Consider the following 57,671-nt stretch of genomic DNA (forward strand, 5'->3'; position numbering starts at 1 on the left):
CCCAGTATGTTTTTTTAACTTCACGGTTTTTCACCATCTGAGTTAAACGCGACAATGCCTTGGAAGTTTTAGCATAGATCACCAAACCCGAAGTAGGTCTGTCGATACGATGAACCAAACCGAGAAAAACATTTCCCGGCTTGTCATCTCTTTTTTTTATAAAATCTTTGATTAATTCCAGTAAAGAATCGTCGCCGGTTTTGTCGCCCTGAACGAGCTGTCCGACTTTTTTATTAATGACCAAAAGATGGTTGTCTTCATAAACAATCTGCTCCTCCATAATTTACTGTCGGTAAGTAGGTCTGTTTGAAAATGAAAGGATGATTCCTGCGAGAAGTCCTAACGTTTTTATCCCTGAAATTTTCCATTCCGGTGGAAAAAATGCACCGATAATGCAAAGTCCGGCAGCAGCATACATTCCATAGACAAAATTTTTATTTGTAAGAAAAGGTGCCTGAAGAAAAAAGCTGATCCCGATCAGAATATAAAATACTTTTTTCGATAATAAATTATTGATTTCCGGAGAAAAGAAATTGAACCATCCCGCCGCAAGACAAAGCAGTGCAACAATGGATAAAATCCCCTGAATAGACTGTTGGTTTCTCATGAATTAATAACTTTCATTTTCGGTAGGAAACTCCTGACCTTTTACATCTTTCACGTATTGAGCAACTGCTCCTGTGATTTCCGTATACAGATCAAGATATCTTCTTAAAAATTTCGGACTGAAACCTTTGTTCATTCCTACCATATCGTGGTACACCAAAACCTGTCCGTCACAATGAGGACCCGCGCCAATTCCGATGGTTGGGATTGAAATTGATTCCGTTACTTTTTTAGCCAAATCTGCCGGAATTTTCTCCAAAACCACAGAGAAACATCCTAATTCTTCTAATAATTGAGCATCAGCGATTAATTTTTCCGCCTCCGCTTCTTCTTTAGCTCTTACTTTATAGGTTCCGAATTTGTAAATAGACTGAGGTGTTAATCCCAAATGTCCCATTACAGGAATTCCCGCGTTGATAATTTTTTTAATAGATTTTGAAATTTCTTTTCCTCCTTCAATTTTTACCGCATGAGCACCTCCTTCTTTCATCATTCTTACCGCAGATTCCAGTGCTTTTTCAGGATTACTCTGGTATGTTCCGAAAGGAAGATCGGCAACGACCAAAGCTCTGTCAGTTCCTCTGATCACACTCTGAGAATGGTAAATCATCTGATCCAATGTAATTGGCAACGTAGTTTCAAAACCTGCCATTACATTCGCTGCAGAATCACCTATCAAAACCGCATCAATTCCTCCCGCATCCACCATTTTCGCTGTGGTAAAATCGTATGCCGTAAGCATCGTAATTTTTTCCTTGTCGAATTTCATTTTTCGCAAGGTTTCAGTCGTAACTTTTTTAATTTCAGAATGAACAGACATAATGTATCTATTTTAAAAGTTAAAAAGTCGGCATTGAGCCGACTTAAAGTTTTTGTATGATTTTTATAAAACTACGTGACCTAGTTTCATTAATTTGTCGTGATTGAGAATTTTGATATTTCTTCCGTCTACTTCGATGAGATTGTCTCCTTTAAATTCAGAAATCAAACGGATTGCACTTTCAGTAGCGGTTCCGATGATATTCGCAATTTCTTCCCTTGTTAAAGAAATTTTGATGAATCCTTCCGGATCTACTCCCAATTTTTGTTCTAAAAGCAGTAAAATTTCCGCTAATCTTTCTCTTACCGTTTTTTGAGCAAGGAAGGTAATAGTGTTGGAAGATTCTCCCAATTCGTAAGAAATTTTCTGCAGCATTACAAACGAAAGCTGTGGATCTACTTCAAGCAGATACATGAACACTTCTGCGGGTAAAAAAGTAGCCTCAATGTCCGTCATCGCTTCAGCCTTTGCCTGGAAATTTTCCCCGCAAAGCAAAGAACGATAACCGATGATATCACCTTCTTTAATAAATCTTAAGATCTGATCTTTCCCGAAAGCTCCCGATTTTGACAGCTTGGCTGCCCCTTTCTCTAAAACAAACACCCCTTTCGGCGTCTCTCCGTCCTCGAAAATGGTATCGTGTTTCTGAAAACTCAGTTTCTTTTTTGCATTAATGTATTTCTCAAAATCAGCACTGGAAAGTCTTTCCTTAAATGATTTATCATTAAAAACTCTTGCGAACCTCTCCTCGATTGCAATTTGTTGTTCCTGCGACATTTTATATGACATTTATCACAAAAATAGAACTTTTTAACTCCATAAACAAAAAAAATTGTTATAATTTTGTAGTTCAATAATTTATGGAGGTGAGCGAGAACTGTTTTCATTGTGGTCAAGGTATCGAAAAGGAAAGAATTTCATTCGACGAAAGGATTTTCTGTTGCAACGGTTGCAAGTCGGTCTACGAAATTCTAAATACCAATAATTTAAGTAATTTTTACGAATTAAATAAAAGAGCGGGAATCCGCCCTGATGAAAGCTCATCCCAATTTGAATATCTTGATACGCAGGAAATTTTCGACAAAGTAACAGATTTTTCGGAAGGAGACACAAGTTTAGTTACATTTAAAATCCCTGTAATCCACTGTTCTTCTTGTATTTGGCTATTAGAAAGTCTTCAAACTTTAAATAAAAATATTAAATATTCTCAGGTTAACTTTACCAGGAAGACCTTACAGATTTCATTCAATCATAATGATTTAAAATTAAGCGAATTAGCTATATTTTTAACCAACTTGGGATACAAACCTGTTATAAGTCTTGAAACGGCGGATAAAAACGTTGAACATCTCGACAAATCCTTGCTTGTAAAATTTGCTATTGCCGCTTTTGCCTTCGGTAACGGAATGTTCCTTGCATTCCCTGAATATATTGGTGGTGAAGATTACTGGATGGAGCATTATAAAGGTCTTTTCAGAGCTTTGATGTGCTTTTTGGCGATTCCGGTTGTCGTTTACTCTGCATCAGATTATTATAAATCAGCCTGGTATGGTTTGAAGAATAAGATTGTCAATATTGATGTTCCTATCGTTTTGGGAATTATTGTTCTTTTCGGTCGAAGTTTATATGAAGTTGCCACGGATTACGGACCGGGATATTTTGATACGCTTTGCGGATTATTATTCTTTATGCTTTTGGGTAAAATTTTCCAGAAAAGAACGTACAATGCGCTTTCTTACGACAGAGATTATAAATCATTTTATCCGATTGCGGTAACTAAGGTTGATTTTGAGGGAAAACAAAACAATATTTTACTTTCTGAGATTAAAATCGGAGACAGGATTCTGGTTCGAAATCAGGAAATCATTCCTGTTGATGCGATTCTGATTAACGGTGAAGGAAATATCGACAACAGTTTCATTACCGGAGAAAGTGCAACCATCAGCAAGCAGCCGGGCGATAAAATTTTCGCGGGCGGAAAACAGATCGGATCTTCTTTGGAACTGGAAGTAATTAAAGATGTCGATCAAAGTTATTTGACACAGCTCTGGAATAAAGAAGCCTTCAAGAAACATGAAACAGGACTTGACACACTGACGAATAACATCAGTAAATATTTTACATTCATTATTTTAGGTATTGCCTTAATTTCCGGAATTTACTGGGCAACCATTGATTTGGAGAAAATGTTCCAGGTGATTTCTGCTATTTTGATTATTGCCTGCCCGTGTGCTCTTGCGTTATCTGCGCCATTTACTTTCGGACACATTATGAGAATCTTAGGCCGGAATAAGTTTTATGTAAAAGATACTTTGACGATCGAAAAAATTGCAAAACTGGATACTATTGTTTTTGATAAAACAGGAACCATTACGCACAGAAAAAAATCAAATATAAAATTTGAAGGAACTGAAATTAAAGAATTTGATCTACTGAATATCAAATCGTTATTAAAAAATTCGAACCACCCGCTTTCTAAGTCATTATACGAATTTATTGAAGTGAATGATGATTACTTCCCGGTTGAAAATTTCGTTGAGATTTCAGGGAAAGGATACGAGGCGAGCGTAAGAGGAAATGTTTACAAAATCGGTTCTGCACGCTACAATAATCAGGAATCTAAAAATCTTGAAACAGCGGTTTATATCAGTAAAAATGATGAGTTTTTAGGGAAATTTATTTTTAAAAATGAGTATCGTGAGAATCTTAAAAACTTATTCAAAAAACTTACAAATTACAAAATTTTCATATTAAGCGGCGACAATTCTTCAGAGGAAAATCAGCTGAAAGAACTGATCCCGAATTATCAGGGAATGGCATTCAACCAAAATCCTGAGGATAAGCTGAATTATATTCAAAAACTTCAGCATGAGAACCTGAAAGTGGCTATGCTTGGTGATGGACTTAATGATGCCGGAGCCCTGAAACAAAGTAATGTAGGTATTGCCATTGCGGATGACTCCAACAGCTTTACCCCCTCATCAGACGTTATTATGAATGGTGAAAAGGTTGTTACCCTAGACAACTATCTGAACGTTTGCAAAGGTTCTATTACGATTGTGAAAATGACATTTATAATTAGTTTTCTTTACAATGTTGTCGGTTTAAGTTACGCCGTTACAGGACACATGCATCCTCTTTTCGCTGCGTTGATTATGCCTGCAAGTTCCATTACAGTAGTTTCATTCACTACACTTTCTACCTGGATACTGGGGAGAAAATATTTCAAAAAACAGGCTTAAAACGCCTTATTTAGACTGATTTTAAATTAGCCAAAACCCGTATTTCGTGATGAATGTCATTATTTTTCATTAAATTTGAACCCCGAAAATAGGTTAATTTTGTTGTCCAATGGATATTCTATATTTAATGATCCTATGCAGCGTTTCTTTAGCTGCTGTTTTTCTGGTAGTTTTTATTATCTACGCCAGAAAAGGACAGTTTGAGGACGATGAGTCTCCGGCTGTGCGAATACTTTTCGATTCCGACGAGATCAAGGAAAATGAAAGCGGCAACAAAGATGGCAAGAATGAAAAAGGAGAAAATAATAAAATTGAAGAAAAAAGTGAATAGTTGATATGGAAACACAAAAGTTTAGTTACGACAACAGTATTGTCCGGGCATTCCTGTATGCGACCGTAGGATTCGGGATCATCGGGTTTTTGTTTGGGCTTACGGCGGCATTAATGCTTTTCTATCCGGAACTTCCAGAATTCTTTTTTGGAACGGATGATACTACCATCAATAGTTTAGGCGGTAGTATACAAGGCTTAGTAAACACACATGGTGCATTTGGATTCGGAAGAATCAGAATGTTGCACACCTCCACTGTAATCTTTGCATTCGTATGTAATATCGTGTATGTAGGGGTTTATTACTCGCTACAGCGTTTATTGAAAACAAGAATGTACAGTGATACATTGTCTTGGATCCACTTCTGGACTTGGCAGATCATGATTATAGTGACTTACATTACATTCTTTATGGGAATTAACACTTCTAAGGAATATGCGGAGCACGAATGGCCAATCGATATTTTAATCGCATTCTCATGGATTATCTTCGGGGCTAATATGTTCTTAACAATTGCAAAAAGAAGAGTAAGACACTTATATGTAGCCATATGGTTCTACATCGGTACTTGGATCGCAGTAGCTATGCTTCATATCTTTAATAACTTGGAGGTTCCTTTATCATTCTCAGGATGGAAATCTTATTCAGCTTATGCAGGGGTAAAAGATGCTATCGTACAATGGTGGTATGGCCATAATGCGGTTGCATTTATCTTAACAACTCCGGTTTTAGGTTTAATGTATTACTTTTTACCAAAAGCTGCAGACAGACCTGTATTCTCGTATAAATTGTCTATTATTCACTTCTGGTCATTAATCTTCGTATATATCTGGGCGGGTCCTCACCACCTTCAGTATACTGCTTTACCGGCTTGGGCTCAGGCGGTAGGTACAGGTTTCTCTATCATGCTTATTGCACCATCTTGGGGAGGTATGCTAAACGGGCTTCTTACCTTAAGAGGGGCTTGGGATAAAGTAAGAGAAAACCCTATTTTGAAATTCTTCGTAGTCGCTGTAACTTGTTATGGTATGGCAACTTTCGAAGGACCACTTTTGGCAACCAAAAACATTAATAAAATCGGTCACTTTACAGACTGGGTTATTGGTCACGTACACTTAGGTGCATTAGGATGGAATGGTTTCATGGCATTCGGTGTGATCTATTATTTGATCCCGATCTTGTGGAGAACGAAATTATATTCTACAAAATTAGCTAACTGGCATTTCTGGTTAGGAACTTTAGGTATCATTTTCTATGCGGTACCAATGTATATTTCAGGTTTTACTCAGGGGTTAATGTGGAAGCAGTTCAACCCGGACGGAACTTTAGTTTGGAAAAACTGGCTGGATACAGTAACAGCTATTATTCCTTACTTTAAAATGAGATTCTTAGGAGGATTGTTCTATCTTTCAGGAGCATTATTAATGGTAGTAAACTTAATTGCTACTGTAAGAAAAGGATCATTCCAGAAAGATGTGCCTGCAGAAGCGCCTGCTTTAGCAAACATCAGCGGAAAACGTAAAGAAGGAGAAGGAACTCACCTTTGGTTAGAAAGAACTCCTGTATTGTTAGGTATTTTATCTTTATTAACCATCTCAATCGGTAGTATGGTGGAAATTATCCCAACTCTATCTCTTAAGAAAAGTGTACCTACCATTTCGGCAGTAAAACCATATTCTCCACTAGAATTAGAAGGTAGAGATATCTATATCAGAGAAGGATGTAACGCTTGCCACTCCCAGATGGTAAGACCGTTCAGAGATGAGATCGTAAGATTCAACGGTAAAAACGGACAATACTCTAAGGCTGGAGAATTCGTATATGACAGGCCATTCTTATGGGGTTCTAAGAGAACAGGTCCGGATTTACAGAGAGAAGGTGGTAAAAACCCAAGTTCTTGGCATTACAAACACATGTATAACCCAAGATCTACATCTGCAGGTTCTATCATGCCTCGTTATCCATGGTTAATTGCGAACAATCTTGACAGATCTAAAATGGTTGACAAGATTAAGTTTATGAAGAGTACTTATGATGTTCCTTATACAAGAGCTGAGATCGATTCTGCAAACTCTTGGGCAGATAACCAGGCTAAGAAAATTGTAAGAGATATCTTCTCTGAAGCAGCTGACTTGAAAACGGCTTATGCTAAGAGACAGGGAGAATTGGAGAAAAAAGAAATTGTAGCTCTTATCTCTTATCTGCAAAGATTAGGAACAGATATTAAAACAACAGAAATTAAAACAGCAAGTAATAACTAAACATTAAAAGGTTCACCTCTCATGATACCTCAAAATTTTAAAGACATATTATCCAATACTGAGAATGCTGGTTTCTACCAAACTCTGGCTCTGATTTTCTTTTTGCTGTTTTTCGTTGCTTTGGTAATCTACGTTTTTAGCAGGCCTAAAAAATATTACAAAGAAGAGGAAGAAGCACCTTTGGGGGACGATGAAGATGATGATTTTAATTTAAAAAATTAAACAACTTATTATGAAACAAAGAACACCGGTTGTTGTAAACATTTTAATAATAATTGGACTTTTAATAGTTTTTTATTATCTGTTTGTACAAAGCTATGCTTTCTTAGGATCACCTTACTTCTGGGGAACTGTTGTAATTGCTGGTATCTTGGCCTACATCCACAGTGCTATCGGAGATCTTATTGAAAACAATAAATTCAAAAAGTTATCTGCAGAAGAAAAGGCTGCTTATTTGGCAGAAAAGAAAATTCCTTTCCTAAAAAGAATGTACGATGCTGCATTCAAGAAGCAATCTGCTGCAGAAGAAAAAGACATCCTTATCGACCATGGTTTCGATGGAATTATGGAGTTGGATAACCAATTACCAAAATGGTGGGTAGGCTTATTCTATTTTGGGACTGCTTTTTGTATTGTGTATATATGTGCATACTCTTTCACTAATTTTGCTCACCCGCTTAGCGAATACGAGCAGGAATATAAAGAGCAATTGGCAAGTATCGCTGAATATGAGAAGTCTCAGCCTCCTGTAACGATTGAAACAGCGAAATATTCAGCTGATAATATCGCAGAAGGTAAAGAATTATTTAAAACCAACTGTGCATCTTGTCATAAAGAAGACGGTAGTGGTGGTATCGGTCCGAACTTGACAGATAACTACTGGATCAACCAGCCGGAAAAAACGTTATTCAAAAACGTATTCCACATGGACTGGAATGGTTCACCAAACAACCCTACCATGAGAGCATTTGGTAAAAACGGAGAAGTTTCCGGTGCCGAAATCGAAAAGATTGCAGCGTATGTATACCACATCAACCAGGAAATGCCTCCTGTAACACCTGCCCAAGGTGGAGCTGCTCCTCAGGGAACTGAAGCTCATTGGGAAAAAGAATAATTTTAAACAGAAATTAGAAAGTATATGAGAAAACATAATTTGTTATTAGATTAAAAATAGTAACGAATTATGTTTTTCTTTTTTTAAAAACATTACAACATGTCAGAAATAGAAGAAATAGAAGTACGTGGCGGACAGGGACAAGTTCTGGACCCTGAGACTTATAGAGATTCTATAGGGACAATGGAGCAATCCGGAAAGAGAAAATGGGTATTTCCGAGAAAGCCTAAAGGAAAATTTACCAACTATAGAAACATTGTAAGTTATATCTTATTAATTGTTTATTTTGTGGTACCATTCCTGAAAATCAATGGTAATCCGTTCTTTTTATTTAATGTTATTGATAGAGAGTTTTTCATAGTCGGACAGCCTTTCTATCCTCAGGATTTTTTCATCCTCACCTTAGGTGCTATCGCCTCTTTAATATTTATCATCATTTTTACAATTGCGTTCGGAAGAATTTTCTGCGGGTGGATATGTCCTCAGACAATTTTTATGGAATCTGTCTTTCGTAAGATTGAATATCTCATTGAAGGTGACAGAAACAAGCAGATGAAGCTGGACAAACAGGAATGGAACAGTGAAAAAATCTGGAAGCGAGGTCTGAAATGGACGGTTTATATCATTATCTCTTTAATTATCACTCATTTTATGCTGATGTATATTGTGGGATATAAAGAAATATTCAGAATTATCTCGGAAGGACCTTTTGCACATCCTTCCAACTTCATCATTATGATTCTTTTTACTTCCGCATTTTACTTCGTATTTGCGTGGTTCAGAGAGCAGGTTTGTACTTTGGTATGTCCATACGGAAGATTGCAGGGGGTTTTAATTGATAAAGATACGATCAACGTTTTCTACGATTTTAAAAGAGGTGAAAACAGATCCAAATGGAGAAAGGGTGAAGACAGAAAAGCAGCCGGAAAAGGTGACTGTATCGACTGTCATCAGTGCGTTGTGGTTTGCCCTACCGGAATTGATATCAGAGACGGACAGCAGCTGGAATGTGTAAACTGTACAGCATGTATTGATGCCTGCGATGAAGTGATGGAAAAAGTAGGTTTACCGAAAGGATTAATCCGTTATGCTTCAGAAAACGAAATCGAGAAGCAGACCGAGTTTAAGTTTACCGGAAGAATGAAAGGCTTTGCCATAGTGCTCGTTGCATTGGTTGGGTTCCTCAGTTTCCTGCTTTATAACCGTGGAGAAATGGAAGCAAAATTCATTAAGCCAGCCGGAAGTACTTTCTTTGTGAGGGACGGAAAAATTACAAATACCTACAATTACACTTTTTTAAATAAGACCAACGAGAAAAAGATTGTAACCATTAAGGTAATCGAACCTAAGCATGGAGAAGTAATCTACAGCGCATCCAGCAAAATCCCTGTGGAAAGAGATAAAATTACCAAAGGAACCATTAATATTAGCTTCCCGGAAAATGAAATGAACCTTTCCAAACAGAATATCACCATAGGAGTATATGATATGAAAGGAAAATTAGTAGATTCTTATCAAACGTATTTCGAAGGGCCATTTAAATTACAATTTTAAATCTAAAGATCTGCATCATTCAATAATAGGAGTGATGTAGGTTTTTATATACAAAGACAATAAAATCAGAAAAATGAAAAACTTTAGTTGGGGACACGGTGTTGTTATTGCATTATTGGCATTCATTATTTTCATCTTATCCATGTTATTTCTTTTCCCGAATGGGCAAAAAAATTCTGAGATGGTAACCGATAATTATTATGAAGAAGAATTAAAATACCAGGACGTTATTGATGCTAAAGGAAGAGCAGATCAACTAGAAGAAAAACCCACTTACAGACAAAATAAACAAGGGATAACAATCACTTTCCCTAAAGGATACGATAATTCCAATACCAAAGTGAAATTTGTATTGAACAGAACAGACGATCAGAATCTCGATATCCATAAATCTGTACAATTAGATGCCAACAAATCTTTTTTAATACCTGGGCAGGTATTAAAAATAGGAAATTATACGTTAAGACTGACTTGGACAAAAGATAAAACGGACTACCGAATGGATTATGATGTAATATGGAAATAGCACTCGTTTTATCGGCAATCGGCTTGGGTTTTGCTTCCGGCTTTCACTGCATCGGGATGTGCGGACCCATTGCCCTATCGATGGGATTAACAAAAAAACAGGCCACCAATTTTTACCTTCAGAATCTTACCTATCAATTCGGAAGAATTTTCACCTACTCACTTTTAGGTGCCATTTTAGGAATTATAGGAGAAGGATTTGAGATGGCTGGTATTCAGAAATACCTTACCATCGCTGTTGGAATCCTGCTTATTATTATGGCTGTATTTTCTTTTGGCGGAAAAGATTTTGCTTCAAAAATTCCTTTTTTCTCTAAATTTTTATTTAAAGTCAAATCAAACTTAGGCAGGCTTCTTCAAAAAGCAGATTACCGTTCCAGATTCACCACGGGGATATTAAATGGATTTCTGCCGTGCGGGATGGTTTACATGGCTTTAACGGCAAGTTTAGCAAGCGGAGGAATATGGCAGGGAGCTTCATATATGGCTTTATTCGGGTTAGGAACACTTCCGTTCATGTTTGCGGTAGTTTTGGTCGGAAATCTCATGAATCAGGCTTTCAGGATAAAGGTTCTAAAAGCGATTCCTATAGTGATGATTATTTTAGGAGGATTATTTATTGTCCGTGGTCTTGAATTAGGAATTCCCTATATCTCCCCAAGAGCAGAAGCCATGACGATTTCTAAAGATAATCAGGGAGATTGTCATTTACCCGGAGACCACAGCACGCATAACCACACCAACACCAATTGTCATTAATAAAACTTATAATATGAAAAAACTCTTATTTTTCTTGAGTGTCAGTCTATTTGCACTTCAGTCGTGCTCTATTAATTCAGAATCTGTTTATCATGCTGACTCGGCATCTACGATGGTAATGGATGTTGATATGAAAGACGCCATGACTATGGTGAAATCTATGATGCCGGATTCCTTAAAAGATAAAAAAGAATTTGGTAAGTTAGAAAAACTTCCAAAAACATGGACGAGCCTTTATGATCTGGAAGAATTAGAAGGAAAAAAGAAATCCAAAAATCCGGATTCCATTAGAATCATGAAAAAAATATTCATGAAATCTAATTTTCAGAATGATGAAATGGCCGGGCTTTCTCTAAAACTGGATCATTTTACAAAAGCCGACTATGCATCAGCACAAAACATATCTAAAAAACAGCAGCTTCCTCTCGACCAATTAAACACCAACCAATGGGACGGAAAAACTTTGGTCATTGACACGGAAAAGTTTGATATGAGCAATATTGAAAGCATGATTACAGACAAATTGCCTTCTGATGAAGCAATGGGCAAGGCCTCCGGAATGCTGAAAATGATGTTTAAAGATATCGGAATGACTTTAAAGTTTGATAAAAAGATAAAGTCTATCACCGGAAAACATGATTGGATTACCAAAACAGACGATCATTCCGTGAAAATCAAGTACGATCTGGATTATTTGTTTAGTGAAGACAAAAAACCTCTTCAATTTTCTGATAAAAAGATTATTATTGTAACTGAATAAAATAACAAACCCTCCGAAAAATTTCGAAGGGTTTGTTTTATTTTAAAGATCATTAAATCTTAATTAATAACATCAAATCTCGCATATTCAGCGATCTTTTTAGGAAGCTTAATTCCTTCCGCAGTCTGATTGTTTTCGAGCAAAGCCGCCATAATTCTTGGCAGTGCCATCGCAGAACCGTTCAATGTATGAACCAATTGAGATTTTCCGTCTGCTTTGTAACGGCATTTCAATCTGTTTGCCTGGAACGTTTCAAAGTTAGAAACAGAGCTTACTTCCAGCCACATTTCCTGAGCAGCGCTCCAAACTTCGAAGTCATACGTCATGGCAGACGCGAAACCTGTATCTCCTCCACAAAGTCTCAGAACTCTGTAAGGCAATTCAAGATCTGTAAGGATTTCTTTGATGTGTTCTACCATTTCTTCCAAAACCGCATAAGAATTTTCAGGTTTTTCAATTCTTACAATTTCCACTTTTTCAAACTGGTGAAGACGGTTCAATCCTCTTACGTGAGCTCCGTAACTTCCCGCCTCCCTTCTGTAACACTGAGAAAACGCCGTATTTTTGATTGGCAAATCTTTCTCATCAAACAAAACATCACGGTAAAGATTCGTTACAGGAACTTCCGCCGTTGGAATTAAATATAATTTGTCTTCGTTTACATAATACATTTGTCCTTCTTTATCAGGCAATTGCCCTGTGCCATAGCCAGAAGCTTCATTAATAACATGCGGAGGATTAACTTCCATATATCCTTTTTCCACGTTTTTATCCAGGAAATACTGAACCAAAGCTCTCTGTAATCTTGCTCCTTTATTTAAGTAAACTGGAAAACCTGCACCGGCAATTTTCACCCCTAGTTCAAAATCGATAAGGTTATATTTTTTTGCCAGTTCCCAGTGAGGAATTGCTCCTTCACCAAGGCCTTCCACATCGTGAGACTGGTAAATAATTTCGTTATCATCAGCAGAAGCACCACTTTTCACCAACTCGTTGGGAATATTAGGCAACTGATAAAGAATTTCTAATAATTCCTTTTCTTTTACTTCTAACTGAACTTTCAATTCCGACGTCGACTCTTTGTATTGTGCTGTTTTAGATTTTGCGGATTCAGCTTCTTCCTTTTTTCCTTCCTTCATTAAAAGCCCGATTTCTTTGGAGATTTTATTGATTTCGGAAAGTTGGGAATCCAATTCAAACTGAATTTTCTTTCTTTCTTCGTCAGTAGCAATAGCCTCGTCTACCAACTCAAGATTCTTGAATTGTCTTTTTTGAAGACCTTCTAAAACGCGCTCTTTATTGTCGCGCAAAAAATTGACTTGTAACATTTTATTTAGATGTTAGTTATTAGAATGTTGAGCATTATAATGTCAACAGTTTTGCAAAGGTAAAAAATTATTTTACGATAGTAACTACGTTCGGGGAACCAGGTGTTTTTGTAAATCTCAACGTATCATTATAATACACTTTCGAGACTTCAAAAAGCGAAGGAGTCCAGCGGTATTGGATCTCAAGCTTATCGTTGATGGTATCCAGAATGGTATTGTTCAGCATTTTCAATAATCTTACCGTAATAACGGAATGATAAGTTTTATTGTTCGGATCAAGCGTATCCAGGCCTACTCTTTTTGCTCCTGCAATATATTCAATAAACAAAGTGGAATCGGCAGTTGCCTTTAAAGAACTGGAAACCGGTGCATTATCCGTAATGCCATTTACATCGTTCATGGAATAGGTAAAGTAGCTTGTATCTTTCTTTTTATGAAACAAGTCTCTTCCACTACCGTTTTGCATGTACATATTGATGATCTGATCGATTTTCTGCAACTCATCCTCGTCCTGTCTACAGCTTAGAAAGGCACAGAAAACAATTAGTAATCCAAAAACAATATTCCTCATTTCCAACAAAGATAAAATTTATTTTAATTTTTCAGGGATTAAGTTCTTTGTTTTAAAATTTTTTAACAACAAATTAATCATATTAAGGGCGAAAATAATGCGAAAAAATTATTTCTTAATCATCATCTTACTCCACAGTAAAATGATTTCCTTTTTAGATAGGATAAAATCGTGAATACTAAATTCCGTGATCTGATAAAATCTCCAAAACAATACTGCTGAAGAAAGGCAATATGAAATTGAAGTCACAATACAGGCGCCTTTTATGCCCCAGAGCGGAATAATATAAAATGAAGAAATAACCGTAAAAACTAATCCTACAAGCGATTTTATATTTAAAATTCTGAGTTTGTTGATTCCTGCAAAATAATACCCAATAATATTACTGACCGCAATGCTTAAAATTCCGGGAGAGAGATATAAAATGATTTCTTTGGTCTGGCTGAAATCTTTTCCGAAAATAGCAGCATAAACCTGCCCTGGGATCAATAACATTATTACAATAAACAAAGCCGTAACCAAAAAGCTGACCCGCATCGAGACTTTGGTTTTTTCTATGGCTTCATTTACATTTTTATTATTAACAACATCGGCATAGAGCACAACCGATAAACTTCTGCTGACCGTCCAGATCGCTTCCGAAAAGGCAACTCCCACAGAGAAAATACCTACACTTATTATTCCTTTAAAATATTCGAGAAAATAAAAAGATAATCTGTAGTTTAAAAACTGCAGAAATGCGCTAAGCTGTGTTTTCCATCCGTAATTGAACAACTGGTAACCTATTTTTCTGGATAAACAGACATTTTTAAAGTCACAATTTTTAACAACCTGAAAAGTACTTATTAAAAACAACAATCCAAAACAGCTTATCTGCGCAATGAAATATGAATTTACGGAAGTAATTTTAACAATATAAATGATAATGCCAATAAAAACAATATGGATAAGCTGTTGCAAAACCGTATACAGATTGAACATCCTGATATTCTGCCGGCCGACAAATAAATTGACATTTGCAGCCAAAAGCGATGATACTACAGAAAGTGCCATTAAATAATCTGAATATTCCGAAGCATGATTAAAACTTAATGCAACAGGAATTAAAACTCCCATTATAATTGACCAGATATAGGCAAAAGGTAAAATCTCCTCCGTTTTAAACTTAGAGGCAAAATAGCTCACACTGCTCCCTACAAAAATATTGGCAAAAAAACTGATGATTGTAAGGTCTGCAATGACTATTGAAATGACACCTTTTCCTTCACTTCCCCACATATTTGTGGAGTAAATGACCAATCCGAAATTTAATATCAGAATTAAAAATCGAGAAACAAAGGTTTTCAAAATAGTGTTTTGCTTCATCCTATTTCATGGAGTTTTTGATGAAGTTGACAAATGAATCTTTAATAAAATTCCAGTTATATTTTTGCTCGTACTCTATTCTTGCATTTTGAGCATGTTCTGAATATAATTCAGGATTTTCGAGATACTGCAGAATACAATCCGCAATGGCATCTGAATCCTCAGGATCTACCAGAAAGCCAAATTTTGAGACGTCAACATGTTGTCTTGTTGCTTTCAAATCGGTATAAATAACCGGTTTTCCTGATGCGGCGTAATAAAATATTTTGATCGGTAAGCAATGATGATTTTCATAGTTTAAAGTTCTCAGATCAAAACAGATATCGGCTTCTGCATAAGCTTCGGTAAAAGTTTCGAATGAAGTTGATGTTCCTATTTTAATATTTTCGAATTGATATTTCTTAACCTGATCCGCAAAATATTTTTCGTCTTTTTCTTTTCTTGCCCCTCCAATTAAAAGAATTGAGATTTCCAACTCTGGTTTTTTATTTCTTAAACTGTTAATCGCAGCGAAGAAATTCCCGATTCCTTTTTCTTCGGAAAACTGTCCTGTGTAACAGAGTGTAATTTTGTTTGGCTCTAATTGTTTAATATTCTCGTGAATATAAATATTATCCGGATAATAAGGCAAAACAATTGATTTTTTAAACGGGAAAAAATAGGCTAAAGGAAACTTTTTTGTGTCTTCACCAAAAATATAATGCGTACTTAGAAAACCTGCATACAATTGGATTAAAAAGAACTTAAAAGCATGAACAATGTTTAAAGGAAATGAAAAGTTCTCAACCATTCTCATCGAAGGATACCATTCCGTAATGTCGTAAACGACACTGATCTTTTTCTTTTTTCTGAACTTTTTGGTTGCAATTACCGCCAAGGGCTCAGAACAAATAATACAGTCCGGTTGAAACATATCACAAACTCTCTCAAAAACATTCGATTTCTCCTTTGTGTTTTTTTCTAAAACGGAATACGATTCAATTTCGATACCTTCAACAGTTCCCTGAAATTCCGAAGAAAGACTGCAAATTTTAACCTGATTTCCCTGATCTCTGAGCGATTTCGCCTGATGATAAAAAATTCTATCATCATTGTAACGGTGAGCAGTGGTTAAAAAAAGTATTTTCGACATTATTTCTTTAGTCAATCTTAATAAATCCTTTATTAAAGATTTTTTTGCAAATATACTTAAAGCAAAAAAAGTGGAACAATTCCACTTTTTGTTTTTATTGATGCAATAAAATTCTATTTAATTCCGGCTGCCCAGCTTCTTTCGAAAGGCAAAAGGAAATTCCCGATGAATTCCATATATGTATTTTTTGAAAAGTCAAAAACTTGAATATCTTTAGAAATTTCTCCGCTTCTTACTTTGGATTTAAAATCGATAAGTTTCAACGTTTTTACTTCACCATTTTCTACATAACTGGCTTTCATTCTGTCGAAAAGACCCAATTGATATTCTTCATCAATTTCTCTCATTATTTTCCCCAGTGCATCAATGCTGCATCCGGAAGCCATTTCTTTTTCTTCATCAACACAGATAACAATGAATTGATTTTTTTCAATTTTAAAAGATGATGAAAGCGGTTTTCCGTGTGCCGCCCACGTAGCCAAAAAGTCGAACAGCTTTTCTGTAATGGTCTTTGCTTCTTTAGTTTCTAAAGGTCTTGATGCGGGATATATAATAACTCTATAGTCGTTAGCTTCTACGATGTTTGATTCTTCAATCTTCATTTCTGATACATTTTAGATTTCAAAATTACGCAATTTTCCTGAGTTTGAAACCATTATACTTTTTACTTAATGCATATAAAAATACGATCAGAAGCATTACAATTAAACCAAAGAAAAACCGTAAGCTCGATGAATGCGGAAAAAATAAAAATTTAATATAGATGTTAACAAAAACAAGAAAAGAAGAAACTCTTATCCACGGATCTTTTGAAAGATAAAAGGTTGATCCCAAAAGTACGACAGCTGTTAGTGTTACTTTTTTAAAATACATAGTTTTCCACAAAAGAATAGCAAGATATTCCTTCAGGGTAAAATCTGGTGACGGCTTGGAAATGAACTCACGTCTGTGAATAAATGTATCGTAAAATAAATGTTTCCATCCCGGATAATGACAAAGCTTGACAATTGCAACATATAAGATTAAAAGAATGATCCCTTGAAGTACAAGGACGAAATTCTTTTTTTTATCTCTGATATATTCGAAAAGCCATACGGTTCCCAAGTAACTTAATGTAAGAGGAATATAATCGGGCCTTGTAAACGTAATGGCAAACAGGACGAGAAACATCATCCATGAATTCCATTTTTTTAGCAGACCGATCATAAAAACCAATAATATCTGAAGAATAAACATATCGGGTGTTGCAATTCTCGCCATGTAGGTCATAGGCGGTAAAAGCAATATCACTACTGGTAAAACAGATGCAATAATATAATTTTCGGGGAAAATAATTTTTAGAATATAAAAAAGCAGTAATCCCGAAATAAAATAAGCAAAAATACTCAATAATGTTACAGAGTCCGGTGAGGAAAATCCCAATTCATATAAAAGTAAAACTCCGAGATTATACCCTATTTTAATCTGAAAATAAGGCAACTGTTCCATAAAAGCCTGTGTATTTCCGGCAAATGCCTGTCGTGCTTTGTCGGCGGGCTTTAATACTCCTAAGATATCTTTATATTGAAGTTCCGGAGCTTTTTTCTGTATTTCCGTGTAGGTAAGCTTTCTGATCTTATGAGGAGATTCGGGATATTTCAAGGTATACAGACATCCAATATAGCCCGGCATATCCCAATCATAAATTCTGTTTTTATAATTCCAAAAACTGAGGAATGTAATTATAATTAGTATGAAAAAAAAGGAAACTCTCCATTTCGTTTTCATGGAAATATCAATTCGTTTAAATTTTTGCTGAGAATAACCTTACAGATCCTCCGCTTCCGCCAAAAGTTCAACAATATCTTTAACGGCAACTTCCTCATTTTTATTAAAATGCTTCACACCGTCTGTCATCATCGTGTTGCAGAACGGGCAGCCTGTGGCAATTACTTTTGGTTCGAAAGATAATGCTTCCTCTGTTCTTTCGATATTGATATCTTTTTTCCCTTTTTCAGGTTCTTTAAACATTTGTGCCCCCCCTGCTCCACAACATAATCCGTTGGTTTTGCAGCGTTTCATTTCTACAAGCTCCGCATCCAGTTTTTCCAATAAAACTCTCGGAGCTTCATATTCATCATTTGCTCTTCCCAAATAGCAAGGATCGTGAAAAGTTATCTTTTTCCCTCTGAAGGCGCCACCTTCAATCTTTAAACGACCTTCTTCCATGAGTTGTTTAAGGAATTGTGTATGATGAATCACTTCATAATTTCCGCCTAAATTTGGATATTCGTTTTTTAGTGTATTAAAACAGTGTGGACAGGCAGTAACGATTTTTTTTACTTCGTAAGCATTCAATACTTCAATATTCGTTAAAGCCATCATCTGGAAAATAAATTCATTTCCGGCACGCTTCGCAGGATCTCCCGTACAGCTTTCTTCCTGTCCCAAAACAGCGAATTCAACGCCTATTTTATTTAATATCTTGCAAAATGCTTTCGTAATTTTTTTCGCACGGTCATCAAAACTTCCCGCACAGCCCACCCAAAATAAAACTTCAGGTGATTTTCCTTCGGCAGCATATTCTGCCATTGTTTTTATATTGAAATCCATCGTTGTCAATTTGAAAATGTGAGAATTTGGAAATTTGAAAATGTATTAATCAATTTTCAAATCTTCAAATTGCATAATTGATTAATTAGTCATTTGCCCAGTTCAGACGATCTGCCTGATTGTACTGCCAAGGAGCGGCATTGTTTTCTACGTTTGTCATCATCAGATTTAATTCCTGTGGCGCAGCAGACTGTTCCATCACCAGGAATCTTCTCATATCAAAAATAATAGAAAGCGGATCCAGCAATACCGGACATGCCTCTGTACATGCATTACACGTAGTACAAGCCCAAAGTTCTTCTTTTGTAATGTAATCGTTCAATAGTTTTTTTCCGTCGTCTATAAAGCTTCCGTTTTTATCAATATTTCTTCCAACTTCTTCCAGACGGTCTCTGGTTTTCATTAGAATTAATCTAGGTGATAATTTTTTTCCGGTAATATTTGCAGGACAAACTGAGGTACAACGGCCACATTCTGTACAGGAATAGGCATTTAATAACTGAACCTGATTCAAATCGAAAATATCTTCTGCCCCAAACTTTGCAGGAACTTCAGCATCACCTTCTGCAGGAGCTGCGTAAGGATCTGCATTCGGATCCATCATCAATTTAATTTCCTTTGTAACCGATTCAAGATTATTGAATTTCCCCTTTTTATCTAAATTAGCATACCATGTACTTGGGAACGCCAAAATAATGTGTAAATGTTTAGAATAATAAAGGTAATTCATAAAGAATAAAATACCTATAAAATGAAACCACCATGCTGCTCTTTCAACAAGGGCTAAAAAACCATTGTCAAAGCTGAAAACCTCGAGAAATGGAACAAAAGTCATTTCACTGATCGGGAAAGATCCATGTTCCGCAAGAACTCCTCTTTGCTGAAGAATGAAATCTGTAGAATTCATGGTAAGGAAAGCAATCATTAAAGCAAACTCAATGATTAAAATCCAGTTGGCATCGTTTTTTGGCCATCCGAAAAGTTCTTTCATCGTAAGCCTTTTAACTCCGTAAAAATTTCTTCGGATAAAGAAAGTCACAACTCCGATTAACACTAAAAGCGCTAATATCTCTAAAGTTGCTGTGAAGAAGTTATAAAAAGTATGTCCTAAAATTGTTGATAAAAATCGGTGAGTCCCAAAGATTCCGTCGACAACAATTTCTATAAGTTCAATATTAATAATGATGAAGCCTACGTAAACAAAAAGGTGCAGAATACCTGCTATAGGACGTTTTGACATTTTGCTCTGCCCCATCGCAACGGTAGCCATGGTTTCCCAACGTTCGGCTTTTCTGTCGCTCCGGTTGATTTCTCTTCCTAATCTGATGTTTCTATATATCTTCTGAAGACTTTTTGCAAACAGCCCAAAACCCGCAACTAATAAAATCAGAAAAATAATATTATCGATATATTGCATGGTCTATAAATTAGTCTTTATTATTTTTTCCGAAAACTGAGAAATTAACATATTTCTTAGGATGAGCCTTTAAATCCTCAATTAAAGCATTTAAATTATTGGATGCTGCATTCAGATTATTATAAAGCTGATCGTCTTTCATAATTTTTCCTAAACTTCCTTCCCCTCTGTCAATCCCTGAAACCACATTGTTTAATTGGCCAACAGTAGCATCTAAGTTTGCAATGGTTGCATTCAGTTTTTTGGTATCAATACTTTCCGCTAAATTTCCGTATTTATCTAAAGTCACTTTACCGGTCTGCATTGTTACGCTTGCATCGTCTAAAACTTTCTGAAGCTTAGGATCGTTATGCCCAACCAAAGAGTTAACACTACCCGCTGTAGTCTGTAAAGCAGCAACTGTTTTGTTAAGATTAGACAATAAAGCCTTAATCTCCTGTCTGTTCTGTGCATCTACCAGCTGATTGGCATTCGTCATTAAGGAATCTACTCTATGCAAAACAACCTGTAGCTGATCTTTTACAGGACCTACCTGAGAAGAAAGGCTTCCCAATGTTCCTAATTTGAAAGCACCTTGCAGAGTATCTCCATCTTTTGCCGTTTGTCCGCCATACATCAAATTAATTCTCATCTCTTTTCCGCCCATTAAACTAGGCTCAAAAATCTCTAATGTAGAATTTTTTGAGAACTCAAAATTATTATCCACAGTGATTTTTACAAGAAAATCGATTTTCCCTTCCTTAGATGTATGAGGTATGATTTTGTCAACCTGTCCTACCTTCAGTCCATTAATGGAAACGGGTGACGATTGAGCTAATCCCTCTACATTATCATATTTTGCGTAAAATATATTGTCGGTAGTAAAAAGGCTTCTGCCTTTCATAAATTGAAACAACACTACAAAGCCAACTATAGCTAAAAGTGCGATTACACCAGCTTTTAATTCTTTACTGAACTTCACTTGCTAAATTTTTTCTAATGAGCAAATATACTACATTTAAATTAATGTTATTCTTTATTGCTCTGCGTTACACACAAAAAAAGCGGCAAAAACTTTGCCGCTTTTCATCTATCTGAAAATTATTTTCTTATTGTTGCTGAGAACCTAATTTATCCCAGATCTCGATTCTGTAATCATCGATCTTAGCATTGTCTTGCAAGCTCTTTAACCAAGCCTGTCCGAACATTCCGCCGTTTCTCTGAGTAACAGATTCTGTAAACTGCTTAAGATCTCCGGGTTGCTTGTTTATTGTTTCATTCTTTTTGATTAAAACATAAACTCCTGTTCCACCTTCTACCGGATTAGAAAGCTTACCTTTCGCTACTCCGAATGCAGCCCCTGCAACTTTCGGCTCCATAGAACCAGCAACTGAAGGGCTTAACAGATTAACCTGTGCAGACTGTTTCGTAGTTCCGAATTGCTTAGCAATCTGATCCAATCCTGATTTACCGATTTTTCCGATAATCTGTTTTGCAGCCAATTTATTTTTCACCACAATCTCGATTTGATCTCTTACAGATTCAGGATCTGCAGTTCCTTTTTCCTGTTTACCGTTTAAGTACACTACGATTTTATCTCCCGTTCCGTCTACCGTGAAGAATTCTGTATCTCCTTTTTCTCTCTTTTTATCGAAAGCCCAGGCTAAGATATCAGCATCTTTATCTGTTCCTAAACCTTGAAGCTGTCCGTCGAATCTCTTCGCCTGCTTAGGATTTGAAAACTGATAGTTTGCTTTTTTAGCAATGTTCACAAAATCGTTGAAAGATTTCCCCTGAACCTGCTGAATAAATCTTCTTGCATTTTTATCTGTTGCCGCTTCCGTAGCATCAGAAGGCTTAACAGCTTTTACCAGGTTAGCCACTTTATAGCTCATTGCTCCCGGTTTTTTATCTTCAATATTGATAATGTGATAACCGAACTGAGTTTCTACAACACCTGTTGCCCCCTTAGGATTGTTCGCCAAATACGTTAAGAATTCAGGAACGAAAGGTGTTTCCGGAGTTGTCCATCCAAGGCTACCAGCCTGAGCTGCGGAACTTGGGTCGTTGGATAATTTAAGGAAATCAGTGAATTTTCCAGGGTTAGCTTTTACAATAGCTCCGATAGAATCGGCTAATTTTTTAGCTTCTTCCTTAGATCTTGTAACACCTTCCCCCGCAGGGCTTCCTTTAAAAGCAATAAGGATATGTCTTGACAATGTAGAATCTGAAGTCTTTTTATCTAAAAGTTTAGACACTACATAGAAATTCTGCTCTTTGTAAGGACCAAAAGTCTGACCGATCGCTGCAGTCGGGATCTGCCCCTGAATAGCCTGCGGCAATTGATTCGGCTTTAAATACTGAGGATTGTAAGGCATATCAGAATTTGCCATAACAAACATTGAGTCGTTTTTAGTATTCTGGAAGTTTTCTGTTCCACCACTAGCATCGGTACCCGCTGAGAATAATTTGTTGATTTCTTTCTGAGCAACTGCATCATCTGCTGCACTTGGCTGAGAAGGGAAATAAACGATTCCCAGGTTTCTGCTCGCATCTGTTTTGAACATTACCGGGTGCTGATTGATATAATTAGCTAAATCTTCAGTCGTAACCTTGATGTTATTTTTTTGAAGGTAAGTCGCGTAATCTACTTTAACGAAATCGATATCAGCTAACTGATCTCTTTCTTTCATTAGCTCTTCAGCTTCTTTCTTACCTGTTGTAATCCCTGTAGAAACATTAGCAAAAACCTGTCTCGCCATCAATCTGTATTCGATTGACTTTCTGGTTTTCAGCCACTGGTTGTACCCTTCCGGCGATGTAGCCTTCATGTCTTCCACCTGTTTTTTAAGCTCCTGAGTCTTGAAATTACCTTTCTCATCGAAAAACTGCTTCTGCTGAGCAAACATCTGATCGTACTGGATCTGATTCCAGAAATAATCTTCCGTCATTTCGAAGCCCATTTTCTCGAATTGCTGTTTGATCAATTTCGATTGTACAAGCAATTGCCAAGCCTGCTCTTCAAGACCAGCCTTTGGTTGACCTTGCTGTTCAGCCTGCTGTTGCAGCACGAAAAGTTGATCTTGAAACTCTTCACGGGTAATTTTCTCACCATTTACTTTTCCTAAAACATCAGGATTTTTACCAAAAACCTTATCGATACTGTCTGGGTTTACAAGGAACGCCAAAAGCGCCAATGCAATTACTCCCATCAAGAGCCAAGGTCTACTCCTAATTGATCCTAAAATTGCCATTATATAAATTATAGTTTTTTATCAGTTTGCGAAAATACACATTTTTAAGAAATTACGGAAATACAAGTCCTCTTTTTAATTTTTAAAATTTAATTTTTAATAAAAAGGAAATTTTGACCGTATTTTTTAGCAAAAAACAAATGGCATAAGTCTTGTGCAATTTAGAACAATACAATATGTTATACGTTTTCAGGGCATATTGTAAAATTTTACGTTAACGATTTAAAACGGAAATGACAATTTGTCATTCTATTTACTATGACAGAATTTGAAGATATGAGTCTCGAGGAAATGATAAGTGACGGATTTAATATTGTAGCAGAAGAAATCAACCTTGCAGACCTTTCGGAATCTGAAAAAAATTCCGAGCAAAAAATATTCCCTATACTTCCTGTACGAAATATGGTCATGTTTCCCAATGTGGTAATCCCTATTACAGCAGGCAGAAAAGCATCTATCCAACTGCTTGAAGAAGCGCAGAAGAATGGAGATTATATCGGAATTGTAAGCCAGAAAAACTCAGATCTTGAGCAACCTTCCGAAAAAGATTTGTATCAGATCGGGACATTAGCAAAAATTATCAAGATCATAAAACTTCCTGAAGGTAATATTACGGCTATTACGAAAGGTTTCCACAGATTTAAGATCAAGAAAATGATTGAAAATCAGCCTTATTTCAAAGCGGAAATTACCAAACTAAAGGATGGAAAAGCCAAAAATAAAGAAGAATACGAAGCATTACTGGAAAACGTAAAAGATTTAGCTTTAAAAATCATCGAGCTTGATCCGAACATTCCGAATGCAGCTAACTTTGCCATCAAAAACATCAACAATAATGATGATTTACTCAATTTCATCTGTACCAATGCTAATTTTTCTTCTATTGAAAAGCAAAAGCTGCTTGAAGAAAAAAGCCTGATGGAAAGAGCCAACAAATGTTACGAGATGATGCACGAAGATTTCAGAAAACTGGAATTAAGAAATCAGATTCATCAGAAAACATCAAAAGATCTTGATAAACAGCAGCGAGAATATTTTCTGAATCAGCAGATCAGAACCATTCAGGAAGAATTGGGAGGCGGCCCGGAAGGAGATGTTGAAGACCTCATCAACAAAGCAAAATCAAAAAAATGGAGCAGTGAAGTTGAAGATCATTTCCAGAAGGAAATTGGCCGATTACAGCGTCAGAACCCAAACTCTCCAGACTATAATGTTCAGAGAAATTATCTTGATTTCTTCACAGATCTTCCCTGGGAAACGTATACCAAAGATGTTTTTGATATTGCCAAAGCCGAGAAAATTTTAGATAAAGCACACTTCGGGCTAGAAGATATCAAGAAAAGAATTCTGGAGCACATGGCTGTTTTAAAACTGAAAAACAACATGAAATCCCCTATTCTACTGCTTGTAGGGCCTCCAGGAGTAGGTAAAACTTCATTAGGAAAATCTATTGCAGATGCCTTGGGAAGAAAATATGTAAGACTTTCTTTAGGTGGGCTTCATGACGAAAGCGAAATCCGCGGACACAGAAAAACGTACATTGGTGCGATGGCGGGAAGAATCCTTCAATCGATTAAGAAATCAGGAACTTCCAACCCGGTGATTGTTTTAGATGAGATGGATAAAATCGGACAAGGCCTGCACGGAGATCCAAGCTCAGCTCTTTTAGAGGTTCTTGATCCTGAACAGAATAAATCATTCTACGATAATTTCTTAGAAATGGGTTATGATTTGTCCAAAGTGATGTTCATTGCGACAGCAAATTCATTATCAACCATTCAGACTCCGTTGTTGGACAGAACTGAAATTATTCAGATTGCCGGCTATACTTTGGAGGAAAAAATAGAGATTGCGAAAAGACATTTAATAAAAAAACAGCAGGAAGAAAATGGTCTGGATGCCAAATCATTCAAGCTTGGATATGCTGAATTAAAACATATTATTGAAGCTCATACTTCAGAAAGCGGTGTACGATCTTTAGAAAAAAGGATTGCTTCCATTGCCCGCTGGGTAGCTTTACAAACTGCTTTGGTAAAAGATTATGATCCGAAAATTTCTCTTGAAAAAGTAGACGAAATTTTAGGGGTTCCAAGGCCAAAAAGCTTATCGGAAATCACAGGAGTTCCCGGTGTGGTAACAGGTCTTGCCTGGACAAGCGTTGGCGGAGATATCTTATTCATTGAAAGCATTTTAAGCAACGGAAAAGGTGCTTTATCTATGACAGGTAACCTGGGAACGGTTATGAAAGAATCGGCAACAATTGCTTTGGAATATATTAAAGCAAAACACGATGAACTGGGAATTTCTCAGGAAGATATTGAAAAACATAATATCCACGTTCACGTTCCGGAAGGCGCAACACCGAAAGACGGGCCTTCTGCGGGTATTGCCATGCTGACCTCGATGGTTTCTTCATTTAAAAATAAAAAAGTAAAACCTCATCTTGCAATGACAGGTGAAATTACTTTAAGAGGAAAAGTGCTTCCTGTAGGCGGAATTAAAGAAAAATTGCTGGCTGCAACCAGAGCCGGAATTAAAGATGTCATTCTTTGTGAAGCCAACAGAAAAGATGTAGAGGAAATTAAAAAGGATTACCTGAAAAACCTTAACGTTCATTATGTAAACCGAATGGAAGAGGTAATCGATATTGCGATCGAAAAATAATTTATAACATATCAACATTCTCAATAAAGAAAACACATCTCAGATTTTTGGGATGTGTTTTTGATTTTTATAGCATGATTTACTATTCATAATAGTATGCTTTCATTCTGACGAAGGAAGAATCTCTATCGGATACAATAGATTCTTCACTGCATTTCATTTCGTTCTGAGTGACAGCCAATTGTTAAAAATCTATTTAAAAAAAATTATTGCAAAACGCTCTTCCGAAAAGCATTCGGAGTAAAACCAGTATTCTTTTTAAAGAAAAAATTAAAATTCGGCTGATCAGAAAAACCAACCGCATAACTTATCTGTTCTAACGTCCAAGTCGTTTGTAACAAAAGTGCTTTACATTCATCCAAAAGTCTTCCTTTAATATGTTTGCTCACATTTTGCCCTGTTCTTTTTTTCAAAATTCTGTTTAAATAATTCGGATGGAGCTGCATAGAATCTGCAAACTCCTGAGCGGTTCGAAGTTTGATCGGTTTTTCATAATTAATATTGGAAACTTCTTCTTCCAGCAAGCCAAAAAATCGGTGAATATGATCATAATCTTCCCCTGCATTTTCAGGAACAGCCATTTTAGACATTCTTGCGCTATCGATCATCATCAGTTGAATATAGGCCTGTATCGCATCAAGACCCAATTCATTTCCCTGTTCATGATACATACTTTCCCACAGTCTGATAAAACCGGGCAAATCGTTTTCTTCAACACAAATCACACTTTTAGATTTATCATTAAATAAGGCCAGTCTTTCCATTGTGGATTTCAGCATTGGATGGTGATTGATGAAATCTTTTTTAAACAACAAGTAATATCCTGCAGATTCTCCCGAAGTTTTCTGCCATGAAATAATATCATTGGGGTGAATGAAAATCATTGTTGGCTTATCAATCATATATTTATTTAAACCTAAAGTAAAAATACCGTCACCTCCCGTAATCATAAGAATCTTATAAAAATCTCTTCGGTTAGCGGAAAGATAATTTCTGCAATCTTCAATTTCACGATTGAAAACTTTTATCTGTTTAGAATCATGTGTTTCCCTGTAGATGGGAGTAAGCTCGGGAAAGTCTCTGAGAAGATCAATTTCTTTAAGGTCTAAACTTGTTTTCATGATAATGATTGCAGTTTTTAATTCATAAAGTTAAAAAAATCCTATAAAATTTTCAAAAGGTTTGATTTTCATAAAAACGGACATTTTTTTCCTATAAAAATCCGGCTCAAACTTACGCAACTTTGTCATATCAAAATGAAACAACAAAACAAAATTTAAAAACAACATTATGGAAATCAATCTCAACGAATCAAGACAGGTTGTACAACAGGCAAGAGCCAAAGCCATACAACTCAATGTAAATGTGAACATTGCCATCTTGGATACAGCAGGACACATGAAAAGCTTTGAAAGAATGGACGACGCTTTTTTAGGATCAATGGATATCGCTATCAAAAAAGCAAAAACAGCGAGCCTTTTCAGAACAAGCAGCGAAAATGTCGGTGAATATCTGAAACCAGAAGCCGGAACTTACGGAATGACAGCCACCAATGACGGTTTAGTTGGTTTTGCAGGCGGACTTCCAATTCTTAAAAACAACGAAATTATTGGATATATCGGAGTTTCGGGCGGAGCGGTTTCAGAAGATTTACAAATTGCAACTGCAGGAGCGGAAATTTTAAATCAAAACTAATTCAACAACAAAAAATTTAAACTTAATAATTAATCACTAAAATTTTAAAACAATGGAAACTAAAACAATTTTAATCACAGGAGCAGGCACAGGATTCGGAAAAGGAGCAGCTATCGGAATGGCTCAAAACGGACACAACATTATTGCCACCGTACATGTTTCATCACAGGTAACACCGCTTCGGGAAGAAGTTGAAGCTTTAGGTCTATCAGACAAAATCAGAGTAGAAAGATTAGATCTTACCGATCAGTACGATATTAAGCAAGCTCTAAAATGGGATTACAATATTCTCTGGAACAATGCAGGAATGGGAGAAGCAGGTCCTGTATGGGAAATCCCGGTAGATCTTGTAAGAAAAAACTTTGAAGTGAATGTTTTCTTACCATTAATCCTTACCCAAGGTGTAGTCCAAAAATGGGTAAGAGAAGGTAAAAAAGGAAAAGTGGTTTTCACTTCTTCAATGGGTGGACTATTCACACCTGCAAACTGGGGAACTTATGTTTCCACAAAACATGCGCTGGAATCTTTGGCAGAAGCGATGCAGCAAGAACTTGAAGCATATGGAATCAAGATACAAACTATCAATCCGGGAGCTTACTATACGGGTTATAATGAAACAATGGCAGATAATCCGTTCCGTTGGCTGGATGATGAAGTGAATTTTACAAAAAGAGCTGATCTTAGAAAAGGTTTTGATGATTTCTTCGCAACACCCGAAGGAAAAATGGATCCTAAAGAAATGATCGACAGAATGATCGAAATCGTACCTGCTGATGAAGGAAAATTCAGAAATGTAGTTCCTAAAGTGATTGAAGATATGCTGAAAGATCATCAGTTGAAAGCTTGGGAAAACACAATTTAATTTAAACAAAACAAACCTAAAATTTCGGGTTTGTTTTGTTAAGCTTGTTTAAACTTTTTATTTAACCACAAAAGTCACAAAAGATTTTAGTAAAGCCTATTAATTCAGATAAAAAAAGAAAATATAAGCTTTAAAAATCTTCGATTTTTATTCTTTTGAACGCTTTCGAGTATCTGATCAAAACTATATAGATAGCTTTGTGACTTTGTGGTTAATCTGAATAGCTTTCTTATTAATCATCTAAAATCAATTCTCATGAAACTTTTACCAATACTTTTTGCTATGATAATTTTTTCAAACTCAGACGCACAGAATTACACTAAAACAGAACTTTCCAATAAGGAAATCATCACCAAAGCTTTCGAGAAATGGCACAACGGCGATGGAAACTTTTTCGATCTTCTGAATGATGATATGCAGTGGGAAATTACAGGTTCTACTCCATATTCGAAAACTTACACGTCCAAACAGCAGTTTTTGGATGAAGTCATTATTCCTTTAAACAAAAAATTAAAGGTTAAAATAAAACCCACTGTCAGAAATATTTTCGCGGATAACGATATGGTGATTGCCCTGTGGGATGGAGAAGCCACAGCTCTTGACGACAAGCCTTACCGCTCTTCGTATTCCTGGTACATGAAAATGAAAAATGGTAAAATAACTCATGTCATTGCTTTTCTCGACGGGATAGAATTTACGGATATTATGAAGAGAACTCACACGAATTAATATTTTAAGCCCTTCAGTTCGGAGGGTTTTTCTTATTTTTATCCTGAAGATTTTTACATATGAATTTTATCCGACTGCCTTTTTTGGTAAAACTTGCGCTTGTTGTGGTCTCTATCATTGGATTGGGTTATCTTCTGGCGTTGGGACAAAGCATTTTAGCGCCTTTCTTTCTGGCATTTCTCATGGCGATGCTTTTTTTGCCTACCGCAACTTTTATGGAAAGGAAATTAAGATTCCCGAGATCTTTATCCACTATGATTTCCGTGATGATCATGATTACCATCCTTACCGGGCTGATTTATTTTTTTGGATCACAGCTCTCAAGTTTCAGTAAAGACCTTCCTCACCTTACGAAACAGTCTACTATTGTTTTTAACAATATCCAGCATTGGGTTTCTGATACTTTTAATGTTAAAATTAATGAACAGCTTGATTATCTTGATCAGGGATTAAAAAAACTGCTTTCTTCGTCGGGAGTTATTTTAGGATTTACCTTTGGAATATTTTCAACAGGGATAGGATTTATTGTCTTTTTTCTGCTGTTTTTCATTTTCATTTTAAATTACAGAAGAATTCTTAATAATTTTATCGTAACTGTTTTTAATGAAAAACATAAATCCAGCGTTCAGGAAGTGGTAACCGAAGTAAGGGTGATGACCAAAAAATACATCATCGGTTTATGCCTTCAGGTTTTAATCGTTTCTATTCTCACTTCTATTGTTTTAACTATTTTGGGAGTAAAATATGCTGTTCTTCTGGCTGTATTGACGGGCTTACTCAACGTTATTCCTTATTTGGGAATCTGTATTTCTCTATTGATATCCTGTTTTATCGCCTTTGCTACCGGAACTCCAACTACCTGCATTTATGTAGTGATTGGTTACATTGCAGTTCATATTATTGACGGGAATATTGTTCTTCCGTTTGTAGTGGGTTCAAAAGTAAAGATCAACGCCTTATTTTCTTTTATCGGAATTATTATCGGGGAGCATCTTTGGGGAATTGCAGGTATGTTTCTGTGCATCCCGGCTATTGCGATTCTTAAAATTATTTTTGAAAGAGTTGACGGATTAAAACCTTGGGGAAAACTACTTGGTGAAGAAGAAAAACCTCACAAAAAGAAGAAAAGTTATAAAATCTCGAAGAATATTACTTTGAAAGAAATGGATTGATTTATTATAAGTAATGGGTAATGAACATTAAATTGATAGCATTTTTAAAATTAAATTGAATATTAATCACCCGATTATAATTTTATTTAACTTTAATAAAAAAATCAAACTCATGAAAATTATAAAATTTATTCTTTCCCTTCTTTTCGGATTAATGTTTATCAATGCCGGATTAAACAAATTCTTTAATTACATGCCGATGGAAAAACCAACACCTGAGCAAATGAAACTTTTTGCCGCGTTTGGAGAAATCCATTGGCTGATGCCTTTGACCGGAATTGTAGAAATTATTGGTGGATTATTATTTATTTTTCCAAAAACCAGAGCTTTAGGTGCTATTGTCATTTTGCCTGTAATGGTTGGAATTGTAACTCATGTTTTCACCATCGATAAGTCGACAATGGGAATGTCCATCGCAGGAGTACTGTTTCTGATTAATCTTTGGATGATTATCGACAACAAAGAAAAATATAAAGCTTTGGTAAGCTGATGAAAAAGTAAATGGTGAATGGTGAATTTTGCTACGCAAGTGAATTTTAAAAATTAACAAGCAAAGCGAATTGACCATGCACCCTTCACTTCACTATTATATAAATGCACTGAACCCCGTAATCGATCTCCCTACAATCAGGGAATTGATCTCTTTTGTTCCCTCATAAGAATAAATCGCTTCCGCATCTGCAACGAATCTTGCGACATCATATTCAAGTAAAATTCCGTTTCCGCCTAAGACTTCACGTGCTCTGGAAACAATATCTCTTGTTCTTAAGGTACAGAAAACTTTGGCTAAGGAAGCGTGTTCATCTTTTAAAATTCCTTCGTCCTGCATTTCGGAAAGTCTGAAAACCATTGTCTGCATTGCCGTTAAATTCGACAACATTTCCACCAAATGCCCCTGAATCATCTGAAACGAAGCAATCGGTTTTCCAAACTGTTCTCTTTTTCTTGTGTAATCCAATGCACTTTCATATGCTCCTCTCGCGCAGCCCGTGGCCATCCAAGCAACACCCGCTCTTGTCATTCTTAAAACCTTTCCGGTATCTTTGAATGAATTGGCATGTTGTAAACGGTTTTCTTCGGTAACCAAACAATCTTTCAGTGTAATTAACCCGTTCTGGACAATTCTCAACGCCATTTTTCCTTTAATTTTCTCAACAGAATATCCCGGATTATCTTTTTCAACAATAAAACCTTTTACTTCTCCGTCATCTAAATCTCTCGCCCAAATAATAATGATATCTGCAAACGTTGCATTTCCGATCCATTTTTTCTGACCATTGAGAATCCAGCCTTCCGGAGTCTTTTTACAAGTAACCGTTAAACCTCCCGCTGCTCCGGAACCGACTTCAGGTTCTGTTAATCCAAATGCACCGATTTTTTCAAATTTCTGCATCTGAGGAAGCCATTTTTGTTTCTGCTCTTCGGATCCGCAAATATAAATCGAGCCCATCGCCAAACCGGACTGCACTCCAAAGAAAGTCGCTATGGAAGCATCAATTCTCGCCATTTCCATCGCAATAACCCCTTCCATTAAAAAAGGCATTCCGGGACACCCATAGCCTTCGTAGGTTACACCGCAAATATTCAGTTTTTGAAATTTTGGAATTAATTCATGTGGAAATTCATCTCTGAGCCAATAATGATTCACCAAAGGCTTTACTTCTTTTTCCATGAAAGCCCTTACTTTTAGCTGAATTTCCCGCTGTTCAGGACTCAGCGTATGATAAATATCGTAGAAATCTCCATCGATAGGCGGAAGCTCTTTTTTCTTCTTATTGGGATCCAGCATTTTCATCATTCCGCTGAGTTGTTTATCATCCAGTTTGGAGAAATTTTCCATCAGTTTAGGAAGATTTACTTTTTGAGAAATAGCACTCAACTGATCAAAATCGATCGATCTGAATAATTCTATTGCGTTTCTGATTTTGGAAAAAGTATTTGACATAGTAATTGTTTGTGTGTTGATTTGTAAAAGATAAGCAAAAATTTCTCCGAAAACAAACATTTCTTTTCACCTTTATTTTACAAAACACTGAATATTAAACATTTAAAACAGAATTTCTCTTTACAGAATTTTTACCTGTCATTTTCAAACATTACAAACGATTCCGTCTGAACTTTGGATTAAGCAAAACATTAAAAATCTATATATGAAAACGAAGTACATCAAATTATCCATTGCGACAGCACTTTTATTAGGAATTTATTCTTGTAAAAAAGGAGAAGCCACTACAGATTATGATACGGCTATAAGTGCAGATTCTGCTGCAGTTGTCGTGTCAGACAGTGTTTCTTCAGTAGCCACCATGAAAGTAAAAGATAAGCAGTTCATCAAAACGGCAGATGTAAATATGGAAGTGAAAGATGTGTACGAAGCCACAATTTCTATTGAAAAATCGGTTCAGGAACTGGGAGGCTTTGTTACCCACAGCGATCTGAAAAGCACTGTTATTTCTGAAGACACCTATAATACATCGAATGAAGAAGCTATGCTGGTAAAAAAATATCAGTCGGAAAACACAATGCAGGTGAGGGTTCCCACCACAAGATTGGGAGAATTGCTGACTTTGATTAATGATAAAAAATTATTCCTGAACTCTAGATCCATTAATGCAGAAGATGTAACATCAAGCATAAAATATGCTGAGCTGGAAGGGAAAAGAATCAAAAAAACAGGTGAAAATATTTCTCAGTTAAAGGCAAATAAAGAGAAGGTAACGCTTGATAACGAGAATATGTCCCAAAACAACCAACAGCAATTGGCCAATATGGACGTCACCGACAACCTGAAATACAGCACCGTTGATATTTATATTAAAGAACCGAAAATTCGTGTGGCAGAAATCGCTATTACCAATACGAAAAGCATCGATGACAAATATAAATTCGATTTTATTTACAGCGCAAAATCCGCTTTTGTGGAAGGATATTATTTAATTCAACGAATTGTTGTAGGATTAATTGTGATCTGGCCGATTTTGCTAATCGGAGCTGCCGTTTTATTTTTTTACAGAAAGAGAAAATCAATTAAAAAAGAGCACTCAAATATGTCAGAAGTTTAAGCTTTCCTAACCTTTGGTTATCTATATATTTTAAATTTTACATGTCTTTTAATTTAAACATTAAGATGATTTAAGTTGTTAAGATACATTAAGGAAACATCAAAGATGTTTTGAAGCACAGCGCTTATTATTTGGCTTCACCAAAGTCTTAATATTCTTTAAAATTATTTAAATTCCTTAATGTTTAAGAAAAAAACCTCCAGATTTTTTCTGGAGGTTTTTATGCTTAAAATTTTTGCTTTAAAATTTCAGGTTTCGTTTTGTGAAGATGAAGAATTAATTCTCCAAACAAAGTATTTGCCCAGGCAAACCACGATCTGGTAAAATCTTTCGGATTATCGACATCAAAAGATTCGTGTATAAATCCCGTTCCGGCGTGAGTAGCTTTGAGCATTTTTAAACAGGAAATAATTTCTTCGTTGTTATCAGTTGTCAAAGCCTGCATAATCAAACCCAGAGGCCAGATTTTATGCTCTCCAATGTGAGGCCCACCAATTCCTTGTGCAAATTTTCCTTCACTGAACCACGGATTGGCTTTACTTAAAGAAAATTTTCTGGTATTTTTATAAATCTCATCATCTTTTGAAGCGTAACCTAAATACGGAATCGACAATAAGTTTGGGACGTTGGCATCATCCATGAATAAAGCATTTCCGAAGCCATCGATTTCCAAGGCATAGATTTTCCCAGCCGTCGGATGATCCAAAATTGCATATTTCTGAATCGCATCATCCACTTCTTTTGCTAAATCTTTAAATTGAATGGAAGCATTTTCATCTTTTAAAACCTTAGAAAAAATTTCTGCTGTTTCTTTTAATGAAACCACTGCAAACATATTCGAAGAAATCAGAAACGGATAAAAAGTGGCATCATCCGAAGGTCGGAACATAGAATGAATCAAACCAACTTTTTTTGTCGGATTTCCATAACCGCCTCCAAATTGCGTATCCAAAGGATTTCCATTAGAGCGCTGAAATCTATATGCCCCTTTCGAATCTTTCCTTTGCTGTTTTTTAAATGTCTGTACAATCAGAAGCATTGCTTTTTTCCAATCGGCATCAAAAACAGAAGAATCGCCTGTTATTTTCCAGTAATTGTAAGACAACCGCATGACATAACAAAGCGAATCTATTTCCCATTTTCGTTCATGAATTCCGGGTTTCATTTCCGTTACATCATCTTTCCACTCGCTTATTTTACTGGCATCATCAAAAAATGCATTGGCATAAGGATCCAAAAGAACACATTCAACCTGTTTATTGATTACTCCTTTCAACAAATTTTTAAGCTTTTCATCTTCATTGGCTAAACTCAAATACGGATAAACCTGTGCCGAAGAATCGCGAAGCCACATGGCGTCGATATCTCCCGTGATGACATAGGTAAAAGGCTTATCGTTTTTCTGATAAAATTTCACCGTTGTATCTAAAGTATTGGGGAAACAGTTTTCAAACATCCACGCCAATTCAGAATCTGCGATCGATTTTTTAATGGTTTTAATTGTATTTTCAACAGCAACCGAAGTAAATTTTCTCTCATTCAACTTTGGCCTTTTTGAGATAAAATCCTTTTCAAATAAAAATCTTGCAGAAGTTGGCAATGCGAAAAAGCCCATTCCCAGTGATGATTTTTTAATAAAATTTCTTCTGTTGATCATGATATTTAATGAAAAATTGATTTTAAAAATAATAATTTTAAGGTTTATAAAACGGGTTTACAGTCATATTTTTTTTACATGAACAATACTTATACATCCGTTCATTACTCACAATTCAATAAATCGTTTCAAATTTCGTTACAAAACAAACAATAACCATTATGATCAAAAAAATCGGTATTTCAACATTTCTATTTTTTTCTCTTACATTTTTTTCTCAAACCCAAATCAAGGTTCTGGACAGCGAAAACAAAAATCCTGTTCCTTATGCAAAACTGATGTTTAAAGATAAAGATTACTATAAAAATACAGAAGAAAACGGGGAAATTACATTAGAAAATAATGAAGAAATCAATCACATAGAATCTTTTGGCTACGAGAATTTAGACGTTTCTAAACAACAAAATATTTACTTTCTAAAACCAAAATTTACGGATATCAAAGAGATAGAAATTTCCAAACCGAAATTTACCCAAACCTACACCATAGGTAATCTCAAAAAAGATGATTTCGGATTTCTGTCGGGATTACGCAATTGGCAGGTCATTAATTTTTTTGCTAACAATAATAAAACCGAAAAAACATACATCAAGAAAATAAAAATCTTGACCGAAGTAAAGAAAACAAAAAAAGACGCTGTTTTTAATTTGTTCTTTTATGAAAATATAGAGGGCCATACCGGTGCAGAAAAGCTTAAAAATATTGTTGTAACCTGCAAAAAAGGAAAGAATATTACAGAAATAGACTTTTCTAAAAATCCTGTCACTTTCCCAAAAGAAGGCTTATTCATTGGGATTGAATGGATTATGAACGAGCAGAACCATTATCTGGATACGGTTACAATTCTCCATACTGACGGAACGAAAGAGAAAAATAAAATCGTAGATCGTGTAAATCCGCTATTTTTTGGTTATACATCTTTATCAAGGAATGCCGTTGGAAGAAATACAGAAAATTTTAAAAGCAATAATAAAAGAGATTACCGATCTGCGAATTCACACAACTTAACGATGGAGGTTGAAATTACCAATTAATCCAATCCATTTTCAATCAATTTACTTCACTAAGAAAAGATTCAGTCATCTTAAACTTAGCCGTTGATTTTTAATCATCCATTAACATCATTGAGCTAAAATTCCGTAAATTTGCGAATCAATAATTTTGCAGGAGGATTGGGCATGCAGAAATCCTGAATCCAAAGTCACAAAACCTTAATTTCTAAATATATGCTATCAAAAATAAACCCTACACAAACCAACAGCTGGAAAGCGCTTGACGAACAATTTGCAAACAATGATTTTGACTTGAGAAGCCTTTTTGAATATAATCCGAACCGTTTTAACGAATTTTCGATCAAAAGAACCAATTTTTTGTTCGATTATTCTAAAAATTTAATCGATTCCAAAACCAAAAACCTTCTTTTAAACCTTGCAGAAGAATGTCAATTGAAAGATGCTATTTCTAAAATGTTTTCGGGTGACAAGATCAACAAAACAGAAGGAAGAGCGGTTCTGCATACAGCTTTGAGAGATTTTTCCGACAAGGAAATTTTAGTAGACGGTGAAAATATCAAACCTCAGATCAAGAGAGTTCTGGATCATATGAAATCTTTCTCAGAGAGCATTATTTCAGGAGATCATAAAGGTTTTACGGGAAAAGAAATTACGGATGTAGTAAACATCGGGATCGGAGGTTCAGATTTGGGACCTGTGATGGTTGTTTCAGCTTTGAAACATTTTAAAACCAGGTTAAACGTTCATTTTGTTTCCAATGTGGATGGAAATCATATCGCAGAAGTTGTTAAAGATTTAAATCCTGAAACCACTTTATTCATCATTGCTTCTAAAACGTTTACGACTCAGGAGACCATGACGAATGCAAACTCTGCAAAAGACTGGTTCTTAAAAGCAGGAAAACAGGAAGATGTAGCGAAACATTTTGTTGCTTTATCAACTAACGTTCAAGCGGTTAAAGACTTCGGAATTGCAGAAGAGAATATCTTCGAATTCTGGGATTGGGTTGGCGGAAGATATTCATTATGGAGCGCAATCGGACTTAGCATCGTTCTTGCAGTGGGATATGAAAATTTCGAGCAATTATTAAGAGGAGCTTATGACACCGACCAGCATTTCCAGACAGCTGAGTTTGGCGAAAACATTCCGGTTTTAATGGGATTAATCGGGATTTGGTATCGTAATTTCTACGCCGCTACAACAGTTGCGATTCTTCCTTATTCTCAATATTTAGACAGATTTCCGGCATATTTCCAGCAAGGAGATATGGAAAGCAACGGAAAATGTGTTGACAGAAACGGCGAATTTGTAGAATATGAAACAGGACCGATCATTTGGGGAGAACCCGGAACAAACGGGCAACATGCTTTCTATCAATTGATTCACCAGGGAACAGAATTGATTCCTGCGGATTTTATCGCGTATGCAAAAAGCCCAAATAAAGTTTCTGATCACCAGGATAAACTATTGGCGAACTTTTTTGCGCAAACTGAAGCTCTTGCTTTCGGAAAAACCGAAGAAGAAGTGGAAGCAGAATTAAAAGCTTCAGGAAAATCTGATGAAGAAATTGATTTCTTATTAAACTATAAGGTCTTCCATGGAAACACTCCAACTAACTCAATATTATTCAATGAATTAACTCCTTTTTCATTAGGACAGTTAATTGCTTTGTATGAACACAAAATTTTCGTTCAGGGTGTGATCTGGAACATCTTCAGCTTCGACCAGTTTGGTGTGGAATTAGGAAAAGTTTTAGCCAACAAAATCCTTCCGGAACTTGAAAACAATGAGACGGTTAGCTCTCACGACACTTCAACAAACGGATTGATTAATTATTATAAAGCGAATAAATAAAATACGATAAAGATTAAAAGCATGGTTGATCATAAATGAAAGTAAATTCAACCATCAACTATTTAATTCTTATCTAAAATCTAATAGTAAAAAGTAATAAAAGTAAAAATGGCAGAAATTCTTGACGGATTAAAAGTATCCAAAGAAATAAAACAGGAAATCAAGGCTGAAGTTGAAAAAATCCTTGAAAGCAAAAGAAGAGCACCGCACTTGGTGGCCATTCTTGTTGGAAACAACGGGGCAAGTAAGGCTTATGTAAATGCTAAAGTAAAAGATTGTGAGGAAGTTGGTTTTCAATCAAGCTTAGTGAAATTTCCAAGCACGGTTTCTGAATCTGAATTGTTGGAAAAAATTGAAGAACTTAATAAAGATAAATCTGTAGATGGCTTTATTGTTCAGTTACCTTTACCGGATCAGATCGATCAGGAGAAAATCATTAATGCTATTGATCCGAGAAAAGATGTTGACGGATTCCACCCTGAAAACTTTGGAAAAATGGCTTTGGAAATGGATACTTTCTTACCCGCAACACCGTTCGGAATTTTAACATTATTAGAAAGATATAATATTGAAACGAAAGGTAAAGATTGTGTCATCATCGGAAGAAGTAAAATCGTAGGAAGACCCATGAGTATCTTGATGGGAAGAAAAGATTTCCCTGGAAACTCCACAGTTACTTTAACACACTCTTATACAAAAGACATTGAAGAATATACTAAAAAAGCAGACATCGTCATTACCGCTTTAGGAGATCCTCATTTCCTGAAAGGAGATATGATCAAAGATGGAGCTGTAATTGTTGACGTGGGTATTACAAGAGTAGACAACGATTCTCCAAAAGGATATTATCTGGCTGGTGACGTAGATTTTGACAGTTGTGCTGCAAAGGCAAGCTGGATCACACCGGTTCCGGGTGGAGTCGGACCTATGACAAGAGCGATGTTGATGAAAAACACCATCATTGCCTACAAAACTTCAGTCTACAACGACTAATTTTAAAATGAATTTAACAGAAGAAATATTATTAAAAGAAGGTAAAATGCTCCCCGTGATGGAGCATTTTTACACTCTTCAGGGAGAAGGAGCATACACCGGAAAAGCAGCCTATTTCATCAGATTGGGCGGTTGCGACGTGGGGTGCCACTGGTGCGATGTAAAGGAAAGCTGGGATCCGAATTTACATCCATTAATGAATGCGGAAGAAATTGCAGAAACTGCAGCAAAACATTGCAAAACCATTGTTTTAACAGGCGGCGAGCCTTTGATGTGGAATCTTGATATTTTAACATCCAAATTAAAAGAATTGGGATGCACCATTCATATTGAAACTTCGGGAGCGTATCCTATGAGCGGACAAATCGACTGGATTACCCTTTCGCCAAAGAAGACTGGGCTTCCAAAAGAAGAAATTTATGCGAAAGCCCATGAACTTAAAGTCATAGTTTTCAATAACAATGATTTTAAATTTGCTCAGGAGCAGGCAGCTAAAGTTTCTGAAAACTGCACACTCTATCTTCAGAGCGAATGGAGCAAACGTGACGAAATGTACCCAAAAATTACAGATTTCATTTTGGAGAATCCGGAATGGCGTGCATCAGTTCAGACCCACAAGTATCTGAATATCCCGTAAAAATATGTAACTTAGCCCTTCGTATCCGAAAATACTGATAGATGCAGAGAATTCGATACTCCAGATATCTGAAATCGATTATCATTTTGCTTGACCTTACGGTTATTGCATCTATTTTCATATTCTTTTTTGTCAGCAGAAATCAGGATCTGAAATACAATCAGGAAACCTGGTATCAGAATATTTTTTCGCTGGTATTGTTGTTTTTGTTCTGGATGCTTCTCAGTGGCAGGACAAGGATTTATAATATCCCTAGAAACCTCACCTATACTCTGTTTCTGGAGCGTTTACTCATCCACTTTTTGCTGTTTATTTTGGGCGTTTTACTGATCGGGAAAGTAAGCTATAATGTATTTTTTAATTCGGATATTTATTGGCTTTCGTTTTATCTTTTTTTCTTTATATTTTTAGCTAAATCATTAATTTTCTTTGGTATTAAATATTTCCGAAGCTTAGGAATTAACCATAGGAACGTCATGTTTTTAAGTGAAAACAGCTCTACGGAAGTTTTAAAGAATATTTTAAAGGAAAGAAAAGATTACGGTTACAAAATTTTCGAATACAAAAATCCGAAGATTGAAGCGAATGAATTAATAGAATTCTGGAAGACCAATGGAATTCACACATTATTTATCCCGACTGAAAACTCTTACAGCGAAGAGCAGGAAAAATCAATCTTCAGATTAGCTGAAGCCAATAAGGTTCATATTTCACTTATCCCCAGTATTATTCAGAATAATTTCTTTTTATATGATATGGGATATATTCAGACACAACCTGTTCTGAATCAAGCGAGGTATCCTTTGGATTATTATTCCAATTTTTTATTAAAAAGAATATTTGACATTATCTTTTCAACTTTTGTTTTGATTTTCATCTGTTCATGGCTATTCCCGGTTATTGCAATTTTAATTAAATCTTCTTCCAAAGGGCCTGTTTTCTTTATCCAAAAAAGATACGGTTTTCATGAAGAAGTTTTTGACTGCATTAAATTCCGTACCATGATCGTTAATGATGAATCTTCAACAAAAACTACATCGGAAAACGATTCAAGAATTACCAAAATCGGCAAATTCTTGAGAAAAACCAGTCTGGACGAAATGCCACAATTTGTGAACGTTCTAAAAGGCCAAATGTCGATCGTAGGGCCAAGACCGCATATGTTGGCTGTCGATAATTATTACAAACCTAAAATCGGGCGATACAGTCTGAGAAGTATGGTAAGTCCGGGAATTACAGGTCTTGCACAGGTAAACGGGCTTCGCGGTGATGCAGGAGATGTAGAAGTAGAGATGAACAAAAGAGTGCTGGCCGATGCTTTCTATGTAAGAAACTGGAGCTTTGTACTTGATCTTGTTATTATTTTAAAAACAATTTTATTGGTTGTAGGCGGAGATAAAAATGCAAAATAAAATTTTTGGTCTACATTATGATATACTAAGTTTAATATTAAACAGAGACTGAGCTTGGTTTCAACTTTAATTTAATTCAATAAAAAAAGTCTAATTTAGCAGAATGTTAAAAAAGTTTTTTACAGCAGTTGGAGAATACATCATCCTTCTAGGTAAATCCATTCAGAAACCCCAGAAAATGAGGGTATTCTGGAAGCTGTTCATGAGAGAAATCAATGATTTGGGAGTCAACTCTTTTGGGTTGGTGATCTTCACATCCATATTCGTTGGGGCGGTTGTTGCTATTCAGATGTTCAACAATTTTGATGCTTCCTCGTTTCCTATTCCACCTTCTTTTGTAGGGTATGCGACCAAAGCTGTTTTAGTTCTGGAGTTTTCGCCTACCATTATCAGCCTTATTCTTGCCGGAAAAGTGGGATCCTATATTGCTTCCAGTATCGGAACAATGAGGGTTTCTGAACAGATTGATGCCTTAGATATTATGGGAGTAAACTCCCCCAACTTCCTGATTTTTCCTAAAATCATTGCTTGTATAATTTTTAATCCTCTATTGATTGCCATCAGTATCGTATTTGGTATCGGAGGTGGATATATAGCAGGGATTTTAACAGGAAACTGGACAACAAATGATTATATCATCGGTATCCAAATGTATATGCCTAATCTTTTTATTTATTATGCATTTACAAAAACCATTGTTTTTGCCTTCATTATTGCAACGGTTCCTTCGTATTTCGGATATAACGTGAAAGGAGGTTCTTTGGAAGTAGGTAGAGCGAGTACACAGGCGGTAGTTTGGACCATGGTATTCATCATCCTTTCCGAGTTGCTATTAACCCAATTAATATTAAGCTAATGATTGAGGTAAAGAATTTAAAGAAAAGTTTTGATGAAGTTGAAGTACTTAAAGGAATTTCAACCTCTTTTGATAAAGGAAAAGTAAATTTAATTATTGGGCAGAGCGGATCCGGAAAAACGGTTTTCCTGAAAAGTTTATTGAATGTATATCAGCCGACTTCGGGGGAAATCTTGTTCGACGGAAGAGATATTAATACCATGTCCAGAGATGAAAAACAGCACCTTCGTTCAGAGATCGGAACGGTTTTCCAGGGAAGTGCTTTGTTTGATTCCTTAACGGTGGAAGAAAATATCATGTTTCCGCTGGATATGTTTACCAATTTGACATTCAGAGAAAAGAAGAGACGTGTTTTTGAAGTTATCGGAAGAGTACATTTGGATAAAGCCAATAAAAAATTTCCGTCTGAAATTTCCGGAGGAATGCAGAAGCGTGTAGCGATTGCAAGGGCGATTGTGAATAACCCGAAATACCTTTTCTGTGACGAGCCCAACTCAGGATTAGATCCATATACTTCGAATGTTATCGACGATCTTTTGCTGGAAATCACGAAAGAATATAATACAACGACCATTATCAATACACACGATATGAACTCTGTAATGACGATTGGCGAGAAAATTGTATATCTGAGATTAGGAATTAAAGAATGGGAAGGAAACAAAGACATTCTGATTACCGCAGGCAATAAAAATCTGATCGATTTCGTTTATTCGTCAGAACTCTTCAAAGAACTGAGAGAATATTTGCTTGAGAATAATAAAACTATTGAGAATACAATTACAAAAATAGACGATAATGAAAAAGGCACTTAGTATAGCATTAATAGGTTTTTCAGTATGGGCTTCCGCACAGATTTCTCTGGCAGGTAAAGCTAATTTAATTTTCCCGACAGGATCACCTTCTTGGTCAAATTCTATAAATACAATTAATTCTGCTATAGAACAAAAAGGTAAAAACAATGTAGGCTTCAACGTTGGTCTTTCATTGAAAGCAAATCTTCCAGCAGCATTTTTTTTAATGCCGGAATTGTATTACACATCTTTTAAAAGTGATTTCACAGATGCTTCTTCTAATACAACTTTCGATATTAAAAACAACCGTATCGATTTGCCTGTTCTTATCGGACACAAAGTTTTAGGCGATTTCTTAGGAGTTTACGTAGGTCCGGTTGCAAGTTATAATTTAAGCAAAGAAGATACGTTTAATGATTTTAAAGAAAATGCAAGAGATAATTTTACGGTAGGTTATCAATTCGGAGCGCAAATGGAAATTAAAAAATTTCTACTTAATGCCAGATATGAAGGAGCTTTCAGTAAAGATTCAAGAAGCTTCATCAATCGGGTGACTGGTGAAAGTATAATGTATGACAACAGACCAAATTTATTTATGGTTGGTGTTGGATACAAATTCTAAATTAAGAGAAAATAACAACGATAAAAAATCCTCAGATCATTAGATTTGAGGATTTTGATTTTCATGATTCCGAAGTTCAGCTTCACGCCTTGCAATTTCTGCAGCCTGTTTTTCCAGATCTTCCTTATCTTTTTGTAATTGTTTGAATTCTTTTCTTTTTTCTTCGGCTTTTATCGCACTTCCTTTGCTTACATATCCTACCATTCCACCGATGATCAGACCGATTCCGATTCCGCCCATAATTCCCATTACGTGAGGCATTCCCAAATCATTAATCCTAAAATTCGGAGATGTTAAATAAAACAGAAGTACTGATAATGCTAAAAGTATCAGCCCGGTAATTGTCAGGTTCTTCATAATATTGTGTTTAAGTGATTAAAACTAAAAAGCCTTACCAAATTTAGTAAAATTCAATAAGGCTTTTCTTTTTATAATTATATTTTTCCGCCAGCAGCTTTATAATATTCCAAAGCTTTAGGAAGGTCTTTATTAATATCTGAGATTCTTGTTTCAGGATTCGGGTGGGTAGAAAGGAACTCAGGCTGCCTTGCTCCTGTAGAAGCCGCTTCCATTCTATTCCAGAAAGGGATTGCCTCTCTTGGATCATAGCCCGCCATTCCCATTAAATACAGTCCCATCTTATCTGCTTCAGATTCCTGATTTCTTCCATACTTCAGTAATGCCACCTGAGAACCGATTGGATATACTTTTTCAAAAACGCTTGCCCATTGTCCGTTAGAAATTGTTCCTCCCAAGATCTGTCCGCCATACTGAGCCACCATTGCCTGAGAAATTCGTTCATTTCCGTGTCCTGCCAATGCGTGAGAAACTTCATGTCCCATTACTACAGCAAGGCCATTATCGTTTTTTGTCACCGGTAAAATTCCTGTGTAAACTGCTACTTTCCCTCCGGGCATACACCATGCATTCAGCTCAGTGCTTTGGATAAGATTAAATTCCCAATTGTAATTCGCAAGATCTGCAGAACGTCCAATCTGTTGGTAATATCTTTCTGCCGCAGATTTTATCCTCGATCCAACACTTACTACCCTTTTTGCGTCTGCAGTTCCGGAGATTACTTTAGATTTTCCTAAGGTTGTTTTATATTCCTGAGCAGACATCGTCAGAATTTCCGAGTTGTTCGCCAATTGCAGGGAAGATCTTCCCGTAATCGGGTTTGTAGTACAAGCCACAACAGCCAGAGCTATTGCCCCTAATCCTAAAAAGTGTGTTATTTTCATAGTTCGAGTGTATTAATTCAACCTTTACAATTTTTGTTCCAAATTCATTTCCAAGCAATATATTTGCATATAATTTGCTATTTAAATTTAATAATAATTTTAGTATCATGAAAAAGTATATTTCAATCATATTTATTTTTGGATTTTTAATGATCTTCCAAAACGGATTTTCACAAACCAAAACCGATTCTCAGACAGTGGCAGAGCTTGTGAATTCAGAAGATTTTTCATTTCATGCAGAAAGAGCGACACCAACCAATTATGACGTAATTAACGTGATGAATTCACTTCCGAATACCACTTCAACAAGAATCTTGGATCTTTCGGGAAGTAATTACTCGATCGATTTAAGAAAAGATAAACTGGAGGTTACTTTGCCGTATTTCGGAAGAGTTTTTAATCCTACTTACGGAAATACAAATCAGAACAGCTACAGATTTACCTCTAAAGATTTTGTAGTTTCCAAATCTCAAGGCAGAAAAGGAAAATCAATCGTAAAAATTAAAGTAAACGATCAAAGTTCTGTAGACGAAATTATCATTGAAGTATTTAAAAACGGTAAAGCTTTTACCTCAATCAGAAGTAACGACCGACAGCCGATTTCTTATGACGGATATATTTCGAAGAATGAGGAAGTAAAAGAGAAACTTTAATTATCTTAAGAATCATAAAAAAAGAGTATATTGAATAGTGTTCAGTATACTCTTTTGTTTTATCATTAAAACTTTTAATTTATTTTTTTCTCATAAAATTCCCGAAAATGATTCCTAAAGAACCGATTATCGGAAAAAAGAATAAGACAAGATAAGGTATAATATCCGATTTATTTTTAATTAAAATCATAATTGAGGTGATGTACAAAGTCATTGCCAAGCCTGCAAAAAACATTATATGAGATGGTGTAATTGATAATATACTCATCATTAATATTTATCCTTTTGTTCTAAAATCTTTTATTTCCTGAATTCTATTTTCGTAATATTCTTTCTTTTCAGGAGTTTTCTCTATCAAAATCTGAAACGCTTTAATCGCTTTAGAATACAGTTTCTGTTCAAAGTAAAGATTCGCCAATGTTTCGGTCATCAAATGGGAAATATCGTCATTTCTTTCTTTTACTACATAACTGCTTTCGTCTTTAAGCTGGCTGATTTTGGGATTATTTTCAATGAAAGCCTCAATTGCTTTTGTTTTAATTTCCTCTTTTTCTTTTTCAACCTCTTTAGTCCTGTCAATTTTCAGCCAACTTTGCCAGGTATTAATAAATCCTGGAACATTACTGTCAAGAGCAACAGAACTCTTATTTTCACTTACAACTTCAGGGATTTCTTCCTGCGGAGTTTCCCCCTTATTATCCGCCTCACTTTCTGTTACATTCCATTTAGAAATATCTGTTCCAAAAAACGAAACATTCATCGCAGGAACTTCTTCTTTAGCTTCTTCGATGCTTTCATCAGCCGGTATTTCTTCCTGTATTTTTACAGCTACGATTTCAGGTGAAGCCACAACTGTTTCTTCTTCATTCTTAGTTTCAGCAACCGCTGGCTTATCAAGCATTGAATCAGGGAGATGAGATTCGAAAGACATAGGCTTCCACTCCAATATTGCTTCTGTAGTTTCTACAGCTTCAGATTCTTTTATTTCATCAACTGTTTCGGAAGGAGTTTTTTCTTCGGTAAGTTCTTGCTTATTTTCAACTTCAGAAGGCCTTACTTCAAAACTTTGGGTTTCTGCAAAGCTTATATCATTTCCAATATTTTCGGGCTCTTCTTCCTTTTTAACAGCTTCGGAAGCTGCTTTTTCTTTCATTTTTTTCTCAACTTCTTCTATCAGACGACGCATTTCATTTTCATGCTTGTTGATATTTTGTTGAGCCACTTCAGCCATTGTATCTTCTGAATTGTTTGGCTGAATTTTTACTTCCGGTAAAAAAGATTCTGTCCCATGGAAACTTAATTCAGTTTCATCCTGTACCACATTCTTTTCTTTTTCAGAAGAAATTTCATCTTCATTGATGATTTTTTCAGGAGTAAAATCCGCTACTTTTTCATTGTTTAAATCTTCCGCAATCCTTTCTGTCTCTTCAACCGTTTCACTTTCATGTATTTCAGCTTCAGCAAACAAAGGTTCTACTTCATGAAAACTTAACTGTGAACTATCTTCTACAATCTCTTCCTCTTTTCCCTGTGAAATTTCATCTTCATTAATAATTTTTTCAGGAGTGAAATCCGCCGATTCATCTTTATCTAAATCATCAGATTCTATTGTAATTAATTCTCTCTTTTCAACCTCTTCAACCGTTTCATTTTCCTGGACTTCAACTTCAGAAAGCAAAGGTTCTACTTCATGTAAGCTTAATTGTGAGTCATCTTCTACAATTCCCTCTTCTTTTTCCAATGGGATTTCATCTTTACTAATGATTTTTTCAGGAGTGAAATCTGTTTGATCTAAAGCTTTTGTTTCAAACTCTGGAATTGTATTTTCTTCTTCAATATTATTTTCAGAAACAGGTTCTTCAATCTCAGTATCCGTTATTTTTGAATCTTCAACGGCAATTTCATCTTGGAGATTTTCATTATTATCAGGCAAAATCTCTTTCTTTTCAACTTTCTGAGTAACGATAGAGCCCGATTCCAAAGTGGATTCAAGATCAATGGTTTCTGCAAGATCGTCATTAAGAAAGTCTTCTTCCCCTTCAAATAAAATTCTGTTTCGTTGGCCGTTCACATAAACATGCTTAACCTCCTCTTGAGGAGTTGGAAGTACTCTGGTTTCCTCTTTCCGGTCGATAATATCCCGTTTAGGTTGTTCCAAGATTTCAGGCTGAGCTTCAATAGATCGAGCCTCTTCCCTTTTAATTGGGAAATTGGAACTTTTTGCTTTTTGTAATAATGTAAGCGGATTTTCTGCCGGAATTTTCTTTTCTTTCTTCGTTTCAGGCTGAATATCCGGCTTTGGACGCTGCTGAATTTTACCGTTAATCAGCTGATACAGAATTTTTTTATCGGTAGTGTAAGCCGCCGTGGTAGACAGAACTTTCTGGTAATTTGCCTTATCGTAAAGATTAACTCCATATAAGTATAAGGCTCTGATATTCTGAACATAGGGAAAAGAATTAATCTCCTCTTTCAGAAGATCCAGATCCTCTGATTGAATGTTTTTTGGGGCCTTTAATAATTCTAAAACTCTATGATTCATGTTACCAATTCGCTACAATGTCGTTAAATATCTTATTTATAATCCTGTCGGTTGCAATTTTCACCTGAGAACTTTCTATCTCAGACTGTGATAAATTACTGTTGAAAACAGCCTCGTCAGAATAGCTTCTGTCAAAACTGAAATCGGGGTGAAGTTTGTTCTCATAATGAACCTTTACCGTAATGGTCAGTTTATTCTGAGATTCCTGCACCACTCCACCTGTATTTTGGTTCGTTACTGTATTCGAACCGATAGTAGTAGGGGTTATTGAGTAATCTGTAATTTCTCCTTCAACCAAAATATCCGGATTTGTTTTTGTTCCTTTTAAAGTTGTTCTCTGCAAAAAACGATTCTGGATATCCGTAGAAAACTGCTGCGATAAGGTAGGATTTACCAAAGGTGCATTGTTCGGAAATTCGCTGATCTGTATCGTTTTTTCATCCGTAAGAGATGAACCTGAAAAGCTGTAACACTGATGAAACAGCGAAAGAATAACAAATCCAAAGATTATTTTTATCTTACTCATAAACCTATTTTTTGATTCTGGGTTTCCAGAACATCTTTAAAACTCATATATTTAATACAAATTCCTACCGGAATCGTAAAAATTAAACCAATACCGCAGGCTATAATTCCTAATTCGGCAATGATACCCACTACAATCAGGAAAAGGAAAATCACTAAAAAGTTTTTCTTTGCAATTTTCCACGAGAGCGAATACGCCTGTCTTACACTCTGGATTCTGTGAATCGAAATTAGCGGCTGCACAAAATAGAACGACACACTGAATGCAATCAGAAATAATACATACAGAAAAATCCAGATTCCCATTCCTCCGATCATAATAGCCGGATCTAATTGCTCTCCTTCTGATGCTGCAATAATTATCGGCATTAAACTTATCTGTATCGGTATCATTAAAACAAAAATGACTGCCAATAATAAAATTAAAAATTTGAAATACACCCAGAAGTCTGTAAAATCAAAAATATCTCCTGCTTCCAGTTTTTGTCCTTCATCCACTTTCTTACATATCTTCAGGAAGTTTCCCATGGCCAGAACTCCACAAAAAGGGATGATACTCATTACAATAGCAAGCAGCGTTGCTACTATAAATCCTCCCATGTCTTTTTTAAATAGCTCGAAACCATCCGAAATATATTTTCCTATTCTAAAATCGTACCCTCTGGTTGTAATCGAATCAAAATTCATCATTGTTTAATTATTTAGTTTTTATTCTTCTAAGTTATATTGTTTTATTTTTCTGTATAATGTTCTCTGTGAGATTCCCAATTCATCCGCCGCTTTGTTCCTACGCCCTTTATGCTTCTCCAATGCTTTGATAATCAAATCCTTTTCGTTATTTTGAAGCGATAAAGATTCCGGTCTGTTTTCTTCAATTTCAATATCCTCAAAATCTTCATAACTCTCTTCAGGAGAAGAAATGATCGTCGGATTCTGTACGACCGGAGCATTGTTATTACTGTTCTCAAAATACAACAAAGAGCCGGGAGTTATGTTCTGTTGAGTCTCAGGAGTATAAATTCGGTTAATCAGATTTTTTTCGTGATTGCTCAGATCAGAATTCCCTCTGTTTTTTATCAATTCCGAAGTTAAGGATTTTAAATCATTAATATCGTTCCGCATGTCAAAGAGAATTTTATACATAATTTCCCTTTCACTTCCAAAATCATTCTGCTTCTGATTGTTCGGTGCGTTTACCACCATAGGAAGATGCGTCTCCATCGGAATATATTCTGCCAGTTTTTCAACTGTTACATGCCTGTTTCTCTCGACTACCGTCATTTGTTCAACCAAATTTCTCAGCTGACGGACATTCCCGGGAAAAGTATAATTTTCGATATAATGAACTGCGCTCGGCTCCAATTCCAGCTCAGGCATTCTGTATTTCTCAGCAAAATCTATAGCAAACTTTCTGAAAAGCAAATGAATATCTCCTTTTCTTTCCCTTAAAGCCGGCATATCAATTTGTACGGTATTCAGACGATAAAACAAATCCTCACGGAATCTTCCGTCATGAATGGCTTTCATCATGTTCACATTCGTTGCCGCAACAATTCTCACATTGGTTTTCTGAACCTGCGAAGAACCTACTTTCATGAATTCGCCGCTTTCGAGAACCCTTAAAAGGCGAACCTGAGTCTGTAGAGGCAGTTCCCCAACCTCATCAAGGAAAATAGTTCCGCCGTCTGCCACCTCGAAATACCCTTTTCGGGTTGTTGTAGCTCCGGTAAAAGCTCCTTTTTCGTGACCAAAAAGTTCGGAATCGATTGTTCCTTCAGGAATTGCTCCACAGTTGACAACGATGTAAGGCTGATGTTTTCTTTTAGATTCTGAATGAATAATTTTCGGAATAAATTCTTTACCAACACCACTTTCTCCTATTACAAGGACTGAAATATCTGTGGGTGCCACCTGAATTGATTTTTCTAAAGCACGGTTTAAAGCCGGAAAATTTCCAATAATTCCGAATCGGTTTTTTATATTTTGTAGCTCGTTGCTCATAAGTAAGTTTTAGATTAGTTTTCCTACAGTTTTTTTAGCTGCAGAAATTGATTAATTCGTTAAAATTTAATTTGAATTTTATTTCTGTTAATTAACCAATTAGATCTAAATAATCTTTGTTTCTGACTTTTGAAACCTTCGTTTTAAAATATAAAATTACAGCAAAAAGATTTTTTCCACTGTTTTTCTCGTAGTTTTTCAGGAGTTGATTATGCTTTTCTTTTTCAGAAAAACCTACACCTGATTTATTTTTATATGAATAATCACATTTTTTCCCTGAGAAGATTTTCCCGATCAAATCAATCGCATTTTGCTTTTGATTGATAGCAAAATTATTTCTCGGATTTTCTTTAACACAAAATTGCTGTGAATCTTCACAATCATGATTTAAAAACTGATTATAAAGTTCATACAATTGTTTACAGTCTTCACCTTCAACATTTCCATTCGTAATCTGTGCCGAAATATTGCTGCAGATTATTACCAACAATACACTTAGGCAATACTTATGAAGTTTTTCCATTGTCTGAGTTTAAAATGTTAATAAAATCTTCTTTACTTGGCAATACGGTAAAATATTTACTGGAAAAAACCTGTTCATTATCTTCCGGTAATGTATATCGCACCAATGCTTCACTTTTATCCTGACACAGAATAATTCCTATGGTTTTATTTTCATCCTCAAGGCGCTTTTCTCTGTCGTAATAGTTGACATACATCTGCATTTGTCCAATGTCTTGATGCTTCAGTTCACCGATTTTTAAATCAATTAAAACAAAACATTTTAAGATTCTATTGTAAAAAACCAAATCTATTTTAAAATGTTTCTCATCAAAAGTTATTCTGTTTTGTCTTGCAACAAAGGTAAAACCAGTTCCTAATTCTAAAAGGAAATGTTCTAATTTATCGATGAGTTCAGATTCTAATTCGGTTTCAGAATAGTTTGGTTTTTCAGACAGCCCCAGAAATTCTAAAATATAAGGATCTTTGATGAGATCTTTCGGTTTTTCTATTATTTGACCTTTTTCAGATAGCTGAATAATCTCTTCTTTATTTTTACTTAAAGATAGCCTTGTATATAATGCTGAATCGTACTGTCTCTGCAGTTCTCTTAAGCTCCAGTTATTTTTAAAACTTTCAATTTCGTAGAATTTTCTTTCGTTGATATCTTTTATACGCATCAGTTTTAAATAATGTGACCATGAAAGATTGAAATTAACAGACTGTACCTGTTGAATTGGAAAAACGTCAGACAGTGTCTGACCAATTGAATTTAAAGATTTCTGAGGTAGTGTTTCCGAAATTGGATTTTCAATCTTTTTTAATTGTGCAGACGGTGTTTGCACAATTGAATAAGACAAATAAAATTGTCTCATTAAATCTAAATTTCTTTTTGAAAATCCTTTTCCATATCTTTTAGTGAGCTCAATAGCAAGATTTTTAATTAATTCCGCACCATATTCTGCTCTTTCCTGTCCGTGCTGTTCCTCTTCTACAATCATTCTTCCGATCTCATAGTAAGTGAGAACCATCGTTTGATTTACAGCCACCGCAACTCTCTTTCTGGCATTATCTAGTAATGCAGAAATATTCTGTAGCAGTTGTTGTGATTGTAGATTATCCATTATTTGAAGAACTTAAAACTTTAAATTCTATACCGTTTCCCCTAAAAGTGTGCCTTGTGTGTTATCAAAAACAAAAACGTCCACAATATCACCAATTTTCTGACCTTCCAGCATATCAAAAACGCAAACCGCATTCTGGGAATTCCTACCTTTCCATTGGTTTTTGTTCTTTTTAGAAATACCTTCAATCAAAATTTTGTGCGTTTTTCCGACGTAAGATTTCATACGGTTTCTTGATAATTCGCCTTGTAAAGCAATTACTTCTGCCAAACGTCTCTGTTTTACATCAGCCGGAATATTGTCTTCCATTTTTTTGTGAGCCGGAGTTCCCGGTCTTTCTGAGTAAGCGAACATATAACCGTAGTCATATTCCACTTCTCTCATTAAGCTTAATGTATCTTGGTGATCTTCTTCAGATTCGTTGCAGAAACCAACGATCATATCCTGAGAAAACGCCACTTCCGGAACGATTTCTTTCGCTTTTTTAATTAAATCTAAATATTCTTCACGGGTATGCTGTCTGTTCATCGCTTCCAGCATATTGTTGCTTCCACTCTGAACCGGTAAATGAACATATTTGCAGATATTGTCGTGCTTTGCCATCATTCTGAATACATCAAGACTCATATCCTGAGGATTGGAAGTCGAGAATCTGATTCTCATTTCAGGAACAGCTTTAGCAACCAAATCAAGCAACTGAGCAAAATTTACAGCGGTTGCTTTCTGCATTTCAGATGCTTTTGCAAAGTCCTTTTTTGGTCCGCCTCCATACCAAAGATAAGAATCTACATTCTGACCTAACAAAGTAATTTCTTTGTAGCCACTTTCCCAAAGGCTTTTACATTCATCTAAAATTGAGTGCGGATCACGGCTTCTTTCTCTACCTCTTGTAAACGGAACTACACAGAAAGTGCACATATTATCGCAACCTCTTGTAATGGTAACGAAAGCAGTCACACCATTTCCGCCTAAACGAACAGGATTGATATCCGCATACGTTTCTTCCTTGGAAAGAATTACGTTAATTGCATCTCTTCCGTCCTCGGTTTCTTTTAAAAGATTCGGTAAATCTCTGTACGCATCCGGACCAACCACAAGATCAACCAACTGTTCTTCTTCTAAGAACTTAGTTTTCAAACGCTCAGCCATACAACCCAAAACCCCAACCGTCATGTTTGGACGTTCTTTTTTCAGGTTTTTGAACTGGGAAAGACGCATTCTTACGGTTTGTTCAGCCTTTTCGCGTATTGAACATGTATTTAAAAGAATAAGATCCGCTTCTTCTACTTTAAGAGTCGTATTGTACCCTTGTTCGTTAAGAATTGAGGCAACGATCTCAGAATCAGAAAAATTCATCTGACAACCGTAACTCTCCAAAAATAATTTCTTGGAATTCCCGACTTTTTCTGCAATCGCAAAAGCTTCTCCCTGTTTTGTTTCGTCTATATATTTTTCCTGCACGATAATCGAATTTAAGGTTTAAAGTTTAATATTTAAGGTTCAATGCATACCACTTTGAACTCAAAACATTAAATTTTGAACTTATTGAATTTGCAAAGATACAAAATATTGTGACAGAATGTCAGGAGATATTTTTTAATTAAATTATCAAAAATAAACTCTGTTTAATGTGTGAATCCAATCATAAAAGCATTCAAAAGCTATAATTTATTAGAAACACCTTACTAAATTTTCTGATTAATTTAGAATTTTTAATTTGTAACAAAAGCAAATGGTAATCTAAACTTATAATCTACAGGAATCCCTTCTTTTAATGCCGGCTTCCATTCATTGCTGAAACTCTCTATAACCGTAATAATTTTATCATCAAATATTTTATCACCAGAAGATGGCTCAAGCTTTATATTTTCTATTTTACCATTTTTAGTTACTGTAAAGCTAACTTCTGTTTTAAATCCATTATTCAATTTAAAATCATTTATATTGATCCTTTGCATAACTTCCCTCCTAAATCCAATAATTCCATCCGGAATATTTTTAGGAGATGCAATATCTTCATGAGGGAGATATCCTTCTTTGTAGTTTTTAAACAGAGCATCAGGAACAATAAAAAAACCCGCTATAGCTTGCTTCTTTACACCCTTAACAACTGCAGGATTCCATTTATCCATATAATTTATTACCTGAATTGCCAAATCATATGCACATTTGTTTCTCTCAGTACTTTCTTCATTTGCAGGGTTACTCAGATACTTTATAGAAGCATCTTCGTTAATAAGTACTTTTAAATAATAAGCCTCACTTTTATTTTCACAAGGTTTTAATTTTTTAGACATTAATATTTTATGAAAATCTTTATAAAACTGCACCTTTCCTCCTTTATAAGATTCCAGAAATTCAGGGTAACGAAGATATTGTGGAGAATCAACATTTTGTCCAAAGATTTTCACAACACACAATAACATAATATTCAACAACACTTTCTTAGTCATGATCGTACGTATTATGATTAAAAGTCACTTTCATTACAAATTTAGAATCCACCGGAATTCCATTTTTTACTGCAGGTTTCCATTTTCCTTTTACTTTTTTAACGGCGTACTTCATGTCATCAATAAACATTTCATTGTTTTTAAATTTTGGAAGAACATCAACCTTATCAATTTTTCCTTTCGGATCAATATTAAACACAAAAGTCACTTGGCCTTGGATAGCATATAAAGCCATATCAATATAAGCGTGAACCATATTCATAAATTCTTTCTGAAAGGCTTCATCACCCCCCGGAAATTCTGCTTTTTGATAGTTTGACGATATTTCCTGCGTTGAAACCGCAGTCTGCTGTGAAAAGCCTTTACCGCCCCAAAGCAATAAAGGTAGAATTAAAAGGTATTTTTTCATAGTTATTAATAAGCAATCTTTTTAAACGTCGGTAGCTATAGAAGAGAGATTTATTTTGATTTTAACTTGTGAAGTTATAGGCTGCCCGCCACACATTGCAGGAATCCAGTTTTTCTTGATTCTTCTCACCACATATTTCATATCCTCAAAGAATACCTCACTGTTTGCCACCTTCGGAGCTCCTTCAATATTCGTCACTTTTCCGGTTGGGTCTATCGTGAGAGTGAATGTAAAATCGCCATTCAGAACATAAAAATCTGTATTAAGATAAACATACATATATTTCCTCAACGTTTCCTTGTAAGCTGGAATACCTCCTTCAAAACTTGCGGTTTTAAAATCATTACAATTCTTCACAGCAACCTGAAGCAATGGTTCTTTAATATCTATTTTTAAGAAATTTTTGTTGTTTTCCGTGATCATGTTATCATCTCTTTCCTCAACATCATTATTTTGTGCAAAAGAAAAATTTGCAACCAATAGACCTAGAAATAATGCTATAGCTTTCATAGATTTTTTTCTGTATCGTTTATAAAATCCAAAATTACACCAAAAAAGAAAGAAAATTCACTCAACAAATAAGTTTCTTTCCTGAAAAGGTCTATAATTTTTCAGGCAATATATAGTTTCATAAATAAACTATTCAAGATAAAATTTTTAATCAAAAAAGTCTCCGGAAATCCAGAGACTTTAAAAAGATTTTATGTAAAGATTTTATAAACTTTCTTCTTCGCCTTTCATTTTTTCGGCGTTTTCTGCCATGATAACGGCATCGATCATTTCGGAAATATCACCATTCATGTATGCATCAAGATTATACATTGATTTATTGATTCTGTGATCAGTAACTCTTCCCTGAGGATAATTGTACGTTTTGATCTTTGCAGAACGGTCACCCGTAGAAACCATCGACTTACGTTGCGCAGCAATATCTCCCTGAACTTTCTGCAATTCGATATCATACAATTTGGTTCTCAACATTTCCATCGCCAACTCACGGTTTGCCAACTGAGAACGAGCCTGCTGACAAACAACCACCAATCCTGAAGGTTTGTGCGTCAACTGAACTTTAGTTTCAACCTTGTTTACGTTCTGACCTCCGGCTCCACCTGAACGTGATGTCTGCATTTCGATATCGGCAGGATTCAGTTCAAAATCAACCTCTTCAGCTTCCGGAAGAACAGCAATTGTAATGGCCGAAGTGTGAACTCTACCCTGAGATTCCGTTTCCGGAACACGTTGTACACGGTGAACTCCAGACTCGAATTTCATGATTCCGTAAACACCTTCTCCTTCCACTTTCATGATCAATTCTTTGTATCCTTTCGCAGCCTCGTTGGAATCTGTAATCTCGTGTCTCCATCCTTTCGTTTTGAAATACATGGAATACATTCTGTAAATATCTTCCACGAAAATCGCAGCTTCATCACCACCCGTTCCGGCACGAAGTTCCACAATTACATTTTTGTCATCTGCAGGATCTTTCGGAATCAATAATACTTTTAATTCTTCCTCCAATCCAGGAATTTTTTCCAGTGCCTCGTTTTTCTCGATTTTTGCCAATTCAACAAAATCTTTGTCTGATCCGTCAGCAATGATCTCGTCGGATTCCTCAATCGTATCCAAAGCTCCTTTATATTGATCGTAAACTTTTACAATTTTCCCCAAATCGCTATATTCTTTGTTCAAAGAAGAATATCTTTTTTGGTCTGAAATTACATCAGGCTGTATAATAAGGTCTGCAACCTCATTATATCTCTGTTTTATAGCTTCTAATTTTGGAATTAATGATTTAGACATTATGAAAATTTTGTGGGTGCAAAGATACGGATTATTAATTCAAAACTCAATAACCCATCGCATTACATTATTCCTTTCCTTAAATTTTCACAGTTTGTCATTCAGAACGAAGCGAAAGCGTAGTGAAGAATCTATTTTTAACACAGGGTTCGCTAAGTTTTTTGAAATAATTGGGGATGTTTTTCGTTCGCCAGGGCTTTTCACTCAGCAAATGACAGATGATTTTTTAATTACTTTTGTCATTTTGGAAGAATATAAGTTAATTATTAAAAATCCTTCGACTGCTTCGCGCTCAGGATGACATTGCTAATTCTAACTATTTAAATATCAATAAAATCAAAATACACACATTGTCAGTCTGAACTTGTCGAAGACTTTAGTTTACAAAAAATTAAGCATTGCTCTTCGTCAATTTTCCATCAATTAAATACAAAACAATTCCCAACACCACAATTCCCAATCCGATAATGCTTTCTTTCGGATTATGAATAAATGTGAAATATAAAATATATACACTGAATAACAAAAAAACGGTCGGAAAGAGATAAAATAAATTGGATTTGAATATTTTTCGATTTTCCTTTTTAATAAAATATGCAGTAGAAATCGCCAGACTCGCAAACAATTGAAGAATAAAAGCGGTATAAACGAAAATTTCTTTAAAACTTCCCGTCAGAATAATCAAAGTTGCGATGACCGCATGAGCAAAAATTGCCCGAACCGGAATTCCTTTGTGATTTCCGACGGATAGAGATTTCCAGAGTTTATTTTCCTTGGCAAAAGCCTGTGT

Annotated in this window: 56 protein-coding genes (2 of these 56 running past the window's edge); 25 read left to right on the top strand and 31 right to left on the bottom strand. The window is 35.6% G+C overall.

The annotated features are described in order from the left end of the window. The 4 genes from BUA89_RS12705 to BUA89_RS12720 form a co-directional block, all read right to left on the bottom strand. Positions 1–283, bottom strand: partial view of an RluA family pseudouridine synthase gene (locus BUA89_RS12705; protein WP_072958313.1) — the start only. It extends 398 nt beyond the left edge of the window; only the first 283 of its 681 coding nucleotides appear in the window; the start codon lies at positions 281–283; its stop codon lies off the left edge, out of view. Further along, a complete protein-coding gene (locus BUA89_RS12710; RefSeq protein ID WP_072958316.1) occupies positions 284–607 on the bottom strand; it encodes a hypothetical protein in 324 nt (107 codons plus the stop codon). Positions 608–610: 3 nt separating this feature from the next. Then, on the bottom strand, positions 611–1,426 hold the full coding sequence (gene panB / locus BUA89_RS12715) for a 3-methyl-2-oxobutanoate hydroxymethyltransferase (RefSeq protein WP_072958320.1): 816 nt from the start codon (positions 1,424–1,426) through the stop codon (positions 611–613). A gap of 63 nt (positions 1,427–1,489) precedes the next feature. Beyond that, a complete protein-coding gene (locus BUA89_RS12720) occupies positions 1,490–2,203 on the bottom strand; it encodes a Crp/Fnr family transcriptional regulator (protein WP_072958323.1) in 714 nt (237 codons plus the stop codon). 89 nt (positions 2,204–2,292) lie between these two features. Here BUA89_RS12720 and BUA89_RS12725 point away from each other — a divergent pair, with 89 nt between their 5' ends. The 9 genes from BUA89_RS12725 to BUA89_RS12765 all read left to right on the top strand — a co-directional run bounded on the left by BUA89_RS12725 (position 2,293) and on the right by BUA89_RS12765 (position 11,972). Beyond that, a complete protein-coding gene (locus BUA89_RS12725) occupies positions 2,293–4,668 on the top strand; it encodes a heavy metal translocating P-type ATPase (RefSeq protein ID WP_072958627.1) in 2,376 nt (791 codons plus the stop codon). 109 nt (positions 4,669–4,777) lie between these two features. Next, on the top strand, positions 4,778–4,999 hold the full coding sequence (gene ccoS, locus BUA89_RS12730; RefSeq protein ID WP_072958326.1) for a cbb3-type cytochrome oxidase assembly protein CcoS: 222 nt from the start codon (positions 4,778–4,780) through the stop codon (positions 4,997–4,999). Between the two features lie 5 nt (positions 5,000–5,004). Continuing rightward, positions 5,005–7,260, top strand: a complete 2,256-nt coding sequence (ccoN, locus tag BUA89_RS12735; protein ID WP_072958329.1) for a cytochrome-c oxidase, cbb3-type subunit I — start codon at positions 5,005–5,007, stop codon at positions 7,258–7,260. Between the two features lie 21 nt (positions 7,261–7,281). Beyond that, complete coding sequence (locus BUA89_RS12740) at positions 7,282–7,482, top strand: CcoQ/FixQ family Cbb3-type cytochrome c oxidase assembly chaperone (protein ID WP_062698701.1); 201 nt, start codon at positions 7,282–7,284, stop codon at positions 7,480–7,482. Positions 7,483–7,492: 10 nt separating this feature from the next. Next, positions 7,493–8,374, top strand: a complete 882-nt coding sequence (locus BUA89_RS12745) for a cbb3-type cytochrome c oxidase N-terminal domain-containing protein (protein WP_072958333.1) — start codon at positions 7,493–7,495, stop codon at positions 8,372–8,374. 99 nt (positions 8,375–8,473) lie between these two features. Next, positions 8,474–9,928 (top strand): cytochrome c oxidase accessory protein CcoG, encoded by a 1,455-nt coding sequence (gene ccoG / locus BUA89_RS12750; RefSeq protein WP_072958336.1) that lies wholly within the window; start codon positions 8,474–8,476, stop codon positions 9,926–9,928. 73 nt (positions 9,929–10,001) lie between these two features. Beyond that, positions 10,002–10,454: a FixH family protein gene (locus BUA89_RS12755; protein WP_072958338.1), complete on the top strand. Its 453-nt coding sequence runs from the start codon at positions 10,002–10,004 to the stop codon at positions 10,452–10,454. Beyond that, a complete protein-coding gene (locus tag BUA89_RS12760) occupies positions 10,445–11,212 on the top strand; it encodes a sulfite exporter TauE/SafE family protein (protein ID WP_072958341.1) in 768 nt (255 codons plus the stop codon). The genes BUA89_RS12755 and BUA89_RS12760 overlap by 10 nt, the downstream gene beginning before the upstream one ends. Positions 11,213–11,225: 13 nt before the next feature. Beyond that, positions 11,226–11,972, top strand: coding sequence for a hypothetical protein (locus BUA89_RS12765; protein WP_072958345.1), 747 nt, complete (start codon positions 11,226–11,228; stop codon positions 11,970–11,972). A gap of 59 nt (positions 11,973–12,031) precedes the next feature. Here BUA89_RS12765 and serS read toward each other — a convergent pair whose 3' ends face one another. The 10 genes from serS to BUA89_RS12815 form a co-directional block, all read right to left on the bottom strand. Beyond that, positions 12,032–13,300 carry a serine--tRNA ligase gene (gene serS, locus BUA89_RS12770; RefSeq protein WP_072958348.1) on the bottom strand — a complete coding sequence of 423 codons (1,269 nt, stop codon included), beginning with the start codon at positions 13,298–13,300 and terminating at the stop codon, positions 12,032–12,034. Positions 13,301–13,367: 67 nt separating this feature from the next. Beyond that, on the bottom strand, positions 13,368–13,871 hold the full coding sequence (locus tag BUA89_RS12775) for a hypothetical protein (RefSeq protein WP_072958351.1): 504 nt from the start codon (positions 13,869–13,871) through the stop codon (positions 13,368–13,370). Between the two features lie 108 nt (positions 13,872–13,979). Beyond that, positions 13,980–15,236 carry a lipopolysaccharide biosynthesis protein gene (locus BUA89_RS12780; RefSeq protein ID WP_072958354.1) on the bottom strand — a complete coding sequence of 419 codons (1,257 nt, stop codon included), beginning with the start codon at positions 15,234–15,236 and terminating at the stop codon, positions 13,980–13,982. A gap of 1 nt (position 15,237) precedes the next feature. After that, a complete protein-coding gene (locus BUA89_RS12785; protein WP_072958357.1) occupies positions 15,238–16,368 on the bottom strand; it encodes a glycosyltransferase in 1,131 nt (376 codons plus the stop codon). 113 nt (positions 16,369–16,481) lie between these two features. After that, a complete protein-coding gene (locus BUA89_RS12790) occupies positions 16,482–16,970 on the bottom strand; it encodes a hypothetical protein (RefSeq protein ID WP_072958360.1) in 489 nt (162 codons plus the stop codon). A gap of 25 nt (positions 16,971–16,995) precedes the next feature. Further along, positions 16,996–18,135, bottom strand: coding sequence for a hypothetical protein (locus tag BUA89_RS12795; protein ID WP_072958362.1), 1,140 nt, complete (start codon positions 18,133–18,135; stop codon positions 16,996–16,998). Positions 18,136–18,174: 39 nt separating this feature from the next. After that, on the bottom strand, positions 18,175–18,960 hold the full coding sequence (locus BUA89_RS12800; protein WP_072958365.1) for a (Fe-S)-binding protein: 786 nt from the start codon (positions 18,958–18,960) through the stop codon (positions 18,175–18,177). An 85-nt stretch (positions 18,961–19,045) separates the two neighbouring features. Continuing rightward, complete coding sequence (locus BUA89_RS12805; RefSeq protein WP_072958368.1) at positions 19,046–20,377, bottom strand: 4Fe-4S dicluster domain-containing protein; 1,332 nt, start codon at positions 20,375–20,377, stop codon at positions 19,046–19,048. Between the two features lie 10 nt (positions 20,378–20,387). Then, positions 20,388–21,338: an MlaD family protein gene (locus BUA89_RS12810; protein ID WP_072958371.1), complete on the bottom strand. Its 951-nt coding sequence runs from the start codon at positions 21,336–21,338 to the stop codon at positions 20,388–20,390. 127 nt (positions 21,339–21,465) lie between these two features. Next, positions 21,466–23,610 carry a SurA N-terminal domain-containing protein gene (locus BUA89_RS12815; protein WP_072958374.1) on the bottom strand — a complete coding sequence of 715 codons (2,145 nt, stop codon included), beginning with the start codon at positions 23,608–23,610 and terminating at the stop codon, positions 21,466–21,468. Positions 23,611–23,868: 258 nt separating this feature from the next. On the opposite strand from BUA89_RS12815, the gene lon reads away from it, so the two are divergent. Beyond that, positions 23,869–26,274: an endopeptidase La gene (lon, locus tag BUA89_RS12820; protein WP_072958377.1), complete on the top strand. Its 2,406-nt coding sequence runs from the start codon at positions 23,869–23,871 to the stop codon at positions 26,272–26,274. A gap of 206 nt (positions 26,275–26,480) precedes the next feature. Here the strand turns inward: lon and BUA89_RS12825 are convergent, their stop codons facing one another. Then, positions 26,481–27,395: a helix-turn-helix domain-containing protein gene (locus BUA89_RS12825; protein ID WP_072958380.1), complete on the bottom strand. Its 915-nt coding sequence runs from the start codon at positions 27,393–27,395 to the stop codon at positions 26,481–26,483. Positions 27,396–27,564: 169 nt separating this feature from the next. On the opposite strand from BUA89_RS12825, the gene BUA89_RS12830 reads away from it, so the two are divergent. The 5 genes from BUA89_RS12830 to BUA89_RS12850 all read left to right on the top strand — a co-directional run bounded on the left by BUA89_RS12830 (position 27,565) and on the right by BUA89_RS12850 (position 31,222). Continuing rightward, entirely contained in the window at positions 27,565–27,969 is a 405-nt protein-coding gene (locus BUA89_RS12830) for a GlcG/HbpS family heme-binding protein (RefSeq protein ID WP_072958383.1), read from the top strand. Positions 27,970–28,021: 52 nt separating this feature from the next. Then, positions 28,022–28,831 carry an SDR family oxidoreductase gene (locus BUA89_RS12835; RefSeq protein WP_072958385.1) on the top strand — a complete coding sequence of 270 codons (810 nt, stop codon included), beginning with the start codon at positions 28,022–28,024 and terminating at the stop codon, positions 28,829–28,831. A 282-nt stretch (positions 28,832–29,113) separates the two neighbouring features. Further along, a complete protein-coding gene (locus BUA89_RS12840; RefSeq protein ID WP_072958388.1) occupies positions 29,114–29,560 on the top strand; it encodes a nuclear transport factor 2 family protein in 447 nt (148 codons plus the stop codon). A 59-nt stretch (positions 29,561–29,619) separates the two neighbouring features. After that, entirely contained in the window at positions 29,620–30,732 is a 1,113-nt protein-coding gene (locus tag BUA89_RS12845; protein WP_072958392.1) for an AI-2E family transporter, read from the top strand. A gap of 112 nt (positions 30,733–30,844) precedes the next feature. Next, positions 30,845–31,222: a DoxX family protein gene (locus BUA89_RS12850; RefSeq protein WP_072958398.1), complete on the top strand. Its 378-nt coding sequence runs from the start codon at positions 30,845–30,847 to the stop codon at positions 31,220–31,222. 96 nt (positions 31,223–31,318) lie between these two features. Here BUA89_RS12850 and BUA89_RS12855 read toward each other — a convergent pair whose 3' ends face one another. Beyond that, entirely contained in the window at positions 31,319–32,677 is a 1,359-nt protein-coding gene (locus BUA89_RS12855; RefSeq protein ID WP_072958630.1) for an acyl-CoA dehydrogenase family protein, read from the bottom strand. Positions 32,678–32,882: 205 nt separating this feature from the next. On the opposite strand from BUA89_RS12855, the gene BUA89_RS12860 reads away from it, so the two are divergent. Further along, positions 32,883–33,794: a DUF4349 domain-containing protein gene (locus tag BUA89_RS12860; RefSeq protein WP_072958401.1), complete on the top strand. Its 912-nt coding sequence runs from the start codon at positions 32,883–32,885 to the stop codon at positions 33,792–33,794. 226 nt (positions 33,795–34,020) lie between these two features. Here BUA89_RS12860 and BUA89_RS12865 read toward each other — a convergent pair whose 3' ends face one another. Beyond that, the gene (locus BUA89_RS12865) at positions 34,021–35,448 is read right to left on the bottom strand and encodes a glycoside hydrolase family 125 protein (protein ID WP_378128091.1); all 1,428 of its coding nucleotides are present in this window, start codon (positions 35,446–35,448) and stop codon (positions 34,021–34,023) included. A gap of 164 nt (positions 35,449–35,612) precedes the next feature. On the opposite strand from BUA89_RS12865, the gene BUA89_RS12870 reads away from it, so the two are divergent. From BUA89_RS12870 to BUA89_RS12905, 8 genes are all read left to right on the top strand, one after another. Next, positions 35,613–36,485: a hypothetical protein gene (locus BUA89_RS12870; RefSeq protein WP_072958409.1), complete on the top strand. Its 873-nt coding sequence runs from the start codon at positions 35,613–35,615 to the stop codon at positions 36,483–36,485. Positions 36,486–36,677: 192 nt separating this feature from the next. Beyond that, a complete protein-coding gene (gene pgi, locus BUA89_RS12875; protein WP_072958413.1) occupies positions 36,678–38,318 on the top strand; it encodes a glucose-6-phosphate isomerase in 1,641 nt (546 codons plus the stop codon). A gap of 108 nt (positions 38,319–38,426) precedes the next feature. Continuing rightward, positions 38,427–39,311, top strand: coding sequence for a bifunctional 5,10-methylenetetrahydrofolate dehydrogenase/5,10-methenyltetrahydrofolate cyclohydrolase (locus BUA89_RS12880; RefSeq protein WP_072958416.1), 885 nt, complete (start codon positions 38,427–38,429; stop codon positions 39,309–39,311). Between the two features lie 7 nt (positions 39,312–39,318). Next, complete coding sequence (locus BUA89_RS12885; protein ID WP_072958419.1) at positions 39,319–39,948, top strand: 7-carboxy-7-deazaguanine synthase QueE; 630 nt, start codon at positions 39,319–39,321, stop codon at positions 39,946–39,948. Positions 39,949–39,989: 41 nt separating this feature from the next. Then, positions 39,990–41,360: an exopolysaccharide biosynthesis polyprenyl glycosylphosphotransferase gene (locus BUA89_RS12890; protein ID WP_072958422.1), complete on the top strand. Its 1,371-nt coding sequence runs from the start codon at positions 39,990–39,992 to the stop codon at positions 41,358–41,360. Between the two features lie 103 nt (positions 41,361–41,463). After that, positions 41,464–42,216: an MlaE family ABC transporter permease gene (locus BUA89_RS12895; protein WP_072958425.1), complete on the top strand. Its 753-nt coding sequence runs from the start codon at positions 41,464–41,466 to the stop codon at positions 42,214–42,216. Next, entirely contained in the window at positions 42,216–43,031 is an 816-nt protein-coding gene (locus tag BUA89_RS12900; protein ID WP_072958428.1) for an ABC transporter ATP-binding protein, read from the top strand. The genes BUA89_RS12895 and BUA89_RS12900 overlap by 1 nt, the downstream gene beginning before the upstream one ends. Then, positions 43,015–43,632: an outer membrane beta-barrel protein gene (locus BUA89_RS12905; RefSeq protein WP_072958431.1), complete on the top strand. Its 618-nt coding sequence runs from the start codon at positions 43,015–43,017 to the stop codon at positions 43,630–43,632. Before BUA89_RS12900 ends, BUA89_RS12905 begins: the two co-directional genes overlap by 17 nt. A 39-nt stretch (positions 43,633–43,671) precedes the next feature. On the opposite strand, the gene BUA89_RS12910 is transcribed toward BUA89_RS12905, so the two are convergent. Both BUA89_RS12910 and BUA89_RS12915 read right to left on the bottom strand, forming a co-directional pair. Continuing rightward, positions 43,672–43,989, bottom strand: a complete 318-nt coding sequence (locus tag BUA89_RS12910) for a hypothetical protein (protein WP_072958437.1) — start codon at positions 43,987–43,989, stop codon at positions 43,672–43,674. A gap of 77 nt (positions 43,990–44,066) precedes the next feature. After that, on the bottom strand, positions 44,067–44,873 hold the full coding sequence (locus BUA89_RS12915; protein WP_072958442.1) for a M48 family metallopeptidase: 807 nt from the start codon (positions 44,871–44,873) through the stop codon (positions 44,067–44,069). A 107-nt stretch (positions 44,874–44,980) separates the two neighbouring features. Here BUA89_RS12915 and BUA89_RS12920 point away from each other — a divergent pair, with 107 nt between their 5' ends. Then, positions 44,981–45,526 carry a DUF4251 domain-containing protein gene (locus BUA89_RS12920; protein WP_072958445.1) on the top strand — a complete coding sequence of 182 codons (546 nt, stop codon included), beginning with the start codon at positions 44,981–44,983 and terminating at the stop codon, positions 45,524–45,526. 277 nt (positions 45,527–45,803) lie between these two features. On the opposite strand, the gene BUA89_RS12925 is transcribed toward BUA89_RS12920, so the two are convergent. From BUA89_RS12925 to BUA89_RS12985, 12 genes are all read right to left on the bottom strand, one after another. Then, positions 45,804–48,068 carry a hypothetical protein gene (locus BUA89_RS12925; protein WP_072958448.1) on the bottom strand — a complete coding sequence of 755 codons (2,265 nt, stop codon included), beginning with the start codon at positions 48,066–48,068 and terminating at the stop codon, positions 45,804–45,806. Position 48,069: 1 nt separating this feature from the next. Then, positions 48,070–48,594: an LptE family protein gene (locus tag BUA89_RS12930; RefSeq protein ID WP_072958450.1), complete on the bottom strand. Its 525-nt coding sequence runs from the start codon at positions 48,592–48,594 to the stop codon at positions 48,070–48,072. Continuing rightward, on the bottom strand, positions 48,591–49,283 hold the full coding sequence (locus BUA89_RS12935; protein WP_072958452.1) for a DUF4013 domain-containing protein: 693 nt from the start codon (positions 49,281–49,283) through the stop codon (positions 48,591–48,593). The genes BUA89_RS12930 and BUA89_RS12935 overlap by 4 nt, the downstream gene beginning before the upstream one ends. Positions 49,284–49,301: 18 nt before the next feature. After that, positions 49,302–50,594, bottom strand: a complete 1,293-nt coding sequence (locus BUA89_RS12940; RefSeq protein ID WP_072958455.1) for a sigma-54 interaction domain-containing protein — start codon at positions 50,592–50,594, stop codon at positions 49,302–49,304. A gap of 91 nt (positions 50,595–50,685) precedes the next feature. After that, positions 50,686–51,117 (bottom strand): hypothetical protein, encoded by a 432-nt coding sequence (locus BUA89_RS12945; protein WP_072958458.1) that lies wholly within the window; start codon positions 51,115–51,117, stop codon positions 50,686–50,688. Continuing rightward, the gene (locus BUA89_RS12950) at positions 51,101–52,219 is read right to left on the bottom strand and encodes a PDDEXK nuclease domain-containing protein (protein WP_072958462.1); all 1,119 of its coding nucleotides are present in this window, start codon (positions 52,217–52,219) and stop codon (positions 51,101–51,103) included. Before BUA89_RS12950 ends, BUA89_RS12945 begins: the two co-directional genes overlap by 17 nt. Before the next feature lie 27 nt (positions 52,220–52,246). After that, a complete protein-coding gene (gene miaB / locus BUA89_RS12955; protein WP_072958465.1) occupies positions 52,247–53,680 on the bottom strand; it encodes a tRNA (N6-isopentenyl adenosine(37)-C2)-methylthiotransferase MiaB in 1,434 nt (477 codons plus the stop codon). 251 nt (positions 53,681–53,931) lie between these two features. Further along, positions 53,932–54,516 carry an energy transducer TonB gene (locus BUA89_RS12960; protein ID WP_178362458.1) on the bottom strand — a complete coding sequence of 195 codons (585 nt, stop codon included), beginning with the start codon at positions 54,514–54,516 and terminating at the stop codon, positions 53,932–53,934. 148 nt (positions 54,517–54,664) lie between these two features. Then, entirely contained in the window at positions 54,665–55,081 is a 417-nt protein-coding gene (locus tag BUA89_RS12965) for an energy transducer TonB (RefSeq protein ID WP_072958472.1), read from the bottom strand. A 21-nt stretch (positions 55,082–55,102) separates the two neighbouring features. Then, positions 55,103–55,591 carry an energy transducer TonB gene (locus tag BUA89_RS12970; protein WP_072958475.1) on the bottom strand — a complete coding sequence of 163 codons (489 nt, stop codon included), beginning with the start codon at positions 55,589–55,591 and terminating at the stop codon, positions 55,103–55,105. Between the two features lie 204 nt (positions 55,592–55,795). Further along, complete coding sequence (gene prfA / locus BUA89_RS12975; RefSeq protein ID WP_072958479.1) at positions 55,796–56,881, bottom strand: peptide chain release factor 1; 1,086 nt, start codon at positions 56,879–56,881, stop codon at positions 55,796–55,798. A gap of 391 nt (positions 56,882–57,272) precedes the next feature. Beyond that, positions 57,273–57,671 carry the 3' end of an APC family permease gene (locus BUA89_RS12985; RefSeq protein ID WP_072958487.1) on the bottom strand. It continues 903 nt past the right edge of the window, so the window shows 399 of its 1,302 coding nt (coding positions 904–1,302); its start codon lies beyond the right edge, outside the window; its stop codon occupies positions 57,273–57,275.

The sequence above is a fragment of the Chryseobacterium arachidis genome (genome assembly GCF_900129245.1).
GTDB classification, from domain to species: Bacteria; Bacteroidota; Bacteroidia; order Flavobacteriales; family Weeksellaceae; genus Chryseobacterium; species Chryseobacterium arachidis.

Excerpts from the sequence above, each read along its gene's own strand:
- BUA89_RS12710 (WP_072958316.1), bottom strand. The coding sequence starts at position 607 with ATGAGAAACCAACAGTCTATTCAGGGGATTTTATCCATTGTTGCACTG.
- panB (WP_072958320.1), bottom strand. The coding sequence starts at position 1,426 with ATGTCTGTTCATTCTGAAATTAAAAAAGTTACGACTGAAACCTTGCGA.
- BUA89_RS12720 (WP_072958323.1), bottom strand. The coding sequence starts at position 2,203 with ATGTCGCAGGAACAACAAATTGCAATCGAGGAGAGGTTCGCAAGAGTT.
- ccoS (WP_072958326.1), top strand. The coding sequence starts at position 4,778 with ATGGATATTCTATATTTAATGATCCTATGCAGCGTTTCTTTAGCTGCT.
- ccoN (WP_072958329.1), top strand. The coding sequence starts at position 5,005 with ATGGAAACACAAAAGTTTAGTTACGACAACAGTATTGTCCGGGCATTC.
- BUA89_RS12740 (WP_062698701.1), top strand. The coding sequence starts at position 7,282 with ATGATACCTCAAAATTTTAAAGACATATTATCCAATACTGAGAATGCT.
- BUA89_RS12745 (WP_072958333.1), top strand. The coding sequence starts at position 7,493 with ATGAAACAAAGAACACCGGTTGTTGTAAACATTTTAATAATAATTGGA.
- ccoG (WP_072958336.1), top strand. The coding sequence starts at position 8,474 with ATGTCAGAAATAGAAGAAATAGAAGTACGTGGCGGACAGGGACAAGTT.
- BUA89_RS12755 (WP_072958338.1), top strand. The coding sequence starts at position 10,002 with ATGAAAAACTTTAGTTGGGGACACGGTGTTGTTATTGCATTATTGGCA.
- BUA89_RS12760 (WP_072958341.1), top strand. The coding sequence starts at position 10,445 with ATGGAAATAGCACTCGTTTTATCGGCAATCGGCTTGGGTTTTGCTTCC.
- BUA89_RS12765 (WP_072958345.1), top strand. The coding sequence starts at position 11,226 with ATGAAAAAACTCTTATTTTTCTTGAGTGTCAGTCTATTTGCACTTCAG.
- serS (WP_072958348.1), bottom strand. The coding sequence starts at position 13,300 with ATGTTACAAGTCAATTTTTTGCGCGACAATAAAGAGCGCGTTTTAGAA.
- BUA89_RS12775 (WP_072958351.1), bottom strand. The coding sequence starts at position 13,871 with ATGAGGAATATTGTTTTTGGATTACTAATTGTTTTCTGTGCCTTTCTA.
- BUA89_RS12780 (WP_072958354.1), bottom strand. The coding sequence starts at position 15,236 with ATGAAGCAAAACACTATTTTGAAAACCTTTGTTTCTCGATTTTTAATT.
- BUA89_RS12785 (WP_072958357.1), bottom strand. The coding sequence starts at position 16,368 with ATGTCGAAAATACTTTTTTTAACCACTGCTCACCGTTACAATGATGAT.
- BUA89_RS12790 (WP_072958360.1), bottom strand. The coding sequence starts at position 16,970 with ATGAAGATTGAAGAATCAAACATCGTAGAAGCTAACGACTATAGAGTT.
- BUA89_RS12795 (WP_072958362.1), bottom strand. The coding sequence starts at position 18,135 with ATGAAAACGAAATGGAGAGTTTCCTTTTTTTTCATACTAATTATAATT.
- BUA89_RS12800 (WP_072958365.1), bottom strand. The coding sequence starts at position 18,960 with ATGGATTTCAATATAAAAACAATGGCAGAATATGCTGCCGAAGGAAAA.
- BUA89_RS12805 (WP_072958368.1), bottom strand. The coding sequence starts at position 20,377 with ATGCAATATATCGATAATATTATTTTTCTGATTTTATTAGTTGCGGGT.
- BUA89_RS12815 (WP_072958374.1), bottom strand. The coding sequence starts at position 23,610 with ATGGCAATTTTAGGATCAATTAGGAGTAGACCTTGGCTCTTGATGGGA.
- lon (WP_072958377.1), top strand. The coding sequence starts at position 23,869 with ATGACAGAATTTGAAGATATGAGTCTCGAGGAAATGATAAGTGACGGA.
- BUA89_RS12825 (WP_072958380.1), bottom strand. The coding sequence starts at position 27,395 with ATGAAAACAAGTTTAGACCTTAAAGAAATTGATCTTCTCAGAGACTTT.
- BUA89_RS12830 (WP_072958383.1), top strand. The coding sequence starts at position 27,565 with ATGGAAATCAATCTCAACGAATCAAGACAGGTTGTACAACAGGCAAGA.
- BUA89_RS12835 (WP_072958385.1), top strand. The coding sequence starts at position 28,022 with ATGGAAACTAAAACAATTTTAATCACAGGAGCAGGCACAGGATTCGGA.
- BUA89_RS12840 (WP_072958388.1), top strand. The coding sequence starts at position 29,114 with ATGATAATTTTTTCAAACTCAGACGCACAGAATTACACTAAAACAGAA.
- BUA89_RS12845 (WP_072958392.1), top strand. The coding sequence starts at position 29,620 with ATGAATTTTATCCGACTGCCTTTTTTGGTAAAACTTGCGCTTGTTGTG.
- BUA89_RS12850 (WP_072958398.1), top strand. The coding sequence starts at position 30,845 with ATGAAAATTATAAAATTTATTCTTTCCCTTCTTTTCGGATTAATGTTT.
- BUA89_RS12855 (WP_072958630.1), bottom strand. The coding sequence starts at position 32,677 with ATGTCAAATACTTTTTCCAAAATCAGAAACGCAATAGAATTATTCAGA.
- BUA89_RS12860 (WP_072958401.1), top strand. The coding sequence starts at position 32,883 with ATGAAAACGAAGTACATCAAATTATCCATTGCGACAGCACTTTTATTA.
- BUA89_RS12870 (WP_072958409.1), top strand. The coding sequence starts at position 35,613 with ATGATCAAAAAAATCGGTATTTCAACATTTCTATTTTTTTCTCTTACA.
- pgi (WP_072958413.1), top strand. The coding sequence starts at position 36,678 with ATGCTATCAAAAATAAACCCTACACAAACCAACAGCTGGAAAGCGCTT.
- BUA89_RS12880 (WP_072958416.1), top strand. The coding sequence starts at position 38,427 with ATGGCAGAAATTCTTGACGGATTAAAAGTATCCAAAGAAATAAAACAG.
- BUA89_RS12885 (WP_072958419.1), top strand. The coding sequence starts at position 39,319 with ATGAATTTAACAGAAGAAATATTATTAAAAGAAGGTAAAATGCTCCCC.
- BUA89_RS12890 (WP_072958422.1), top strand. The coding sequence starts at position 39,990 with ATGCAGAGAATTCGATACTCCAGATATCTGAAATCGATTATCATTTTG.
- BUA89_RS12895 (WP_072958425.1), top strand. The coding sequence starts at position 41,464 with ATGTTAAAAAAGTTTTTTACAGCAGTTGGAGAATACATCATCCTTCTA.
- BUA89_RS12900 (WP_072958428.1), top strand. The coding sequence starts at position 42,216 with ATGATTGAGGTAAAGAATTTAAAGAAAAGTTTTGATGAAGTTGAAGTA.
- BUA89_RS12905 (WP_072958431.1), top strand. The coding sequence starts at position 43,015 with ATGAAAAAGGCACTTAGTATAGCATTAATAGGTTTTTCAGTATGGGCT.
- BUA89_RS12910 (WP_072958437.1), bottom strand. The coding sequence starts at position 43,989 with ATGAAGAACCTGACAATTACCGGGCTGATACTTTTAGCATTATCAGTA.
- BUA89_RS12915 (WP_072958442.1), bottom strand. The coding sequence starts at position 44,873 with ATGAAAATAACACACTTTTTAGGATTAGGGGCAATAGCTCTGGCTGTT.
- BUA89_RS12920 (WP_072958445.1), top strand. The coding sequence starts at position 44,981 with ATGAAAAAGTATATTTCAATCATATTTATTTTTGGATTTTTAATGATC.
- BUA89_RS12925 (WP_072958448.1), bottom strand. The coding sequence starts at position 48,068 with ATGAATCATAGAGTTTTAGAATTATTAAAGGCCCCAAAAAACATTCAA.
- BUA89_RS12930 (WP_072958450.1), bottom strand. The coding sequence starts at position 48,594 with ATGAGTAAGATAAAAATAATCTTTGGATTTGTTATTCTTTCGCTGTTT.
- BUA89_RS12935 (WP_072958452.1), bottom strand. The coding sequence starts at position 49,283 with ATGATGAATTTTGATTCGATTACAACCAGAGGGTACGATTTTAGAATA.
- BUA89_RS12940 (WP_072958455.1), bottom strand. The coding sequence starts at position 50,594 with ATGAGCAACGAGCTACAAAATATAAAAAACCGATTCGGAATTATTGGA.
- BUA89_RS12945 (WP_072958458.1), bottom strand. The coding sequence starts at position 51,117 with ATGGAAAAACTTCATAAGTATTGCCTAAGTGTATTGTTGGTAATAATC.
- BUA89_RS12950 (WP_072958462.1), bottom strand. The coding sequence starts at position 52,219 with ATGGATAATCTACAATCACAACAACTGCTACAGAATATTTCTGCATTA.
- BUA89_RS12960 (WP_178362458.1), bottom strand. The coding sequence starts at position 54,516 with ATGTCTAAAAAATTAAAACCTTGTGAAAATAAAAGTGAGGCTTATTAT.
- BUA89_RS12965 (WP_072958472.1), bottom strand. The coding sequence starts at position 55,081 with ATGAAAAAATACCTTTTAATTCTACCTTTATTGCTTTGGGGCGGTAAA.
- BUA89_RS12970 (WP_072958475.1), bottom strand. The coding sequence starts at position 55,591 with ATGAAAGCTATAGCATTATTTCTAGGTCTATTGGTTGCAAATTTTTCT.
- prfA (WP_072958479.1), bottom strand. The coding sequence starts at position 56,881 with ATGTCTAAATCATTAATTCCAAAATTAGAAGCTATAAAACAGAGATAT.